Source organism: Gilliamella sp. ESL0443 (assembly GCF_019469165.1).
GTDB lineage: Bacteria > Pseudomonadota > Gammaproteobacteria > Enterobacterales > Orbaceae > Gilliamella > Gilliamella apicola_E.
On the sequence record NZ_CP048263.1, the window covers coordinates 980,415 to 1,038,085 of the forward strand.

The window sequence follows — 57,671 nt, forward strand, 5'->3', positions numbered from 1 at the left end:
TTCCAGTTATGATTCACCGAGCGATTTTAGGTTCGATGGAACGTTTTATGGGAATTTTGACTGAAGATTGTGCAGGATTCTTCCCAACATGGTTAGCACCATTACAAGTTGCCGTTATCAATATTACCGATAATCAAGCTGATTATGCGAAACAATTAACCAGCCAATTACAAAAAGTTGGTATTAGAGCAAAAGCAGACTTGAGAAATGAGAAAATAGGGTTTAAAATTCGTGAGCATACTCTAAAACGTGTTCCTTATATGTTTGTTTGTGGAGACAAAGAAATGGAATCAGGAACAATTTCAGTTAGAACACGCCAAGGTAAAGATCTTGGTAGCTTTGAAGTGAAACATGTTATAGAATTATTGCTTAATGAAATTCATAGTCGTTCATTAGAACAGATGAATTAATGATAAATTACTTTGGAGGAATGAGATATTAAAGTCAGTAAGCGAATTCAGTCAACACGCGCGCACAAAATTAACGATGAGATTACAGCTCGCGAGGTGAGGTTAACCGGCGTCGATGGTGAACAGCTCGGTATTGTTAGCTTAGATGAAGCTTTAAAACAAGCTGAAGAAGCAACGTTGGATTTAGTTGAAATAAGTCCTAATGCAGAGCCACCTGTTTGTCGAATTATGGATTATGGCAAATTCCTCTATGAAAAGAGTAAAGCAACAAAAGAACAGAAGAAGAAGCAAAAGGTTGTTCAGGTTAAGGAAATTAAATTCCGACCTGGTACAGACGAAGGCGACTATCAGGTAAAACTCCGCAGCCTGATACGCTTTCTTGAAGATGGCGATAAAGCCAAAGTTACGTTGCGTTTTCGTGGACGTGAAATGGCTCACCAACAGTTAGGTATTGAAATGCTTGACCGCATTAAAGAAGACTTAGCTGATTTGGCGGTTATTGAATCTTATCCCACTAAGATTGAAGGTCGTCAAATGATTATGGTGTTAGCGCCGAAGAAAAAGTAATGGTTTTTCAAGTTAATTTTTAGTTTCTAAAAATTACACCATTATTTTATTTTTATTAACAATGCGAAGTGGAAATTTATAAAATGCCTAAAATTAAAACTGTAAGAGGCGCAGCAAAGCGCTTTAAAAAAACAGCTTCTGGTGGCTTTAAGCATAAACAAGCTAACAAGAGCCATATCCTAACTAAAAAATCAACTAAGCGTAAACGTCATTTACGTGGTTTGACTACTGTGTCAAAAGGCGATTTAGGTTTAGTAGTGGCGTGTGTTCCATACGCTTAATTATTGATTAATTTTTTAGAGGATATAGTTTATGGCTCGTGTTAAACGTGGTGTTATTGCTCGTGCACGTCACAAGAAAATTTTAAAACAAGCAAAAGGGTATTATGGTGCTCGTTCACGTGTATATCGTGTTGCTTTCCAAGCAGTAATTAAAGCAGGACAATATGCTTATCGTGACCGTCGTCAACGTAAACGTCAATTCCGTCAATTATGGATTGTACGTATCAATGCTGCTGCTCGTCAATGTGGTCTTTCTTATAGTCGTTTCATCAACGGTTTAAAGAAAGCTTCAATTGAAATCGATCGTAAGATCCTTGCAGATATTGCAGTATTTGATAAAAATGCGTTCGCTGCATTAGTTGAAAAGGCAAAAGCTGCACTTTAATAGCTTTATAAGAGCCGAGTTATCTCGGCTTTTATGTTTTATAAAAAGATTATTTAAGAGTTAATTATGAATTTAGTTATTTTTCGTTTCTTTTTTAGCTTCAATAATGCTATTCGTTCGTGAGGCAAATAAAAAACGAAAAATAATTATAAAAGCCTCAGAAGAGGCTTTTTTTATGTAATAAACAATAAGCAGGAGAACTGTATGTCTCAATTAGTTGAACTGGTAAGCAATGCCAAATCCGCTATTGAAAATGCTAATGATATTAATGCCATAGAACAAATTCGAGTGGAATATTTTGGTAAAAAAGGCTATTTTACAATGCAGATGGCTTCTTTACGTGATGTTCCCGCTGATGAACGCCCCGCTGTAGGTCAGAAAATTAATGATGCTAAACAACAAGTTGTTGAGTTATTAAATCAGAAGCGTGACTTTTTAGAGCGTCAGGCTCTTAATGCAAAATTAGCAAATGAAACAATTGACATTACATTACCAGGTAAGTCGCTAGAATTAGGTGGTTTACATCCAGTTACTAAGACAATTAATCGTTTAGTTGAATTTTTTGGAGAACTGGGCTTTGTTGTTGAGACTGGACCAGAAATCGAGGACGATTATCATAACTTTGATGCATTAAATATTCCTGCTCATCATCCTGCACGTGCTGATCACGATACATTTTGGTTTGATGCAAAACGTTTATTACGCACACAAACTTCTACAGTTCAAATAAGAACAATGGAAAATCAAAAACCGCCAATCCGAATCATTGCTCCAGGTAGAACTTATCGTAATGATTATGATCAAACGCATACGCCAATGTTTCACCAAATGGAAGGGTTATTGATAGATAAAAATGTAAGTTTTACCCATTTGAAGGGGTTATTGCATGATTTTCTTCATTGTTTTTTTGAGGATAATATGGAAATTAGATTTAGACCTGCATATTTTCCATTTACAGAACCTTCAGCAGAAGTGGACATCAAGGCTAAGAATGGCAAATGGTTAGAAGTTTTAGGATGCGGTATGGTTCATCCTAATGTATTACGTAATGTTGGAATAGATCCTGAAATATATAATGGTTTTGCCTTTGGTATGGGAATTGAAAGGTTAACTATGTTGCGTTACGGTGTCACTGATTTGCGTTCTTTCTTTGAAAATGATTTACGTTTTTTAAAACAATTTAATTAATTCTGGAGATCAAAACATGAAATTTAGTGAAAGTTGGCTACGTGAATGGATCAATCCAGAAATTAGTAGCGAAATGTTAGCCGATCAATTAACCATGGCTGGACTAGAAGTCGATGATGTTGAAAAAGTTGCTGGTGATTTTTCAGGTGTCGTTGTTGGAAGGGTAGTTGAGTGTAAACAACATCCTAATGCCGATAAGCTCCGTGTAACTAAAGTCGATATTGGCAAGCCTGAATTACTGGATATTGTTTGTGGTGCACCAAATTGTCGTCAGGGGTTAACTGTTGCTTGTGCAACAATTGGGGCTGTTCTACCAGGTGATTTTAAAATTAAAGCCGCCAAATTACGTGGTGAACCTTCAGAAGGTATGCTTTGTTCTTACTCTGAATTAGGAATATCTGAAGATCATAGTGGCATTATTGAATTGCCTGATGATGCACCTTTAGGGAAAGATATCCGAGAATATCTAAATCTTAATGATGTTATGATTGAGATTAGTGTTACGCCTAATCGGGCTGATTGTTTTGGTATCATTGGTGTTGCCCGAGATATCTCTGCAGTTAACAATATTCCAATGAAACAACTTAATATTGAAAGTGTTCCAGCAACTATTGCTGATACTGTGTCAATTGAAATAAATGAACCTAAAGCTGCGCCACGTTATCTTGGCCGAGTAATAAAAAATATTGATGTTAATGCAACAACACCACTTTGGATGAAAGAGAAATTACGCCGTGGTGGTATTCGCTCAATTGATGCCATTGTCGATATTACTAATTATGTGTTATTAGAATTAGGTCATCCGATGCATGCATTTGATTTGGCGCAAATCGATTCAGGAATTATTGTTCGTTATGCTCATCAAGATGAAAAACTTGTTTTATTAAACGGGAATGAAGTCAAACTAAACGATAAAACACTTGTTATTGCCGATCATCAAAAAGTATTAGCAATGGCTGGTATTATGGGGGGAGAAAAATCTGGCGTAACAACTTCCACAAAAGATATCTTCCTTGAATCAGCTTTTTTTGCACCATTAGCAATAACTGGTAAAGCTCGTGAATATGGTTTACACACTGATGCTTCTCACCGTTATGAACGTGGTGTTGATCCTTATTTACAATTATCTGCTATGCAAAGAGCAACTCAATTAATTGTTGATATTTGTGGTGGTGATGTAGGTCCAATCTCTGAAATTACAAACGAAAAAGAGCTTCCTTCTCAAGCTACAATTCAACTACGTAGACATAAAGTGGATCAAATTATAGGTTATGTAATTGAAACTCAAAAAATTACAGACATTTTAGTTAGATTGGGCTGTGAAGTTTCTTATAATGAAAATGTTTGGACTGTTAAATCACCAAGTTGGCGATTTGATTTGCAAATCGAAGAGGATTTAATTGAGGAAGTTGCTCGAATTTATGGCTATAACAATATTCCTAATGTGAATCTGAAAATAGAATCTGTAATGAAGCCAAAACCTGAAAATATAGTCCCTTTGTCTAGAGTAAAAAATTTATTAGTAGATAAAGGTTATCAAGAGGCGGTGACTTATAGTTTTGTTGATCCTAAAATTCAACAACTTCTTCACCCAGAGCAGCATCATATTACATTACCTAATCCTATTTCGAGTGAAATGTCTGTTATGCGTTTATCATTATGGTCAGGGTTATTAGATGCTGTAATATATAATCAAAATCGCCAACAATCTCGGATGAGATTATTTGAAACTGGCTTACGTTTTATTCCAGATGATTCATGTGAATTTGGTGTTCGCCAGGAATTGATGCTTGCTGGTGTTCTTACTGGCACTCTTTATGAAGAGCATTGGTCATTACCTAAACAAAATATTGATTTTTATGATTTGAAAGGGGACTTAGAGTTACTATTTTCTCTTTTAGGTTGTAATGAAAAAATTGTATACCAGAAATCAGAGCTTGATGCATTACATCCTGGACAAAGTGCTGCTATTTACTTGAATGGCGAGCTTATTGGTAATTTTGGTGTTTTACATCCAGAAATTGAAAAAAAATTATCTTTAAATAGTAAAACGCTTGTTTTTGAAATAAATTTAGATAAAATTAATGATAAAAGAGTACCAGTTGCTCATGAGTTATCTAAATATCCGTCTAATAAGCGAGATATTGCTGTAGTTGTATCTAACACAATACCAGCAGCAGATATTATTTCTGAGTGTAAACATGCTGGTGGTGAACAACTTGTAAGAGTTAATTTATTTGATGTATATCAAGGTGAAAACATAGATAAAGATCAGAAAAGCCTTGCTATCAGTTTGATTTTACAAGACAAATCACGTACACTAGAAGAAGAAGATATAACAAACATTGTAAGCAAGTGTGTTATTGCTTTACAAAACCGTTTCAATGCCCTATTAAGAGAATAATAATTATGACATTAACTAAAGCTGATATTGCAGATCGTCTTGCCGATAAATTTGATATTGATCGTCAAGAAGCTAAAGTCCTAGTTGAACTTTTTTTCGAAGAAATTCGAGTTGCTTTAGAAAAAGGTGAACCTGTTAAACTGTCTGGATTTGGTAATTTCGCTGTTCGTGATAAAAATTCACGACCAGGTCGCAATCCAAAAACAGGCGAAAGTGTTGATATCTCAGCTCGTCGAGTTGTCACATTTAGACCAGGTATTAAATTTAGAGAACGAATTGAGAAAAATTTAACTCTATAGTTAACACTTTTAAATTTCGTTTGATATGTAATAGCCTTTCTGTTGTTATTACAAGACAGGAAGGTTAGTTCTTTTTTCGTTATAAATATTGTAATAATTTGCTAATTAAAGCATAATAACGCCTCTCCAATGGAGGCTCTATGGGTCCTCTTGCAACATTTTTTTGCTCATCAGGTCAGGTCCGGAAGGAAGCAGCCAAAGTAAAAAATATGTGTGTGGGATGTGGCTGATAGGGTCTCCTCCAAAATTCTCTAAATTAATATTACTATTAACTTACCATTGTTATTAATGGCTATTAAATAGTCACTTAATTTATCCTTTCAAAATTTCATATTAAAGAGGTTGTAGAGATGCAACATTTTTGCGATCATATATCAAATTTTATTTATCTTCTTAAGTAAAATTATTCATATTAGAAAAACAGTAATGAGGAATTATTTATGATGCGAGTTGGATTATTTATCCTAACTAACTTAGCTGTTATGTTTGTATTTGGTATTATTTTAAGTATTTGTGGCGTTGATGCTCATAGTACATTAGGATTACTTATATTTGCAGCTATATTTGGTTTTGGTGGGTCTTTTATTTCACTTCTTTTATCTAAAAGAATGGCTTTAAGTTCTGTTGGTGGGAAAATAATTACTAATCCTCGCAACGCTCAAGAGCAATGGCTTTTAGATGTAGTTAATCGTCAAGCAAATGAATTGAAATTAAAAACACCACAAGTTGCGATTTATCAAGCAGAAGATATAAATGCTTTTGCAACAGGAGCAACTAAAAATAATTCTCTAGTAGCTGTTAGCTCGGGCCTTTTATCCGCTATGACTCAAGATGAAGCTGAAGCTGTAATTGGACATGAAATGAGTCACGTTGCAAATGGTGATATGGTGACAATGGCACTTTTACAAGGTGTACTTAATACTTTTGTTATTTTCATTTCACGAATTTTTGCTTCAATCGTAACAAAAGCTTTGGAAGATAGAAGTGAAGGATTATCTACTTTTGCTTATTATTTCATCGTAATGATTTTTGAAACTGTATTTGGTATTTTAGCAAGTATCATTGCTATGTGGTTTTCACGTTATCGAGAGTTCCATGCTGATGCAGGCTCAGCGAAATTAGTAGGGTCTACTAAAATGATTGCTGCTTTAGAAAAATTAAAATTGAGTCATGAGCCAAGTGAAGAAGCATCAATTTTGGCATTCTGTATTAATGGTGAGAAGAAAGCAAGATTTTCTCAACTATTCTTATCTCATCCACCTTTAGATAAACGTATTGAAGCATTGCGTAATCAATCTAATATTCTTTAATAAATAATATTTAAAAACTTCAATGGCAAATATTAATTGTATTTGCCATTTTTTAATTAAAATTTAATATACCATCCTAATATTTTCTCAGAGAATCTCTCATGTATAGGCAACAAACTACTAAATTAGAATTACTTAGCCCCGCAAAAAATATAGAAATTGCAAAAGAAGCTATCTTACATGGAGCTGATGCTATTTATATTGGGGGGCCTCAATTTGGTGCTCGTCATAATGCTGGTAATTCAGTAAGTGATATTGCTAAACTAGTAGAATTTGCTCATCATTTTTACGCTAAGGTTTTTGTAACTTTAAACACAATTCTTCATGACAATGAGCTTGAAGCTGCAAGACAACTAATTTGGCAATTATATAATGCTGGTGTGGATGCTTTGATAGTTCAAGATATGGGAATATTAGCTATGGATATCCCACCAATTGATTTACATGCTAGTACCCAAATGGATATTAGAACGCCAGAAAAAGCTAAATTTCTTTCCGATGTAGGTTTTTCTCAAATAGTTTTAGCGAGAGAATTAAATTTAACCGAAATAGCAAACATACATCAACAAATTGATGCAAATATTGAATTTTTTATTCATGGCGCATTATGTGTTGCATTTTCTGGTCAATGCTATATTTCTCATGCACAAACGGGTCGAAGCGCTAATCGAGGCGACTGTTCTCAAGCTTGTCGATTGCCATTTACATTAAAAGACGAACAAGGTCGCATCGTCGCTTATGAAAAACATCTTTTATCAATGAAGGATAATAATCAGTCTGATAATTTAATAGAGTTGATACAAGCCGGAGTGAGATCTTTCAAGATTGAAGGCAGATACAAAGATTTGAGTTATGTTAAAAATATAACCGCATTTTATCGTAAAAAATTAGATAATATTTTAGAAAAAAACACAGATTTTGTTGCTGCATCGAGTGGCAAAACTGAACACTTTTTTACCCCGGATCCAAATAGAACATTCCACAGAGGATCTACCGATTATTTTGTTCGAGGTAGACAAGCCAATATTGGTGCATTTGATTCACCCAAATTTATTGGCTTAACAATTGGTGAAATTATAAAAATTACTAAACAATCTATCGTAATAAAATCAGAACAAGCGTTAACTAATGGTGATGGATTAAATGTTTTAATCAAAAGGGAAATTATAGGTTTTAGAGCTGATAAAGTAGAAAAAATTGGTAATAATCATTATCAAGTATTTCCTAATGAAATACCTAAAGCATTATATTCTATAAAATTACCTTATCAAATTAATCGCAATTTAGATCATTATTGGCAACAAATTTTATTAAAAGAATCTAGTTGTCGTCGTATCGGTGTAACATTTAGGCTTAAAAATATAACAAACGGTTTGGAGTTAATTGCATCGAGTGAAGAGGGTAGTTGCGTTAAAATTGAATTGAAAGGCCCATTTGAGTTAGCTAAGCAACAGGATAAAGCTCTCAATAATATAAGAGATAGTTTATCTAAGTTAGGTCAGACAACCTATTATTTAGCGGAGTTAATTATAGATTTAAACCAAGCTTATTTTGTTCCCAACAGTCAATTAAATCAGTTAAGACGAGATATTATTGATAAATTAACTCTAGAGCGATTAAATAATTATCGAAGAAATATTCGTAAACCTCAAGTAAATCCAATACCGATATATCCTGAACAACAATTAAGTTTTTTAGCTAATGTTTATAATCACAAAGCTCGTGAATTTTATGCTCAACATGGTGTAAAACTAATCGAGAGTGCATTTGAAGCTCACGAAGTTAAAGATGACGTTCCTTTAATGACTACAAAGCATTGTCTAAGATTTGCATTTAATTTATGTCCAAAACAAGCTAAAGGGATTCAAGGAGTTAAAACTAAAGTAACACCAATGAAATTAATTCAAAATAATAATGAAGAATTAATTTTAAAATTCAACTGTAAAGCTTGTGAAATGCAGGTTTGGGGCAAAATCAAAAAACATATTTTAAAAATCCCAGTGCTTGGTAGTGAAGTTATTTTACTGACAAATAATAATTAACATGTTGATTATTGAGAATTTATATCTAATTAATAAAAAATATTAGCGATAAATAGTAATGCAAAAGGTGTTATTTTAGTTCGTAATAATGTTATTGTTTAACATAATATACATTATTTGAATCTTAATGAATTGATTTTATTAGATTTTATAATTTGAATGCGTAATAATGGAAAATAGGGGATAGATTAGCGTTTTATTAAAAGAAAACACGATAAATAACTTCTATTCAACTGCCAAATTTAATTTATTTTTTTTCAATATGTTAACGGTATAGTCTAAGAAAAGTAATCATCCCATGTGTTTGCAATACTTTTTTACTCTACATGTTCTAATTTTCATGTTAACTTTAAATAGCAAAACACAAAGTCAAACGAGTACGCATTTGACGAAGTGAACTCTTGATAAATAGTTTTTAATTAAATTAAAAAAATATAGCAAAGAGTTATGTTTTTCAGTTTTTAAGCAGAAAATCATAAAGAATCCAATTCATTTTTATTTTTCTGTTCTTTTTCTTTTTTCATCATTTCTTTTGCTTTTTTATCAAATTCTTTAAAAATATATTCAATTCTTGACTCAAAAGACATATGAGGAGCAGATAGTTCTATTATAGTTTGATCATCTGTATATTTAGCATATTGATCGCCGACGAACGGTCTTTTTTTAGCTATTAACTTGTATTTTTTGATAAATTTTTATACAATTTCTTAAAACAATCTTAAAAATCAGTTTTTAATTCATTATTAGTTTTAGTTCGAATGATGTAAAATGCATTATGTTGAAGTCGCAGATTGTAAAATGTTGGCCGACAAAGTCGGCTAACAATCAAGAATTTAGCATAACGCCATTATGCGTACTAATACTGGTTATGATATTGTTTCTTCCTTTTTGAATTATATTTCCAGCTTTTTGACATCTTATATACGTAGGATGCGTAATCATCCCAAGGATTGGCTATATTACTTCCCCTTGACGGCCTAATTTTTAGTTTATACTGTTTATATTCAATCATGTGAATGCAATAGGCACTTTTTTCTTGTTTAGTGCTGAAATGTTTATGTGACTCACTATGAACATAAGTATAATATTCAATGTCGCCTATACTAGTTTTATGTATACTACGTCTTGAAAATTGTTTTTTTAGTTTTAACATACTTTCTCCTAATTTATTAAATAGTTAGAAGAAAGACTCCTTATAATAATTCATATATATACCTTATTAATTTTAGGGTTAGAGTTCGGAGGTTCAGTGACACCCGAACTTTACCGTGGTTTCCCTCGGTAAATAATTTAAATTCAAAAGTAAACAGTAAAATTTATTGCTTATTTTCATGATCAATTTATTTACTTTTATTTATTATATATTTTACGGCATCATCCAGATAGCTAAATTTAGTCCAGTTGCTGTACTTGAAATTACAAAAGTTGAAGTTTCTGATTGTCCGATTCCAGATTGGTATCAAATGCCACAAATTTTTAAATTAGTGGCATGATTTAGCCCTTTTCTTATGAATCTATATTGGTACGCATAATGTATATTATGTTAAATAAAGTATGTTAAATCAATTAAGTTAATTTATTCGCCACTCACCCTCTATTAACAATTCTAAATCTTTATAAGACTATTCTTTTATCAAGAATTCATTTATATTGTTTAGATTAATTACTTAGTGTAGTTATTTAAAAATTTAATAGTGATTTTCTATTTCTTTTCTTTTTATTGAATAGAAATACAAAAAAAATTGGTCAATTTTTGTTTTATGACAAAATATGGTAACCTTATCACTTCAAATCAACAGCCCTTGTATTTAGGATATTATGCATAGTATTTATAAGACATTACGTTCCAATAGTTATTCTGTTCCGTGCGAATTATGCAGTCTCGGTGGGCTCTGTATTCCGATGTTACTCAATAATACATTAAGTAGTGTTTTAGAACGCAAAAGATCTTATTCAAAAGGCGAAATAATAGTTAAAGCAAAAACGCCATTTAAAAAATTCTTCATCGTTCATTCCGGTGCACTTAAAACATTTGTCACGACTTCTGAAAATAATGAACAAATCAATGGATTTTATCTACCTGGAGATATTGTCGGTTTAGACGCCATTTCAACAAAAGTTTATAACAATAACATTCAGGCATTAAGTAACACACTAATCTGTGAACTGCATTATGATGAATTAATGACATTAATTGATACTAATAAAAATGTTAGAGATTTAATCTTTAGATTATTAAGTGCTGACATTTATAATTATCAAAAATTGGTTCTTTGCTATTCTCAGAAAAAATCCGATGAACGCCTTGCCACCTTTATTTATTCTCTTTATCTTCGATATCAGCAAAGAGGACATTCTTCTTTAAATATAAAACTAGCAATGAGCCGTGCTGAAATAGCTAATTATTTAGGATTAACGATTGAAACTGTAAGTCGTAATTTATCAAAATTACAGGAGCAAAATATTTTAATAGCTAAAGGTAAATATATTTATATCAATAATTTGGAAGCTTTAATAGATTTAGGAAATTAAATTTATTTATGCTAAAATAACTAAAAATTCATTGTAAGGTTTTTTATATGTTAAGTTTCAAGAAAACAATTATCGCTACAACTGTTGCGCTTATTCCATTTTGTTCTTTTGCTGCTCAGCAATTAACTGAAGAACAAGCAAACAGCATGCAATCTTTTAAAAGCATTACGATTCGAGGTGCTTTTTATACTGATAGCGATTATGTTATGGCTATGTCAAAGGCTGCAGACAATGAAGGAGCTGCTTCTTTTTACATAACAACAACAAATATCAGCCCTTCTAATGATACTTTGCGTATCGTTTATGCAAAATTATACAAAGCAGACGCACCTAAAGCTTTAGAACAACCAGAAACTTTACGTAAATTTGAAGGTGTTTACGAATATCCAAAATCTAAAGCAATTCGCTTAGAACCATTTAATATTGTGCGTATTCGTGGATACTTTCCGACAGATTATGATGTAAATCAAGCTATTGCTAAAGAAGCATCAGCGCAAGGTGCATATGGCTTTTATATAGATTCACGTTCAGAATTAGGCAGTAATATTCAAGTAGCTGCTTATTTATTTAAAAAAGACGCTCCTGAACGTAAATTACAACCTGAAAATGCTATTCCTTACGATTCTGAAGCAGGTCAATTAGCATTAGCTAAAGGTGGAGAAGCTGCAATGCAGGTTGAAAAACCTGGTTATTACTCCCCTTCTGCATTTAACGAGAAATATTATGCAGATAAATTTAATAATAAAGTAATTGATAAAACTACAACAAATTCTGCTGCAACTAATAAAGTTACAACAACATCAAATACAGAAACAATAAGTACCGTTGCCACTGAACCTCAAAGAGTAACTCGTTACACTGTCACTCTTCCTGATGGGCGAAAAATTCAGGAACTTAACGATGCAACTGCGGCTAAAATGGTTGCCTTTGATACACTGAAATTTAGAGGTTACTACGTTACTGATCAGGAAATTTCATATCAAGCAGGAAAAAGAGCAATAGACGCTGGGGCTAAATATTATCATATTGCTCGAGTTGCTCATGATTCTAAAGGGCCAAACATCACTGTATTTGTAGATCTTTACAAATAATCAAAATGGGCGCATAAGCGCCCTTCTTTTTTATCCTTATAATTATATTCTATAATTCAGAAGATACAGTTTCTATTTGTTGTTTTATCCTTTTTGCAGAAATTGGATACGGTGTGCCGAGTTGTTGAGCGAATAAGTTAACTCTAAGTTCTTCTATCATCCATTTAATATTCGTAACATCATTCAATGATTTTTGATTTTCTGACAAACTATTAAACCAACTTTGATATTCGTTTTTCACTTCTTCTATTATATTCATTGATTGTCTATCTTTAGCCACATTAGTTCCTAGCTTCTCTATCCGTTTTTCTATAGCAGTTAAATAGCGATAAATATCATGGAGTTTGTTATAACCAGTTTTTGCCACAAAACCCTTATAAACTAGCTCATTTAGCTGCGCTTTGATATCAGATAACGCAAATGCTAAAGACAAATCGATACGGCCTTTAAGTTTTTTATTAATATTAAAATGGAGAGTTAAAATTGATTCCACTTGTTTAGCTATATCCACTACAATTTCATTGATATGCTCTTTGGTATAACCTAACAGTTCTTGATATTGTTCTTGATTTTTAACTTTCTGATTGTACTTCTTAATCAAGTAGTCTATTCCACAGGCAATGCAGTCATCAATAAGGTTAAGAACTGTACCGAATGAATTAAAATATAAGCCTAATTTAGATTTATTTGGTAACTTTTCGTGCAAATATTTAATTGGAGATGGAATATTTAAAATCAACAATCGTCTAATCCCGAGCTTGGTTAATCTTTTTTGTTCCTCAAGTGAATCAACCAGTTTAATACTGACCGAATTTTGATTATCAATGATGGCTGGATAGGCTTTAACTGTATAATTATTTTGTTTTTCTTCATAAATACTTGGTAAGTGACCAAAATTCCAATCAATAATATTATCTTTCTCTATTTTGACAGATTTTTTTTGAGTCAGCGATGATAATGCTTCTTGAACTTCTGTTTTAAGATGTTCTTTAATCATCATTAGATCTTTGCCAAAAGCTATTTCTCGTCCCTTATCAACGATACTAAAATTCATTTTTAAGTAATCTGGTACTTGTTCTAATTGCCAATCAGTTGGCTGAATTTTTATACCTGTCATTTTCCTAAATTCATTTTCTAATGTTTCAAGTAATGGATGTTCAATTGAATTAACTCTACTTAAAAAAGCCTCAGCATAGTTAGGTGCAGGAACTAAGCTTTTGCGTAAAGATTTTGGTAATGATTTTATTAAAGCAATAACTAAATCATAACGAAATCCAGGTACTTGCCAATCAAATCCTGTATCTTTTATTTGATTTAATATATTAAGCGGAATAGAAATTGTTACACCGTCACGTGCATTACCTAAATCAAATTGATAAGTTAAAGGTAATTTCAAGTTATTCTGATACCAAAAATCTGGATAATCATTTATTTTTACAGGCTGAGCTGATTGTTTAATCAGCATATTTTTTTCAATATTTAAAAAATCAGGGTCTATTTTTTGTTTGTTTTTCCACCACGTATCAAAGTGTTTTGCGGAAATAACTGATTTGTCTATTCGTTCATCATAAAAATTATAAAGATCATCATCATCAATCAGAATATCCTGACGACGAGATTTATGTTCAAGATCCTCAACTTCATTGATTAATTTCTGATTTTGTTTATAAAACTGGTGATTAGTTTGCCAATCACCTTCAACCAAAGCATTCCGAATAAATAAGGAACGACTTAGTACTGGGTCAATTTTACTATAATTAACTATGCGGTTTGCAACAATTGGTAGACCGAATAAAGTTACTTTTTCATTGGCTAGAGTTGTCCCATTCTTTTTAGACCATCTAGGCTCACTATAACTATATTTAACTAGATGTTTTGCTAATGGTTCAATCCAATCTGCTTCAATTTTAGCAGCCGTTCTACCCCATAGACGGCTTGTCTCAACAAGTTCACTAGCTATACACCATTTTGGTTGATTTTTAAAGATGGCTGAATTAGGGAATATAGCAAATTTAATATTACGAGCACCGATATATTCATGTTTTTCAATTTCTTTCATACCAACATGTGACAATAAGCCGCTTAATAACGCAGTATGCAGTGAACGATAATCCGCTAATTGACTATTAATCGGAAAAGCAAGTTGTTTAATGGTTTGTCTAATTTGTGTATAAACATCTTGCCATTCTCGAATTCTAAGATAGTTAAGATATTCTTTTTTACACAACCGTCTAAATTGATTACCCGACAAATCTGCTTGTTGATTTGTTACATAATTCCATAAATTGATAAGTGATATAAAATCAGATTCTTTATCAGCAAACCTACGGTGTTTCTCATCAGAAGCTTGCTGTTTGTCAAATGGCCTTTCTCGAGGATCTTGTATAGATAGTGCAGAGACAATAATCATAACTTCTTTTATACAACCTAACCGTCTAGCTTCAACTAGCATTCTAGCTAATCTAGGATCAATAGGTAATTGAGATAAAATTCGTCCTATCTCAGTCAAATGATAATGATGATGTTTAGTATAAATTGCACCTAATTCTTCTAATAATCGTATACCATCACGAATATATCTAGAATCAGGTGCTTTAACAAATGGAAAAGCCGCTATATCACCTAATCCTAATGAAGTCATTTGTAATATAACTGATGCTAAATTGGTTCGAAGAATTTCAGGCTCAGTAAATTCAGGTCTGGATAAAAAATCTTGTTCATCATATAAACGTATACAAATACCATCTGAAGTTCTACCACAACGCCCTTTTCGTTGATTCGCTGATGCTTGAGAAATGGGTTCAATTGGTAATCGTTGAACTTTCGTCCGATAACTATAACGACTAATTCTTGCTAAGCCAGGATCGATAACATATTTAATACCAGGAACGGTCAAGGATGTTTCAGCCACATTTGTAGCTAAGATAATTCTTCGAGCACTGTGTGATTGAAAGATACGGTTTTGTTCAGATGCAGATAATCTAGCATATAAGGGCAAAATCTCAGTATGTTTCAGTTCAATTTTTCTTAGCGTATCGGCCAGATCACGTATTTCACGCTCCCCTGTAAGAAAAATCAAAATATCCCCATTACTTTCAAAAGATAATTCATCGATTGCATCTATAATAGGCTGAAAATCAGTATTTTTCTCATTTCCATAATCATCATTAGGAATTGTTGGACGGTATCTAACTTCGACAGGATAGGTACGACCTGAAACTTCAATGATTGGAGCATGATTAAAATGATTTGAAAAACGTTCAACATCTATTGTAGCTGAAGTTATGATGACTTTTAAGTCAGGACGTTTAGGTAATAATTGTTTCAAATATCCCAAAATAAAATCGATATTTAAATTACGTTCATGAGCCTCATCTATAATAATAGTATCATATTGAAGTAATAATTTATCTTGCTGAATCTCTGCCAGTAAAATTCCATCAGTCATTAATTTAACCAAGGTAGTTTCGCTGACATGATCAGAAAATCTGACTTTATAGCCCACTAAGTTGCCTATTTCTGTTTTTAATTCCTCAGCAATACGATTGGCAACTGAACGAGCTGCTAACCTTCTCGGTTGGGTATGGCCAATAAAACCTTTAACACCTAAGCCTAGTTCCAAACATATTTTAGGTATTTGTGTCGTTTTTCCTGAACCTGTTTCACCGGCAATAATGACAACTTGATTATTTTTAATTACTTCAGCTATCGCCTCTTTTTTATCAACTACTGGTAAATTATCTGGAAAATCGATATGTTTAGGTAGCGATTGTAATCGAACATTATAATGTTCAACAGCTTGTGTAATCGCTTCTTCGATGGTATCTGAATTTTGATTTTTGTTTGAAAGCTTTCTTATTTTATGTTGATCTAAGAAAGTCATTGATTGAAAAAATTTAATTTGCTGTTGAATTAACATAAAGAGTAAAATGTAATTATTAAATTTTAATTAAAGTGATTATATCAAATTTAGCCAACTATTAGGAGTTAAGATGAAAAAGACTTTACTATTAATAATGCTTTTTACTGGAACTTTCGTGATGACTGGTTGTGGTGAATCTAAGAGCGTTAAAGCTGAAGATTTAATGCATCATCGCTTTGTATTGATTAAAGCCAATGGTCAAGATATTTCAACAGATAAAAACGCTGAGCTTGAATTTGGTGAAAACATGAATATTTATGGAAAAATGTGTAATCGCTTTGTTGCAAAAGTAGAATTGTCAAACGAAACGATTAAAGGCTCTGGTGTTAGTATGGCAAAAATGGCTTGTGATGATGAGCAATTGAGTAAGTTAGATGATACCATCGCTCAATTAATTCAAGATGGAGCATCAGTCAGTTTGGACAAAGATCAATTGACTTTAAAAAATAAAGATATTGAACTAATTTATCAACTTAAAGATTTAATGTAATTTAAAAAGAGATTTTTTATCACAAACTTGGTAAAAATTTAACCAAAAAAATGTTTTAGTTTTTTTCTATCTCAATTGATGTCTAGTTTTTTGATAAAAAACTTTATTTAAAATGTCGTTAAGACTATAATAAAAAAAGTTTTTAAGAATGGCTTATATTGATGAGATTACTAAATTCTTTAGATATTGCTTTTAATAAGAGTAACTTTTTAAAGTTACTCTTCCCTTTTTATACCAATGCACTGGCATTGGTTTTTTTTGTTTAAATATTTATATTTAAAACCATTTATTTAAATTTGAACATTAACTTTAACAACTAGTAGATAATATTATGAAAAAGACAAAAATCGTTTGTACCATAGGACCAAAATCAGAATCAAAAGAGATGCTAACTAAATTATTAAATGCAGGCATGAATGTAATGCGTTTAAACTTCTCTCATGGTGATTATGAAGAGCATGGTAATCGAATCAAAAATTTACGTGAAGTAATGCAAGAAACAGGCTTGAAAGCTGCCATCATGTTAGATACTAAAGGCCCAGAAATTCGTACTATTAAGCTTGAAGGTGGAAACGATGTATCACTTGTAGCAGGCCAAACTTTCACTTTTACTACTGATGAAAATGTAGTTGGTAATTCAGAACGTGTAGCCGTTACATATAAAGGATTTGCTCAAGATCTTAAACCAGGTAACCGTGTATTAGTTGATGATGGTTTAATCGCTATGGACGTTCAAGAAATCAAAGGTAACGAAGTTATTTGTAAAGTTTTAAATAACGGTGACCTTGGTGAAAATAAAGGTATTAACTTACCTGGTGTTTCAATCAAATTACCTGCACTAGCTGAAAAAGATAAAAATGACTTAATTTTCGGTTGTGAACAAGGTGTAGATTTTATTGCAGCATCATTTATCCGTAAACGTTCTGATGTTGAAGATATTCGTGCTCATCTTAAAGCTCACGGCGGTGAAGAAATCAAAATCATTTCTAAAATCGAAAATCAAGAAGGTCTAGATAACTTTGATGAAATTTTAGAAGCATCTGATGGTATCATGGTTGCTCGTGGTGATTTAGGTGTGGAAATTGCGGTTGAAGAAGTTATTTTTGCTCAAAAAATGATGATTAAAAAATGTAATAAAGCTTCAAAACCAGTTATTACTGCAACTCAAATGTTAGATTCAATGATCAAAAACCCACGTCCTACTCGTGCTGAAGCTGGTGACGTTGCTAATGCAATTATTGATGGTACAGACGCTGTTATGTTATCTGGCGAAAGTGCTAAAGGTAAATATCCATTTGAAGCAGTTAATGTGATGGCTACTATTTGTAAGCGTACTGATGGTACTATCCCAGCTAAATTAGAGCTAACCACAAAAGAAGAAACATTACGTATTACTGCTGCTGTATGTTGTGGTGCTGTTGAAATCGCAGAACGATTAAATGTACCATTAATTGTTGTTGCTACTCGTAGCGGTAAATCAGCTCGTGAACTTCGTCATTACTTCCCGACAGCTCGTATTTTGGCTCTATCTTCAAGCCAAAAAACTGTCAATCAACTTGCCTTATCTAAAGGTGTTGAGCCTATTTTAATTGATGCAATTAATTCAACAGATGATTTCTACCGTTTAGGTAAAGAAATGGCTGTTAAAATTTGTAATGTAAAACAAGGTGATACAATTGTTATGGTATCAGGTGCATTAGTTCCAAGCGGAACAACTAACACAACTTCTGTTCACCGCATCTAATCACCTTTAATTTTGTTTAAATGAATGATAAAAAGCTAGCTATATGCTAGCTTTTTTTTTATCTTACGTTATTCTGTAATAAATCAAATTAGTGGAATGGGCATTACAAAAAATGATAATAGAAAAAGTATATTTACCTAAAGAACTAAGTTGGTTATCATTTAACCAACGGGTGTTACAAGAGGCTGCTGATGAAAGTAATCCTCTCATAGAACGAATCCGTTTTTTAGGTATCTACTCAAGTAATCTTGATGAATTTTATAAAGTCCAATTTGCAAATTTAAAAAAATATGTCCTTATTGAGCAAGAACAAGCTCAAGCAACATCTAATGCTAAACATTTATTGCGTCAGGTTAATCAAAAAGTCATTCAACTTGAATTACAATTTGATCAGCTCTATAACGAGCTATTATTAGAAATGGCAAGGAATCAGATTTTCCTAATAAATGAAAGGCAACTTACCACTTATCAAGAAACTTGGATAAAAAATTATTATAAGCAAAATTTAAGACAGTATATTACCCCTATTTTGTTAGATAGCCATACTGAGTTGATTCAATTTTTAAAAGATGATCATGCTTATTTAGCTGTTGAAATTATCTGTAAAGATAGTATTAGCTATGCATTACTTGAACTTCCTACCGATAATGCGCCTCGGTTTGTTTTATTACCTTCAGAAGTTTCAACTAAAAATAAATCAATTATTTTTTTAGATAACATTTTACGTTACTGTTTAGCGGATATTTTTAAAGTCTTCTTTGATGCGGTAGAATTAAATGCTTATTCTATAAATATTAATCGTGATGCTGAATACGAATTAAATACTGAACTTGATAGTTTACTTGAGTTAATGTCTCAGGGTTTGAAACAGCGGTTAACTGCTCAGCCAGTTCGTTTTACATACCAAAAAGACATGCCAAAGGCATTATTTGAATTATTGATAAATAAACTAAGATTAACTGAACAAGATGCAATGCCTGGTGGACGTTATCCCAATTTCAAAGATTTAGCAAATTTTCCAGATCTTGGTGTCAAAAACTTACTTAATAAACGCTTACCAAGCCTTGCTTATAATCGATTCAAGAAATTCAGAAATGCTTTTGCAACAATAAAAGACCGAGATGTATTGCTCTATTATCCTTACTATTCATTTGGACATGTGCTTGAAATTATGCGACAAGCGTCATTTGATCCAGCTGTTACCCATATTCGTATGAATATTTATCGAGTAGCTAAAGACTCCAGATTTATTCATGCGGCTATAAATGCAGCGAACAACGGTAAAAAAGTCACAGTAGTGGTAGAACTGCAAGCTCGATTTGATGAAGAAGCAAACATAAAATGGGCTAAAAGGTTAATTCGTAGTGGTATAAAAGTTATCTATTCACAACCAAAACTTAAAATTCATGCCAAATTATTCTTAATCGATCGTAAAGAAGACGATCGAATTGTCCGTTATGCTCATATTGGTTCAGGTAATTTTAATGAAAAAACTGCACGTATTTATACAGATTTTTCATTATTAACGGCTGACCCCGCGATTACCGATGAAGTTATCAAAGTATTTAACTTTATTGAAAACCCATTTAAACCGGTAACTTTTCACCATTTATTAGTTTCGCCACAAAATACACGATTACGCTTTCATGAATTTATTGAAAGAGAAATCAATAACGCTAAAGCCGGGAAACCTTCTGGCATTTATCTCAAACTTAATGCAATAACTGATAAAGAGATGATAAATCAACTCTATAAAGCTTCTTGTGCTGGAGTGAAAATACGTATGATTGTGCGAGGCACCTGTATACTTGTTCCTCAAATTCCTAATTTAAGTGAAAATATCTATGTAACCAGTATTGTTGACCAGTATCTCGAACATGCTCGAGTTTATATTTTCGAAAATGACGGTAATAAAGATACCTACATATCATCTGCCGATTGGATGCCTAGAAATCTTGATAACCGTATTGAGGTTGGCGTAAAAATATTTGATCTGACATTAAAATCCACTATTCATAATATTTTCAATATTCAGTGTAATGATAATGTCAAAGCTCGAATTATCGATAAAGATAATATGAACAATTACGTCCAAAGAGGTAATAAAAAGAAAGTAAGAGCACAACGTGCAATTTATGATTATCTAAAACAATTAGAATCAGCAAGTTAAGGATTTGAACGTGAATAAATTTGATGAATATGCAGTTATTGATCTAGGTTCGAATAGTTTTCATATGGTCATTGCACGTTGTATTGATGGTGCAACACAAATTATCTACAAAAATAAAAAAAATATTCATTTAGCTACCGGTTTAAATGAATTCTATGAGCTAAGCGAGACAAGTATTAAACGAGGTATTGAATGCCTTGCACTCTTTGCTGAACGGCTGAATGGATTTCCCCCGGAAAATGTTCGAATTGTTGCAACCTATACGTTACGTATCGCCACCAATCGGCATAAATTTCTAGCCGAAGCGGCTAAGGTTCTACCCTACCCAATTGAAATTATTTCCGGACAAGAGGAAGCCCGTTTAATCTATTTAGGTACCATGACAGCCGAATCAACCGCCGAAGAAGATACCAAATTTGTTATTGATATTGGTGGTGGATCGACTGAAATTGCCATAGGTCGAGGAAACGATCTCAAACCATTTATTGTGGCAAGTCGACCAATGGGCTGTGTTACTTACACTAAGCAATTTTTTCCACAAAAGACCATTGACCGATATTCATTTTTAAGAGCTAAACTGGCAGCCGAACAACAAATTGAAAATCTTATTACCACAATAAAAAGACAAAATATTAGTGTCGCATTTGGTACTTCCGGCACAATCAAAAGTATTTACAAAATATTATTAGATTTAGGTGTCAGCGATGGAATCATTACGCCTAAACGTTTGGATGATTTAATCAGTTATATTTTAGAATTCAAGTCTTTTCATGATATTGACTATCCATCGCTTTCAGAAGAAAGAAAAAACGTTTTCGTCAGCGGGTTAGCCATTTTTAGTGGCGTTTTTAATGCATTAGGGATACAAGAGCTTCAATTTAGCCCATGCGCATTGCGTGAAGGAGTTTTGTATGAACTTATTGATGGTCCAAATTATCGAGATATAAGACAAACAACAGCCGAAACACTCTCTCAGCATTACAACATTGATGAACGCCATGCCAAACAAGTGGTGAAAACGGCAAAGTATCTTTTTTCACAATGGAAAACGCAAACTTCGACTAATATTCCGCAACATTTAGAATCTATCCTCTATTGGGCAGCGCAGCTTCACGAAGTGGGACTGAAAATAAATTTTTCATCAATACACAAACATTCGAGTTATATCCTGTTAAATAGTAACTTACCCGGATTCAATGAAGAACAACAACTTTTATTGTCTACCCTTGTTCGTTATCATCGAAAGTCAATTAACATTGATGAACTGCCCTATTTTAGTTTATTCGAATACAAACATATCATCTCGTTATTGCAGATTTTGCGGCTTGCCGTTTTATTTAATAACCAGCGTAATAACGATCTGGATCTCACTACATTTAGATTAAAATTAAACAGTGATAAATTAAGCAAACTGACGATAGAACTCAACGAAAAGTTTGTTGAAAATAATAAGTTAATCTTGCTTGATTTAGAGCAGGAGCAGAAATATTGGAAATCGGTTAATGATTGGAAATTATCGATTGAAATGTTTTAATCACTCAAAAAAAACCGCCAGTTTAACTGGCGGTGATAGCTAAACTTTTATCCTAATCCAATGATTTTCCACCATAAAATACCAATAGTGAAAACAATAATTAAATTTACTACGCTACAAATGAAACCGACTTTCCACCATGTTTTAACCGGTACAAAGCCTTCAGCAAACAGTAACGGGTTACGAGCATTAGCAAATTGGGTAATCGAACCAAAATAGTTAGTACAAATAACTAATGCAAAAATGGCAATCATTTGCGGCACGCCGAGCGCTAAAGCAACCGTTAAAAATACTGGGAATAAAGCAGCAATATGCGCATTACCACTCGCAAAGAAGTAATGGAGATAAACATAGGCTACACACAAAATAACAATGACTAAAACCCAGCTACTATCTCCTAAGTGACCTTTAACCGCATTACCAATTGTATCGCCTAGCCACTTAGTTACGCCAAGTTTATTAACTTGTCCCGCCATCATCAGTAATGCTGCAAACCAAATTAAAGTATCCCAAGCAGCCTTTTCACCTTTGATATCATCCCAACTAAGTACACCGGTTAAAATTAAAATTGTTAAGCCGATAAATGCAGTAGTAGTTGAATCAATACCAAAGTTTTTACCAAAAATCCACAAGCCTAACAGTAATAAAACAGTTGAACCCATAATAAGTTCTTTAAAGGTCAGAGCCCCCATTTTTTTAAGTTCTTCTGTGGCTAATTTAGGCGCTTCTGGTGTCTTTTTAAGCTCAGGATTGGTTAAAAAGTAGATAACTAAAGGAATAACAATAAATGAGACTAAACAAGGTACGATAGCCGCCATAAACCATTGTCCCCAGCCTAAAGTAATACCAAGTTGACTTGTTACTAATTTGGCTGCCAACAAGTTGCCGGTAAAGGCAGTTAAAAACATTGCCGATGTAATATCATTTACATGACTAATGGTTAACATTAAGAAAGTGCCAATACGATTTCTTGATTCATCTTTTGGATTTGAATTAAAATTGATCGCTAATGCTTCAGCGATTGGATAAATCACACCGCCAGCACGAGCTGTCGTACTAGGAATAGCTGGAGCTAATGCCATATCCGTTACCGACAGGCCATAGGCTAAACCTAATGTATTTCTACCTAAAAGTTTAACAAGATAATAAGCTATACGCTTACTTAACCCTGTTTTGATAAAACCACGTGCTATCATAAAAGCAATAACGATAAGCCAAATAAGGCTACTGTTTAATTCGCTTAATGAAATTTTAATCGCCTCTGTCGCTGTTGCTGCCCCTGATGGTCCTAGAACCGCAAAAACCGTTATCGCTAATAATCCAATTGCACCAATTGGCATAATTTCAGCGACAATACAGGCAATAGTAGCAACAAAGATGATACTTGTGTGCCAACCTTCAATACTAATTCCTTCTGGCGGAGAAACAAATTGCCATAATATTGCTGAAATAACAGCAATAATTATGAGCGGTAACCATTTGACAGGTGGTTTTTTCACTGTGTTCATAGTATTTTCCTTTTTAATTAAAAATGACTTAATTTAATTCATAATAAAAACGATTCAGTTTGATATAATCTTTTCGTTTCCAATAAAATGTTAATGTAAAACATAATGTTGGCTAATTAGCTGAAAAGCGAAATTATCAGTATTAACTAGTTCGATTGTTTTATTTTTTAAAACAAATATGGCTGATAAACTCGGATGTTCAATCAAATATTTACTAGCTTTTTTAACCCCTAATCCATAGAGAATAGTTGAAAATATATCTCCTTCAAGCGACGTATCTGAAATTACCGTTACACTTTCTAATTCATTATCTAGCGGGTAACCGGTTGAAGGGTTGAATATGTGATGATAACGGTGATTATTTAAGGTAAAGTAACGCTCATAAATCCCTGATGTAACAACAGATTTATTATTAACTTGAATAATCCCGGCCAATTGATTGTTGAGTGAAAATGGCTCTTTCAAACCTATTTGCCAATTGCCATTCCTATCTAAGGGTGATTTGCCTAAAGTTAAGACGTTACCACCTAAATTGATAATAGCTTGATGTATGTTATTTTGCTGTAGGACTACTTTAACTACATCTGCTATGTAGCCTTTGGCTATAGCACCTAAATCAATTTCCATTCCCTTTTTTTTCAAAAAAACTGCACAAGTTTTAGGATCAAGCTCAATTTCGCTAGGATCGGTTAATAATAGTTGATCATAAATTTGCTGTGGGGAGGGAACTTGCTGGCCTTGAAAACCGATTTTCCATAATTTGACTAAAGGACCAATAGCAAAATTGAAACAACTATTGGGCATTAAACTGACTTTATAAGCTTGCTCAATAAGCGAAAACACAGCACGGCTAACGATAACCGGATGTTTACCCGCAGCAGCGTTAATCGACATAACTTCTGAATGACTGCGGTTAACGGTCAATTTATCTTCAAGTAATTTTATGGTGTGAAACACCCTATGAGCTACGGCTTCATTAGGCTCATAAAGCGTTAATGAAACCGTGGTACCCATTAATACTTGAGTATATTCATGGCTTGAATTAAGCATTTTAAACAAGCTTAAGTCATATTAGTCAATTAATGATTAATGTAATCAGTGGCTTTTCTACCTGCCTGCATACCAAATATAATGATATCAGCAACAGCGTTTCCACCGATACGATTGGCACCATGAACACCACCGACCACTTCGCCAGCAGCAAATACGCCTTGTATTACATGTTTATCCGTATCTAAAACTTGAGTATCGGTATTAATCGTTACCCCACCCATAGTATGATGCACACCCGGAGCAATCTTAATCGCATAAAATGGTCCTTTGTTAATAGGATGTCGCATACCAGTTGTTCGACCAAAGTCTTCGTCACGTTTTGTTTCAGCGAACTGATTATAACGCTCAACAGTTTGAGATAAAGTATTGCTGTCAATTGAGAGTTTATCAGCAAGATCTTTAATCGTATCAGCTTGAACGACTAAATCATGTGATACATATTCTTCAACAGCTTTGTTTTCATTACGTACTTGTTGATCAAATAGAATATACGCATAATGCTCAGGTAATTTAATAATTTCTGCTGAAACTTTATCACGAGTATCTAACTCATTGACAAAGCGTTGCCCTTTTTGGGAAACCAGTATCGCCCCACCACCACGAATTGATTCGGAAATCAAATACGAAGTTGTTTGCTCTACAGTTGGATGAATTTGAATTTCTTTCATATCCACTGTGCCTGCGCCCAGTTTTTCTAAAATCATAATTCCGGAACCGGTTGCACCTTTATGGTTAGTGGTAACAAATCCTTTTAGATCTGGTCGATATTTTTCAACCATTTCACGATTTGCACTAAATCCACCAGTAGCAATAATAACCGCTTTGGCTTTAATCGTTTGAACGGAGCCGTCTTCTTCATTGACTTTAACTCCGACAACTTTATGATTCTCAGTTAATATTTCAGTTACATTGGTATCAAGCATAACTTCAATACCACGTCGGTTGATATTTTTTTGCAATCCACTAATTAAAAATCCGCCAACAGCAGCACCACTTGCCGGGCGATGCGTACGGTCAATGCTCATGCCACCCGTAGTTGTGATACCACTAAGTTCGATACCATTATTATCTAACCAGTCAATGGCATCAGGAGCATTTTCAACAAAATAACGAAGTAACTCAGGATTATTTTTGTTTTTACCACCTGTTAAGGTTTCTTTATAGAACAGCTCTTTACTGTCCACAATGCCTTTAAGTTTTTGGAATTTAGTTTCGGCTGCATTCATACCAGCAGAAGCTTTATTTGTATTGCCACCAATAACCGACATTTTTTCAACCATAACTACACTTGCTCCTAAATCATGTGCTTGAATAGCGGCTGCTAGTCCAGCGCCACCACTACCAACCACCACCACATCATAAGCTTTATCATTAGGATCACCACCCTCTGCAATGATAGCTTCTTTATTTGATTTCGCCATAGCTTTCGTTACGGCTTTTTTGAACGCTTCACATTGTGATGTCGCGCCGGAAATTGCATCGACGTGAGGACTATTAGAGTCAATAATACGATGTTTGATTTCAGAAAAGTTGTTGACCACTTCACTATCAAAATCATTAGCATTGAGCAATTGCATGTCTTTAACAAAGTCATTACCTAATTCAACATTAATTAAGTATTCATAAGACTCATCATTAACCTTTTCTTGATAATTGCCCGGCTTGAATTTTTTTACATTAAGATTCACATCACGAATCAAGCTTTCAACTAATGAAAAGTGCCATAGTGGCTCAGGTATATTGAGTTCTTCACGTTTATCACTATTGATGAAAAGTTCAAGTTTCTCCCCTTTTTCGACTCGACTAAGCCAATCAGGGTAAGCAATACATGCCCGACCAACTGCAACCAGATCAAAGCCGTTATCCATAGCTGCTTCGACATCACTTATATTAACCACATTACCGACACCAACAACCGGAATTTTAGCTAATGTCTGTGATCGCATTGCAACATATTTATTAATTAAAGGCGTTGGATCATTAGTTTCAACAATAGATGGTCTTAAGATCGCCCCCATAGAGAAGTGAACGTAATCAAGTCCCTTTTCAGCCAATTTTTCAAGTAAGTACATCGAATCATCAAAACGAATTCCAGGTACTTCTAATTCTTCCGGCGAAAAACGATAACCAACAATAAAATCAGGGTTGGCATATTCTTTAACCATATTATGTGTAATATCTAAAACAGCCAATGGGAATCGAGCTCGATTATCACGGCTACCACCCCATTTATCAGTTCGTTGATTTGAGTTAGGTGAGTAAAATTGTTGAATTAAGTAGGTATTAGCGCCATGAATTTCGACACCGTCAAATCCAGCTTGGATCGCTCGACGAACAGCTTGACCAAACTTATCAATCATTTCATCAACTTCATCTGCCGTCAATTCAATTGGGGTTGCTGCGCCTGGTCGTGGTGCAGCTATCGCACTTGGCCCAACTGGCGATTGTCCACCAATAAGTTTAGGCTCAACCATACGGCCACCATGATAAACTTGGATAACCGCTTTGGAGCCTTTCTCTTTAATGGCTTTAGCGATCTTCGCTAATCCTTCTATTTTATCATCATTATCTAAACCAATCGCACCGGGAAACGCTAACCCTTTATTGTCAACAAATCCACATTCAACAATAATAGTGCCAATTTCACCCGCTCTTGCTCGGTAATATTCAATTAAATCATGCGTAACAGAACCTTCGTAAAACCCTGAACAAGTAGTCATTGGTGCCATCATAATACGATTTTTTAGGGAAACACCATTGGGTAAGATTACTGGTTTAAAAATATCTTCGTTTTTCATATTTCATTACCTAATCATTAATATTTAAATGTTAACGTGGATCATAACATCCGAAATTTTTCTTCTCCACTTACATAAGTTTCATTAGTCGGAAAATATCATTTTTTCGACAAAAATTTATTCAAATTTATTAATAATTTATAAAACAATCTATGGATATAACAAAAAGAATTGTCTGTTTTTTATATTATTTTGAAAGTGTTTGCGTACAATACTGCATAAACCTGTCTAAAAAAAAACACTATAACTATTTCATTTACTTATATTTTTTTTAACTTCTATCACTTGTACTTTATTTTTATTCGACTAAAATGCTTACCAATTTTAGAAAAGAGAATTTGATTATGCTTGTGGTCCATACAAATAAACCAATAATAAAATTGAATTGTCTTTTTATTTTGAATATTCATCCTCCTTTATGGAGGATTTTTTATATCTATAAATTCAACCTTCCAATTTTATATCAAATTACTAAACAATACCACTTCCAGAACAGCCATAAACAGGAGACACCATGAAACCTTTGATCCCTTTTTATAACCCAAGTATTAGCTATGAAGATAATTATGCTAAAGGACCTTTTGGACTTTTTGCAGAATTAGATAAAGCAGAAAAAGTTTCAACTAAACCAACCAAATTCTTAAATGTTGATGTTAATTTACCATTTGGCCAACCCGCTGGGCCTTTATTAAATGCAAATTATATTAAAGCAGCATTTGCTTATGGATTCGATTTATGTGTATATAAAACGGTAAGAACAAAATTACACAAATGCCATCCGTTACCTAATGTTTTATCTGTTCATCCGAAAGGTAAACTTACGTGTAATTTAGACACAGTTTTAGCTGATACCAATTATAGCCAACCTCTTTCAATCACTAATTCATTTGGGGTTCCATCATTTGCTCCAGATATATGGCAACCAGATATGGCTGATGCTGTTAAAGCTGCTGGTCCAGGACAATGTGTTATTGGTAGCTTCCAAGGAACTCAAGGTAATGGAGTGATTGAACAAGATTATGCATTAGCCGCTAAATTAGTAAGAGAAACCAATGCACCAATTTTAGAAGCTAATTTAAGTTGCCCGAATGAAGGTGCAAGTAAATTACTTTGCTTTGATGTAGATAGAGTTGAAAGAATTGTTAAAGAAATTAAAAATGCTGTACCTGACCGCCCTCTTATCCTGAAATTAGCTTACTTCCCAGATGATGAAAGAATCGTTTCATTATTAACTCGTATTGGAAATATAGTTGATGGGTTAAGCGCGATTAATACGTTGTCAGCAAAACCTGTTGACGCAAATGGTCATCCAGCTTTAGGTGAAAACCGAAAAGAAGGCGGTATCTGTGGCGATGCAATTCGTTGGGCTGGCTTAGATATGGTTAGTCGACTCGATAAATATCGTAAACAAATGGATTTAAAATTTGCAATTATAGGTGTTGGTGGAGTTAGTAACAGTGAACATTATCATCAATTTATAAAAAATGGTGCTGATGCTGTAATGAGTGCAACAGGTGCGATGTGGAATCCGTTACTTGCTATTGAAATAAAAAAGAGTTTGAAATAATAGTAAAAAATAATACATCGCAATAAAGAGCTAATACTTTTCTTACAGGGTAACTTATTTACCCTGTTTTCTCTTAATTTCAACCTTTATATTGATCATTTTTTATTAAAATAATAGTAGACAAAAATGACATGAGCAAAAAACACAGTGGCTAAGATTATTCTAACATGTAAAGAATTAAAAATAATAAAAGGAATAAGTAACACAACAAACACCATTGCCAACATCTTAAATAAACTTGACCTGGTTGCCTTCTTTTCAATTAGCAATTTTTGGATATAAGTTTGATAGTAAGTAGTTTGTGTAAAATAGTTATAGAGGCGCTCTGAACTATTTAACCATAGATATGCAGTAAGTAAATAAAAAGGTACTGTAGGTAACAAAGGAATAAAAATACCAATAGTTCCTAAAGCAAAAGAAACTCCACCTAGAACAACAAATATCGATTTTTTTAGCATGTCTAAATCAATTTAATTAATATTCATAGGATATCGAAGATAGCACAATTATAATAAACAAGGAAAGTATAAAGAAAAATAAGAATTGGCGGAACGGACGGGGCTCGAACCCGCGACCCCCTGCGTGACAGGCAGGTATTCTAACCAACTGAACTACCGCTCCGCTTTTTAGATACTTTAATGTGGAACATCAAAGTAGGCGTGATGTTAAAGATTATTTTTATTTTCGTCAATAAAATTTTTAAAAATAAAGTTCAATTGAATAGAAAACAATCATTAATGTACTTTAATGTGCTTTCCATAATGCCCCGCCACTTTTTTTATCAATCTTTTCTAAAATTGACTCGTGAGCAGAGAGTTCAGATTCATTTGCTTTAATTATCTTTAAAGGAGTTCCATTACGTTCAATTTTCTTGACGGTATTATTTGACATTGATAATGGATTATCTTCAGCGCTGAATGCTAACGTCGTTTGCCCCCCTGTCATTGCTAAATAAACTTCAGCTAGAATCTCAGCATCAAGTAAAGCGCCATGCAGTGTACGATGTGAATTATCAATCTGATAACGCTCACATAGTGCATCTAGATTATTTCGCTTACCAGGGAAAAGCCGCCGAGCCATAGCTAATGTATCAGTAACAATACAATGTTCAGCTGTTTTAAAATTTAAACCACAAAGACGAAATTCATAATCCATAAATCCGACATCGAACGATGCGTTATGAATGACTAATTCAGCACCATCAATAAATTTTATAAAATCATGTGCTATATTTTTAAATATTGGTTTATCTTTAACAAATTCATCACTTATACCGTGAACTCTAAAGGCTTCTTCATCAATTAAACGTTCTGGATTGATATAAACATGGAAATGATTGCCAGTTAGTCGCCGATTTAATACCTCAACAGCACCAATTTCAATAATCTTATGCCCTTCATAGTGATTATTACCGTCTTGGTTCATACCTGTTGTTTCAGTATCTAATACAATTTGACGTGTTGAATGTGTTATCACGTTATACTCTTCTTCTAAAATTGGGAAATTTAATAATTAATGGTATAGTCTAACACCAAAATGCGCTGATGTTGATACCTACAGTGTTTTCGCCACTAATTACATAACATCACATTATTTAATTTTAAATTTTATTCAATAGGCAAAGTTTATTTAGTATGTTAAAAAAAATTCAAATTTTCACAGATGGTTCTTGTTTGGGTAACCCTGGTCCCGGTGGATATGCCGCAATTTTAAAATATAAACAAACAGAAAAAGTATTAGCTCAAGGTTATTTTAAAACTACCAATAATCGAATGGAATTATTAGCTGCAATTGTTGCTTTAGAGCTTCTTAAAGAACCGTGTCAAATTCAACTGTATTCTGACAGCCAATATCTACGTAATGGCATTATGAATTGGATTCATGGCTGGAAAAAAAATGGCTGGAAAACATCAAATAAACAACCTGTTAAAAATGTTGATTTGTGGCAACGTTTAGATGAAATAGCTAAATCACATACTATTGAATGGATTTGGGTTAAAGGTCATGCTGGTCATATCGAAAATGAGCGTTGTGATATTATTGCTAAAAATCAAGCCGAATCCCCAACTTTACACGATACTATTTTTGAAGCATCGTTAAAGGACTGAATACAAAAAACAGTTAGATAACTAAGAAGGTATAATAACTATGTATCGATTACATGTTATCCCGGCCCTAAAAGATAATTATATTTGGTTGTTGGAAAACAACGATAAACAAATTGTTATTATCGACCCAGGTGAAGCTGCCCCTGTAATTAGTTATCTAAAAAAACACTACTTGTCACCCCTTGCAATTTTACTAACTCACCACCATATCGATCACACTGGCGGGGTAACAGAGCTAAAAGCATTTTATCCCGATATTGAAGTTTATGGGCCTAGTGAAATTAATTTGCAGATTAACTATCTAGATAATATAGATAAAATATCAATTGCTGATTTTCAATTTGATATTATTTCAGTACCGGGACACACATTAGGACATTTAGCTTATTATTGCCGACCATATCTATTTTGTGGTGATACCTTAATGTCTGCTGGTTGTGGTCGAATTTTTGAGGGTGATTATAAGCAAATGCTAAGCTCGCTTAATAATTTAAAGCGACTACCTGATGATACGTTTATTTGTGCAGGACACGAATATACTAAAGCTAATTTGAACTTTGCACAAATGATGGTTCCACATGATAAAGTTATTCATGAATATTATAATTATATTTGCAAAAAGAAAATTACTTTGCCTTCTATTTTAACCAAAGAAAAACAGATTAACTTATTTTTACGGTGTAAAGAAAAATCTTTACAAAACAAATTCAATTGTAACAATGAGTTAGAACTGTTTGCTTTTTTTAGGAGCCAAAAGGACATTTTTTAGGTATAATAAGTCGTTTAAATTAATGTCCTAACTTATAATCTAATGAAAAAATTATTAATATTTACAGTGTTATGTGCTTTTTTAGTCGGGTGTCAAAACCAAGGGTCGCGATACACTTCTGGCTCAAAACCATACAATTCTAAATCAATAGTTAATTCTAGCGTTAAAAGTGGTGGTGTTAATTACGCTTCAGTCACGCAAAATCCTTGGCATTACATGCTAACTCAAATTAACGTAAATGTTCCGAACAACAGCCGAGTTGTCGCGGAAAGAGAACGTTTACTGCGTAATCCACAGGGATTTGAAAATATTGCATTACGATCTGAACCTTATGTATATTACATCATTAATCAGTTACGAAAAAATAAGCTACCGGTTGAACTTGCTTTAATTCCATTAATTGAGAGTGCTTATGACCCTTTAGCTACCTCGCCTGCTCAAGCGGCTGGTTTATGGCAATTTGTGCCAATTACAGCTAAAGAATATGGTTTAAAACGTAGCAGTAGTTTTGATGGACGTCGTGATCTAATTGCTTCAACCAGCTCAGCTATATCTCTTTTACAAAATCTTAATAACCGTTTTAATGGCGACTGGTTATTAACATTAGCAGCATATAATGCAGGTGAAGGTCGAATTCAACGAGCGATTGATAAAAATAAAGCTAAAGGATTACCTATTGACTATTGGTCTTTAGATTTACCACAAGAAACAATGCATTATGTGCCAAAAATATTAGCTATTATCGACATTGTTAAAAACAATAAACGTTATGGAATTAAACTACCGGATTGTAATTATCAAAACTCTTTAGTTAGAATTGATATGTCTAAAAACATTTCATTGTCTAAAATAGCGCAATATACTGGATTATCACTAAATGATTTAATGACATACAATGCCGGTTATGTGCAACAAACTGTAAATGGCCCTTTTCATCTATTAGTTCCTTATTCTCATGCAAATAAACTATTCAAAAAGTTGAAAAATGAGAATTTAGTTACTAGTCAAGTAACTGAGCTTTTAGAAGATGTGCCACATAACAATATGCCGTTTGAAATTAAATCAACGACAATTCAATACAGTACAGTAAATGCTAAAGATGCTAAATCTATTTTAAGTAATGGCAAAAAACAGATTACTTACCAAGTTAAAGCTGGTGATAATCTTTATTCCATTGCGAGGAATTACCGAGTGAAAATCACCGATCTTTTACAATGGAATAAATTAAAAAATGGACGAGTAAAAGAAGGTGATGTATTAACAATTAATTTAGTCAATTCGAATTCATTTTAAAATTGACTAATAATGGATTATGATCCGATGCGGCTGTACTAATTATCTTAGCCGCATCAAGCTTCAAACCTCGATAAAAAATAAAATCCAATGGCCTGCCTAAAAACGTTTTCCGAATATCAATAGCAAAATTAACCGGTTTAAGATTTATTGATCGAGTCAAATGATAGAGTAAATTCAGTCGTTGTCGACTCCATGCATTAAAATCACCTGCCAATATAACAGGTCCATCATGCTGCTTAATATAATTTAATAACATATACATCTGTTGACGATATATCTTTACGCCAATACTAAAATTGATGGCATGAATATTGGCAACTAACAGCTGTTTAGTAGAATTTTTAATTGGATAAACAGTAATTAGAGCTGATTTAGGTACTCGAATAAATGGCTCTTTTTCTCTAAACGATAATATTTTAGTCGGTGCTGAATCAGTTATAGTCATAACTCCAGCAAAAATATCATTAAAGCAGTAAGCTGGTACATGATCTGCAACTTTGTTATTCGCAGATATAAAATTCAATAATTGTGGTGTTGTTTGGGCTTCTTGTAATAGCATTAACTTTGATTGGCTCGCATATTGTTCAAGAATTTTAATACAATCAGCCCGTTTTTGTTTAAAAATATTCCAAACCAAAACCGAGAATGATGATTGATCAATTAGTGGTTCATCATTGACTATCTTATGGTTTGGTAATATCAGTTCAACACTACTATTTCCTTGATATCGTAGTGTATAGTCTCGATGCTTAAACATTTTAACCGTTCATTTTTTCTTTTAAATAATCATCAAATGACAAAGTATCATTCTGTTCTTTCTTTTGTTGCTTTTCAATTGACATAGTTCTTTGCTGAACAAAATCACTATCAGTCAATAATTGCAAAGGTTCTGAACTAAGCTGATTTTTATATTGAGTTGCTAAAACTAAGCCAAATTTAGCAGTACCTAAATCACTGATAGCCTCAAGCGTTCTTGCTGAAAGTGTTAATTCAGGCTGATCAAACATCAGATCAAGCCGTTCGCAAACTTTACGATAATGTTGTTTATCATCTTGATGATCCAATACATCAGCAACACGGAGCAAATCTTTAAATAATTCGTGGCCGACTTTCGATAATGGCTCACGATAACTATCACAGCCGATACCAATTTCAAGACCAGGTTTACGCCCTTCCATAATAACCCGATTCCAATTTAATTTTGTACACTCAAGTTCGGCACTACTCATTTCAGGCGCTGGCGCTAACGCACACCATATCAAAAATAGATCAATAAAGCGGATCTGTTCCTCAGTAATACCTATTGGTGAAAATGGATTAACATCAAGCGCACGTACTTCAATATACTCTATTCCACCACGTAATAAGGCATCTGAAGGTAACTCCCCTGCCCTAGGAACTCGTTTAGGACGAATTGGTGCATAAAATTCATTTTCAATTTGTAAAACATTATCATTTAGTTGTCGATAATGACCATTAACTTTAATGCCTAATTTACTGAACTCATCTGATTTGACATGGGTGGCACGTTTTAATCCTTCAACATAAGTATCTAGATGATTAAAGGTAATACCCAATTGTTTCTGGGCATTGTTGGTGTAACCAATATCGCTTAATCTTAATGAAGTTGCATAAGGCAAAAAGCAGTTACCATTGGTTTGTTCTATAAATGCTTTAGCTTTTTGCTTATCTTGAATAAATGAAGAGCACATAGAAGGTGATGCGCCAAACAGGTAAGGAATCACCCAACCAAATCGATAATAATTACGTATTAAAGTAAAATAACCTTCAGAAATAACCGCTTTTCCTTCTTCGGCGTTTTTCACCCCAAACCGGGCCTGCCAAAATGCCATAGGCAAAGAGAAGTTATAATGCACGCCGGATATGGTTTGCATCATTGCGCCATAACGATTCTTCAATCCTTCTCGATAAACCGTTTTAAAACGCCCTTCATTTGAGGAGCCATATTGCGCCAAAATAATATCGTCTTCATTTGCCACAAAACAAGGCATACTTAATGGCCACATCATCTCATCGCCGATACTGACACTAGCATAACGATGTAAATCACGCAAAAACGTGAGCATATAATCAATATTCGTATTAACCGGCGTGATAAATTCAAGCATCGACTCAGCAAAATCGGTTGTTATCCAAGGATGAGTTAATGCTGAACCAATTTTATTAGGAAAAGGTGTTTTTGCTAAAGAGCCGTCTGGTAAAATTCTGAGCGTTTCACGTTCAACACCCCGTTGAATGCCTTGTAAAATTGTATAGTGTTTTTCCAACCAATTGAGTGCTTTAGAAACATCAGGAATCATAATTTTATATTTCCTAAATTCAGTTTAAATTGGCTTAATTTTAGCATAGTTTAATGGTTTATATAGGCTGTTTTGTGACTATTAAAAAGAAAATAGAAATCTATCAATATACAAAATAATATAAACTAATAGAATGTCACAAATAAGAAACTAATAACTAATATAAATATTAGTCATTAATAGCCTAAATCAGTAAATAACTATTTGTATTTTTCTAACAAAACCAAAACTTCCATGTGTGAAGTGTGCGGAAACATGTCGAACAATTGGGCTTTAGTCATTTGATAATCGCTTAAAAGCTGCAAATCTTCTACCATAGATGCTAAGTTACAACTTGAATATAATATATATTTCGGTTTTATATTATCTAAGTATTGAATGAGTGATTTACCAGCCCCGCGTCTTGGAGGATTAAGTAAGACTAAATCAGGGATACCTTGTTCATTGTTTACATATTTAGTGGCATCTAACGATTTAAAATCGAGTTTATCATAACCAAGTTTTTCAGCGGATTTTGTTGCGCACTCAATGGCATCAGAACTAATTTCAATGCCAGTCAATTGGATCTTTTCATTATTAGAATGACCAATACAATGCAAACCAAAACCACCTACTCCACAAAATAGATCCCATATTGAGTTAACATTTAAATTTGCCACCCAATCACTAGCCGTTTGATAAAGTTTTTCTGCAATGTAACTATTTGTTTGAAAGAAACTTTTAGATTTAATATATAAAGGTATCTGATTGAATTGGAACGCTAAAAAAGGGTTATCGGATAAAATCAGTTCTTCTTCCCCCTCTAATATCGCTGCATGGTTAGGTTGGATGTTGATAGTAACAACTTCTAAGTTATTTATTTGCAAGTTGTGGTAACTATTTTTAATTTTTTCTACAAATTTATGTGATTTCAATACAAATCGCAGCATAAAATGGCTGTTATTATCAATAATGCTTTCTGTAATGATAACGAATTTTAACTCCCCTTTTCGCTTGTTGATATTATAGGGAACTAATCCTTGCTTACGAATATAAGTACGAACCAATTTTAGAATATTTTGCATGTTCGAGCTATAAAGTGGGCAATCGCACAAATCAATCGCATCATTACCATTTTGGATGCCTAAAATTGGTTTTTCAACCGTACCCAGCACAGCCATTTTAGCTTTATTACGAAACCCTGATTCAGGACTCGCATACGGATCGTTAACTTGTTTAGGATTAAAATCAGCTAATTTCTCCAACAAATGACTTTGTTTCTCAGTTAATTGAGAATGATATGGTTGATTAATTTTATGACAAGACAAACATTTTTTTTCTTGATAATAGCTACATTGCATCATATTGAAACCTTTTTTTATAATGTTTTATTATATAATTAAACGGTTTCAAGCTGTATTAGTTTTCATTTTTTATACACAAAAACCCCGTTCCTCAACTTTTTTTCGTAAAATTTAAACTTTTAATCAAGAGGAATTATCCACCGCTATGCTTTAAAGAAACAACGGTATATGATAGGATATTGCCATTAAAATTACAGGAACACGTTAATGTCTATTAAGTTAAAAACTCCCGCCGAAATTGAAAAAATGCGTATTGCAGGCAAATTAGCTGCTGAAGTTTTAGAGATGATCGAGCCGTATGTTAAACCAGGAATTACTACTGGTGAACTCGATAAAATTTGTTATGAACATATTGTAAATGTACAAAAAGCTATTCCTGCCAATATTGGTTATCATGGATTTAAACATACAAGTTGTATATCCATTAACGACGTGGTGTGTCATGGTATTCCAAGTTTTGATAAAAAATTAAAAGATGGTGATATTCTTAATATAGATGTAACTGTGATCAAAGATGGTTATCATGGGGATACTTCAAAAATGTACATTGCAGGTAAACCCACTGTTGCTGGCGAAAAACTTTGCCAAGTTACACAAGAGAGCTTATACGAAGCGATTAAAATCATAAAACCAGGAATTCGATTGAGAGAAATCGGTAAAGCTATTCAAAAATATGTTGATAAATTTGGATTTTCTTCAGTTCGTGAATATTGTGGTCATGGTATTGGTGAGGTATATCATGATGAGCCTCAAGTATTACATTATGATGCTGATGATGGTGGCGTAATTTTAAAACCAGGTATGACTTTTACGATTGAACCGATGGTGAATACTGGCGATTGGCGTACACGTACAATGAAAGATGGTTGGACCGTTAAAACTAAAGACCATGGACTTTCAGCTCAATATGAGCACACTATTTTAGTAACCGATAACGGGGTTGAGGTTTTAACCCTTCGTAGTAACGAAAACTTTCCTCGTATTATCGAACATTAAATAAAAAAAGAGATTCAACAAAACTGTTGAATCTCTTCATTTCATCCTTCTAATCTATCAACTTTCTTTTGATATCTTTTAACTTTCCAAAGTTTCAATAGAGGCTCATAAAATTTTTTATGAATTAATGCCAAGCTATTACCATCGCCAGAAATCAATTAAATATTTCTTAATATAATAGCGTATAAAGCTTACGACGATAACTACTAGCTAAAGCGTTATTAGTACCCAATGCAGCTAACAGATCAAGTAATGTTTTCTTAACTTGACCATCTCCCGCATTTAGATCTTTTGTTAACGGTTTGAATAGTAGCTCTAAAGCCTCTTCGTGTCGCCCAACTTGCATCAATTGTGATGAAAGTTGGATCATTAATTCAATATTGTCAGGTTGTTTGGCCAATTCAGCTTGCAACTGCTGTAATTCTGGTGAATTTGCCGCTTGTTCAAGTAACTCAATCTCAGCTTGTAATCCATGAAAAGCCGAATCTTGGTCTTGTAGCGGAATTGTTGCTAAAACTTCTTTAGCATCGTTAAGTTGCTTTTGTTCAATTTGCGCTTTAGCTAACATTAATGCGATATCTGATCTTGGTTTGCCTAAGTGATCGGTTAGCGTCGTCCATGCTTGTTTTAATAAAGGTAAAGCTTGGTCATATAACCCTTCATTAAATAATTTTTGAGCTTCAACAAGTTTTAATTCATCTTCATTAGGTAAGATTTTGGCTAAAAATGCTTTAATTTGATCTTCACTTTGTGGACCTTGAAAACCATCAACTGGCTGCCCATTTTGGAACATATAAACTGTTGGAATCGCTCTTAAACCAAATTGTGCTGCAAGCATTTGTTGCTCATCACAATTTACGCTGGCTAAAATAAATTGTCCTTGATGCTCTGTCGCTAATTTTGTTAGCGTGTTTGTCATCTCTTGATGATTTGGACTTCTTGGTGACCAAAAGTAGAATAACACGGGAGTATTTGTCGATTTTTCGACAATTTCTTGAATATTCTGTTCGTTAACATCAAAAATAAATTGATTTGACATAATTTATCCTATGAATAATTTAATTTATTACTTATTTTCTAAAATTTTATCCATTAATCTGTCGGGAAGCAAACGTTTAGCTATCGCTGCTAACTTCGTTACTTTAGTTACCCTGTAACGTATTTTTGGCTTATCGTGCTCCAATGCATGATAAAGATAGGGTAAAACAGCTTCGGGAGCTAAGGTAAAACGTCTAGCAATTGGTGGATTTTTTACAATATTCTCTTTTTCGGTTTGATTCACATTATTTGAAAAATAGGTTTTTAATGGACCAGGTTCGATTAAACAAACCTTTATATTCGTTTTAGCTAATTCTAACCTTAATACATCAGACCATGCTTCTAAGGCGTATTTACTGGCTGAATAAGCTCCTCTCCCTGGGGTTGCAACAATTCCAACAATAGAGCTTGTTTGAATAATTCTTCCTTCATTTTGCTCTAGCATTGCCGGTAACAATAATTGAGTTAATTGATGTACACCAAAAAAATTTGTTGAAAACTGTGACTCTAACTGCGCTCGACTGATGGTGTTTAATCGACCATATACCCCAAATCCGGCATTATTAAATAAAGCATATAATTTACCTTCACTTAAAGTTAAAACTTCCTGTGCAGCTTGAGTAACAGAGTCTGGATCATCCAAATCTAAAAGAACGGTTTCAAAACCTTGCTCAACTAATTTTTTTTGGTCTTCAACTTTACGGCAAGAAGCAATAACACGATAACCTCGCTTTTTTAATGCTATTGCTGAAATCAAGCCAATACCGCTTGAGCAACCTGTTATAAAAATTGTACGCAAATTTTATCTCCGTTATGATTCATTTATTGTCAAGTTCACTTATGGCAATTATGATAGCACATTTAAAACAAATATACGGCTAATAAACACCTAGAGGTCCTTATGAAAATTGCTATTATCGCAGCAATGGAAGAAGAAGTTGCAATACTAAAAAGTCAAATTACTGATTATCAATTAGAACATCATTTAGGATGTGATTTTCACATTGGCAAAATTGCTAATTGCGACATCGTATTATTACAATCAGGTATCGGTAAAGTAGCTGCGGCATCCGGAACTACCCTGCTTTTAAATAATTACCAAGTTGATGCGGTAATTAACACTGGCTCAGCTGGTGGGCTTTCAACTAAGCTCAGTATCGGTGATATTATTGTATCAAAAGATGTTTTTTATCATGATGTGGATCTAACTGCTTTTGGATATAAGCCGGGCCAAATGTCTGGTTGCCCTGTTTCGTTTCCTGCTGATGAAAACTATCGATCATTAGCCGAAGCTTGTATCAAAAAACAGGGTGTCAATGCCGTGGCTGGTTCAATCGGTAGTGGAGACGCTTTTATTAATGGAAAAAGTAATCTAGAACGAATTAAGCAAACTTATCCTGACGCAATTGCCGTTGAAATGGAAGCTGCTGCGATCGGCCATGTTTGTTGGTTATTTAAAGTTCCTTTTGTAGTGGTTAGAGCGATTTCAGACAATGGGGATAATGAATCAGCAATTGATTTTCAATCCTTTTTAAAGTTAGCCGCAGCTCAATCATCTAAAATTGTTGAATCGATGCTAAGTGAACTTGCTTAAATAACGTGGTGTCAATTTCATTTGACACCCTAGATATTGATCAATTTAATAAGCCATATTGTTCAAATAGTGGTTTTCTCCACCCAGATAATATTTCAGGCATACTTTCGTTTTTATCTATTTTCCATTTTATATATTGATTGATTAACCGTTTTGATATAATTAATTCACGGCTAAGTCCAGTCTGTGATGAAATATTTTCAGTGATTTGCTTTAATAAATCAGAAGTTTCTTTGTAATTTGGATAACTATTCATTCGTTTAATTGGTGGAATATTCGGTATAGGTTCCTGCAATATTTCCAAAATGGTTGGACCATATAGCCGAACTTCTTTCCCTTTCATTCCTAATTTATCAAGTTCAGCTAACGACGAAGGTTGGAAACGGGCAATCTTAAATAAAACAGCTTCATGTATAACAAAATTTAATGCAATATTTTCAGATTTGGCTAATTGGTATCGCCATAATGCTAACTTAGCCAATTGTCCTAAGCTGTCACCTTTTAATTGCCAGCTATTTCCGATATTTAGGTAAGCATCTTTAGGATCAAACGGCTTGCATTTACGGGCAATCGCACTTTGACATTCTTGATAAGCTGCATCTAAATAATGATTAGTTGTGAGCTTAACTTTTAGAATTTCCATTAATTGGAAGAGATATAACACATCATTAATCGCATATTCACATTGTTTTTCAGTCAAAGGACGTTTTAACCAATCTGTTCGAGTTTCGCTTTTATCTAATTCAATGCCTAGGTATTTATTAACTAAACTAGCATAGCCACTGCTAACAGGATTATCTAGGAATGATGCCAAAATTTGGCTATCTATAATTGGAGTGGGTACACAGTTAAATGTAGAAAGAAACACATCAATATCCTCACTACAAGAGTGAAAATATTTTTCAATTGTGGGATTGGCTAAAATAGCTAAAAAATCCTGCCAATTGTTGATATTAACTGGATCAATTAATGCTGCATGTTTACCATCAAAAACCTGAATAAGTCCTAATTGAGGATAAAATGTTCGCGTGCGAACAAATTCCGTATCTAATGCGATTGCATTGCTGTTCGCAATTTTTAAACAATAACTAGATAATTCTTCATCCGTAGTAATATATTGATAAATCAAAATATGAATCCTGTTTAAGAGGTCGATTTTTTTGCAAATGATACATCTATTACAACAATTTCAGAACGGGTCATTAATCGTATTGGCGGCCCGCCAAACCCATAACCACTACTCACGATACTGGTAAAATGATAATTAGTATCTTCATAAATTCCCTTAGCATTTTTATACATCATGGCGACTAAAATATTAACCGGGAAAATTTGCCCACCATGTGTATGTCCAGATAGCATCAAATCTACATTTTGTTCAGCGGCTTCATCAAGATTTCTTGGTTGATGATCTAACAAGATTATAGGTTTCTCGGTATCAGTGAACAGGATTAAATTGGATAATGAAGCACGCTTAATATCATACCGAGATGAAGAAAAATCATCCCGCCCTATCAATGTTATACCAACTTCATCAAGATAGACTATATCATCTTTTAAGACTTTCAAATTTGCTTGTTTGAAGGCATTAATAATATCATTTTCACGATTATTAGCGTCATTAATTCCTAAATATTCATGATTACCAAAAATAATATAGCTACCATATTTTGGTTTTAATTGTTGAAACTGCTTATCAAAGCCATATTCTAAAAAAGGCTTTAAACTCTTATCCAGTGTATCCCCCGTTATCACAATAAAATCAGGTTCCAAAGCGTTTACCTTTTCAACCATTTCTTGAATCATTTTGGTAGACGTATGTTCATTGATATGAATATCTGAAAGTTGAACAATTCTTAAATGCTCAACATGAGCAGGTTTATTAATTTCAACTTTATAATGGACAATTTGAGGATTTATCGCCATTTCATGCCCAAAACAAAACAGCGCTACAACAGCAATAATAAAGCTAACCTTAAGCCATAGATTGGGTTTTAATCTTTTTTTACTAAACCAATAGGTGATATCAAAAATAGTCACTATAAAAACACTACAAATCATCAATGCAGAAATGGTGATTAAAGAAAAATGTATACATGAAGGTATAAAACCATCTAATAATCTGGCAAAAATTAATGATAATCCGGCAAAACAGACAGTGACCCAATAAATAATTCGAAAGTAACCTGTTAAATTCAAATTAAGCCAAAACTGCCAACGTTTACCAAAATAGAATGTAACAAACACGCTAATAACAATCGTTGCAAAAATGGCTATAAAATCAACAAATGTCATAATTATCCGAACAATCGAAAGCAAAAAATGGTATGATAACAGAATTAGATCCTATAGCACCAATAACTTTTATGAATAGCAAAAAAGATCAGTTATTTTCAACACCAATTGATAAATTAGGCGATTGGACTTTTGATGAAAAAGTTGCCGAAGTCTTTCCCGATATGGTGCAACGCTCTGTTCCCGGTTATTCGAATATAATCTCAATGATAGGCATGTTGGCTGAAAGATTTGTTCAACCCAATTCAATGATATATGATTTGGGATGCTCGCTAGGCGCTGCATCACTTGCAATTCGTCGGAATATCAAACAAGAAAATTGCCATATCATTGCCGTTGATAATTCATTACCAATGGTAGAACGATGTAAAAAACACCTTGATGCCTATAAATCAACTACACCTGTTGATGTTATATGTGAAGATATCTGCAATATTAATATGCAAAATGCTTCAATGGTTGTCCTAAATTTTACCTTGCAATTTCTAACGCCAGACAATCGTCAACGTGTTTTAAATAATATCTACCAAGCATTAATCCCTAATGGCATATTAGTGCTATCTGAAAAATTTAATTTTAATGATAAGAGTGTTGATGATTTATTATTTAACATGCACCATGACTTCAAACGAGCGAATGGTTACAGTGAACTAGAGATTAGCCAAAAACGGAATATGCTTGAAAACGTTATGCTTACCGATACTATTGAAACCCATAAACAGCGTCTTGCTAAAGCAGGATTTAAACATGTCGATACCTGGTTTCAATGTTTTAATTTCGGTTCCATCATTGCTATAAAATAACATCAGATTTAACCCAATTACAAAGGAATAACGAATGATTGATTTTGGTGATTTTTACCAAATTATCGCAAAAAATAAGCTTAAAAATTGGCTTGAAGTATTACCAGCACAACTAGCTAATTGGCAAAAGCAAAATTTAGATAACCGTTTTAGCCAATGGTTAAATAGCATTAAACACTTGCCAGCCATTACCCCTTTTCAAATCGACTTCTTACACAGCGTAACGGCTAAAACTGAGCAACCGTTATCTTCAGGGGAACAGCAAAGAATCACCCAATTATTGAAAACTATGATGCCGTGGCGTAAAGGCCCTTTTCATCTTTATGGTGTGGATATTGATACAGAATGGCGTTCTGATTGGAAATGGGAGCGACTAATTAATCACATTGAAAATTTAGAGGGCAAAACAGTTCTCGATGTTGGTTGTAATAGTGGTTATCACTTATGGCGAATGGTTGGCGCAGGAGCTAAACTTGCCGTTGGTATTGATCCAATGGCGCTTTATTTATGCCAATTTGAAGCAGTAAGAAAACTATTAGGTAATGATCAACGAGCTCACTTACTACCCTTAGGAATTGAGGAACTGCCAAAATTAAATGCATTTGATACGGTTTTTTCAATGGGCGTATTATATCATCGCCGTTCGCCACTTGATCATCTTTACCAATTGAAAGATCAATTAGTTGATGGTGGGCAATTAGTGCTTGAAACCCTGGTTATTGAGGGAGTCGAACACCAAGCATTAATGCCAGGTGAACGTTATGCTCAAATGCGAAATGTCTATTTCATCCCATCTGTACCCACCATGATAAATTGGCTACATAAATGTGGTTTTAAAGAGATAAAAATGGTTGATATATCGAAAACCAGTTTAGATGAACAGCGCAAAACAGACTGGATGGAATCTGACTCATTAGCTGAGTTTCTTGATCCGAACGATTTGAGCAAAACGATTGAAGGTTACCCTGCTCCAATACGAGCGGTATTTGTTGCCCGAAAATAGTGTATTGATCTTATCGAATCAATTAACATAAAAAACGGGCTTATGCCCGTTTTGTTCTTAATTCTATAGATGATATTAATTATTCTTTATAATCATTTGAACTGGGTAGTGATCTGAATACTTATCAGTAAAATCATCTTTGAGTACCTTAACATCAATCACGTTATCTTTAAGTGGTGGTGAGACATAGATATAATCATAACGTAATGGTACTGATGCTTGATCATAAAAGACTTTAGTTGGTGCGGTTGAGATAAATTCTTTGTGTTTTATCTTTAATGCATCAATATAACCCGCATCAAGTAGATTTTGTTGAACGGTATAGCTTAATTGGCCATTTACCAGATTATCAAGAATTGGTCTTTTCTTCTGTTTTTCTTTTATATCTTCTAAAAGCGTGCTTTTATCATAATCAGGTTTATCTGCTGGAGAGAATGAATTCAAATCCCCCGCGATTATCCATTTACCATTAGGATCACGACTGTATTTAATTGAATCTATAATCAAATTAATTTCATCGATACGCTTAGCCGTCCAAAACGGGTTCATATGGGTTATCACAAAATGATAATTACCAACATCTGCAAACAGTGCTCCATGCCATAGATTATCAACCACTTTATTCACATTTACGATAGGATATTTTGAGGTAATGGCAACTGGGAAAAAAGCAGGATCATCTGGTGACTCTTTTAACAGAACAGCGTATTTGTGACCATAACTGGCTGCAAATTTTTCAAGTTTTTCTCGAGTAAAGAAATTCATCTCTTGCCAGGCAATGATATCGGCATCTTGAGCTTTTGCCCAATCAATATATTTCTGCTTGCCTTCGCTCTCATCTAACTTCATCCCGTTATAAACATTATAACTGATGATTTTAAGTTGCTTAACATCATCAATTGATGCGTAAGCACTTGAAGCACTAAAAATAATACCACCAATTAATGCTGCAATTTTCAATCTAGTTTTACTCATAAGATATTCCTTTATTTTATTAACTCACTATAAATATTATATTGATTCGATTTTAATCAAAATTCTTTTTATGATTTATGTGATTTAGGTCAATATTATTATCTACAATTCGTGCGATTCGAATTTTATTCAAGGAAGGAGCATGATCTGTGAATATAAAGATTGGATAATTGCGATTTTGAAACTTCAAAAACCCCGCTCCTCAACTTTTTTTATAATATAAATACAATTCAATAAATTCAGAATAACGGTTATTGATAAAATAAAAGGCATAATAAAAATATTATACCTTTTATAATTATTGTAGTGATAAATTACACAATGACTAAAATTTATTTGATAATATAGATATTAGTATCTTGGGTAAAATTTAAAAATTTTTCAAATGGGCCATATGCTTGGTAATAAGTCATATTTGGATCTATTTCTTTAGGACAAAGTTCATCAGATTTTCTTAAAGAATTTATGCCTTCCTCTCCACCTAATTTTTTATACTTACTAGCAAAGTCATCACCATTTAAAGTGAAAAGTTGTTTCCAATTATCTAATGTGTCTGCTAAATATTTTTTACCAGCATCACATTCAATTCCACCCAAATTAATTTTAGGGAATACGTATTGCTCAATCTCAGCAAATTTTACTGGTTTATTAGGAAAACTTACTTCAAATCCTGTCTCTGGATCTTCATTGGATTCAAAAAATTCATTTTTTAATAAGGTGATATAATCTTTTTCACGATAGACTTTAATTCTAGGAAGTTGGATATCTTTTTTGGTTTTAAATTTTTTAGGAAGTTCATTAGGGGCTTCCTGGTTGATTGAATAGTCCCAAGTATTATCTTCCCTTTCGATAAAAACATCATTTATCACTTTAACAGGTAGTTCAACTTCTTCTTCTACACCATTTATAATAATGGAGACTTTTCGTAAAGATTTTTCATATAACTTATCATAATCTTCGGCACTGGTATTTTCAGTAGCGTAGATATAGGTATGAAACATATAGTTGCTTTGTGTAGGATTAATAAAACCATCATTAGGAAACCTAGCTGGTTTAACGATAAAATCGAGCGACTCATTGTTATAAGCTAAATTATGCTTACCATATTCAAAAGTATAGGTAGTGTTAGAGTTAGCCGGAATAGCGAGTTCTTTACCATCAATGGCTACTACAATTTCATTATCAGTGGGATTATCAATCATACGAACAACTGACTTAGGTTCATCGGAACAGCTACAAAGCATAACGCCACAGACAATTAAAATGGGTAATTGAATTTTTTTCATCACATTCATTTATATTCATAATTGGGGAGATAACAATTTTATCATGGTGAAAAATCAAAATAAATGAATTATTTATCTTTAAATTGCTTTACAAAATAGTTTTTGATCTAATCAAAGTTTGAAAGCAGTTATATAAAATATGAAAAATATCCTAATAGTAATTAGGATATCTTGGAAAGATTTACTGCTGTGGCCAAATAAAGCGACCTTTAGCGTCAGGATCTTCATTAATAAATTTTCTAAGCTGATCTGATTGATAAAGTTTTTTTACATCTTGCGCCCACTTGGTATTTAAGTTTTCTTTCTTAACTACGACCATTAATTCAAGATTCGGAGTTAACTTTTCTTGAACTAAAACATTATCTGCAGGAATATGACTTAACCATGCTATTCCCCCAGGCATTATGGCATAATCAACTTCATTAAGCGTTCTAGGAATAATTTCAGATAATATTGCTTTAAATTTTAAATTATACTTATTTTCTGCAATATCATTTAAATCTAACGTTCCTGCTTCACTTTCAGGTTTTAAGGTGATCCAATTCAAACTTTGTAATAATTGTAATGAACGAGCTTTATTTGATGGGTCATTTGGAATAAGAATTGTCTGTCCATCAGCAATTTCATTTATTGAATGATGTTTTTGTGAAAAAAGCGCCGCGGATATTGAAGGAATATGAACTAAAGAAACAAGATCACTCTTAGTTTCTTTATTATATACATCTAAATAAGATTGATGTTGAGCGGCATTGAGATCGATACTTCCTTCAACTAAAGCGGTATTTGAATCCCTTAATGAACTGAAATTTACCATCTTAACTTTATAACCTTCTTGTTCTAAAGCAGGTTTTACGACTTTTTCCATCATTATATTATGCATACTTGGTGGCAAACCAACTACGATTTCTTTCTTCTCTTGTTGGTTGTTTTTAGCTGAATCAGACTTGTTGTCACACCCAATTAATGTAAATCCTAATAATATAAACAGGTAAATATATTTTTTCATTATCACTCCCTATTAAGATAAATTAGTCGAACATATTCTGATACGACTATTGAGTCATTATAGTCGGTGAATAACTATTGGGATAATACGAAAAAATTATATCTATATTCAAATTGGAAATATGTGAAATAAGATTAAAATATTGCTAAGAAAATAGGATATCAATAAATTAGTTAAACTAGTATCCTTAATATTATTAAGCTTTTGAGTTCAATGTCCTTATTATATTAAAAAAATAATGGTATCCTTAGGATTAGGACCAGATTTTAAACATAAGGATCATAATGAAAAAAACTATCATTTGCTTTTTATCATTTTTGATAATTGGCTGTAACCCAAAGAGTGATAATGAGCAAGCTATTAATAATAATTACTTATTTTTTCAAGCTCCTGAACTTAAACCATTTTCCAAACCAATAAAAAAACAAATATTATCTGGTAGCATAAACCAAGAGTTTACTATAAATCAGCAAGGTTTTATTACCTCTGTTGTTTCACCCGAAATTCAACCTACTTTTAATCAATCATCAGATAAAGCATTTCCAGTCAAAATAGATATTGATTACCAAAAATCCTTAATGATTTTCTCGCAACAAGATCAATTTCTTTTAGAATTTTATATAAAATTCGATAATGACAAGAACATGACCGAAATTCATGAAGCAAAGCTACCTATTGCTTGGTATGCTAATTATGATGAGCAAAAAAGATTGATTAAGCTTACAAAAAAAACTGATCCTAATCTTATTACCTTCGTATCAACATTTCTTTATGACCAAAATAATTTGAAAAAAATCATTGAAGAAACCACACTTAAAGAAAATGATGAAACAAAACTAATGTCAAAAAATGAAGTTGAATATTTTTATAATAATCATCATCAAATTGATAAAAAAATAATTTATTTAGATGATTATATAACAAAAAATAACCAAAAATTAGAATGCCAGTTTTATGATTTTAATCAATTTGGTGATTGGACGAAATATTATTGCTTAAAGCCTAATGAAAATTTCAGTTTCTTTGTTTTACGTGAAATTGAATATTAACCTTTAAGTAAATAAACAGGAGTATAATAATGAAAATCAAAATAATTCTGCTTATCAGTTTAGTGCTATTGGGATGTAAAGATAATCATACTCCCAATATAGCCGTTGAAAATAGCTATTTAATCCATGCCGGTATAGATTTAGCTCCCCATTCCATTCCAATTAAAGAACAGTCATTAAAAGGGGGTAATCCTGTAACTTTAACTGCAAATACCGATGGACTTATTGAATCAATGACTTTAGATTTTTATAAATTTATTATTGATTATAAAAATGGGAAATATACTTATGAATCTGAAAATAAGAACCTGAATCTTGATATCAAGTTTGATCAAGAAAAAAATATTCTTTCTTATCAGGATGCTAAAAAAAATAATAAATTATTGGTAGGTTATGATTCTAATGGGCGAGTAATAAAAATTGAAGATTCAATCGATGACTTTGATTTCATTAGTCAAGTTGATTATGAAAACGATTTAGTCTCTAAAAGGGTTGTAGAAATTTTTCAAAAATACGATGAAACTGACAGTTTCATCGTTGTTTTAAGAGAATATAAATATTTTTATAATGATAAAAAACAATTGAGTAAAAGAATTCAATACGACTACAAAATTGAATTAGGCAAAATTGTACTCGATGAAAACAATCAAAGAATAGCTGAGATGAAGGAAGAGTGTTCTTATGGTGATTATAATCAACACGGAGATTGGACTAAAGAATATTGTTTAGGTCCAAATAAAGTGACGACGCATTTTTATTTACGAACTTTGGAATACTTTTGATTAAATTGATAAAAAAGTCATTTAAATATTATTTAAAATCAATTTATTATTTAACCCTCGATATTTCAAATATAATATCGAGGATTAGCGAGCTGTAAAAAACAGTTAAAAAATAATATTTTTAGATTGCTCCCATAATAACATGGGGGATATAAAGTTCCTCAAGATAAGCAATATCATCTTTAGTTAATGAAACTTTTAACGCGCCGACTGCATCATCCAAATATTGCGTTTTGGTTGCACCAATGATAGGTGATGCAACGCCTTTAGCAAATTGCCATGCTAGCGCAACTTGCGTCATGGTTACACCATATTTTTGTGCGATATCATTTACTCTTACAACAATTTCTCTATCTATTTGTTGCGTACTATCATATTTGGCAATAGCGACTTTATCAGTTTTACTTCGCAACGTATCGGTTTTCCATTCTAATCGGGAAAGTCTACCAGCCGCTAATGGGCTATAAGGAGTTAATGAAACATGGAATTGCTTACAGATCGGAATTAACTCTCTTTCATCTTCGCGATACAATAAATTATAGTGATTTTGCATTGAAACAAATTGAGTCCAACCATTTTGCTTAGCTGCCAGCTGCATATTATAAAATTGATAACCATACATTGCCGAAGCACCTAGGGCTCGTACCTTACCCATCTCGACCAAATGATGTAATGCCGCCATGGTTTCTTCAATCGGTGTACTGTAATCAAAACGATGAATTATGTATAAATCGACGTAATCGGTACCCAATCGTTTAAGGGATCCATCAATTTCTCTTTCAATAGCTGTTTTAGAGAGGTGTCCTTCGTTAAAATAGACTTTAGTGGCCAAAACGACTTTATCTCTAGCGATATTTCGTTTCAATGCTCTTCCAACATATTCCTCGCTAGTTCCACTTGAATAAGTATTAGCTGTATCAATAAAATTAATACCTAGATCTAAAGCATGTTTAATGATGGCTTCACTTTGGTCGGGATTAAGTGTCCAGTCATGCATTTTACTGGCAGGATCACCAAAACTCATACATCCTAAGCAAAACCTGGAGACCTCAATATCAGAAGTACCTAATTTTATATAATCCATACAATAACTCCTCAGTATGTCAGAATCGTTTAAATAATTTAATAAATTGATAAAAAGTCAATTTTGATAATATTATTTTAGAGATAACTTTTATTGAGATAAACAGGGTATTCATTTATAGTATCATGAATTAAATTCATTAATTTTATATATTATGCATAACTATAATGAACTCAATTACTTTATTACTATCGCTGAAGCAAAAAGCTTTATTGGAGCAGCTAAATCTTTGGGAGTTTCCTCTTCCGCATTAAGCCATAGTATGAGGAATTTAGAAACTCGATTAAATCTCAGGCTATTTAATCGTACAACTCGAAGTCTTTCACTAACTGAAGCTGGTGAACAACTTTATAAACAACTAGCGCCTCTATTTAAACAGATAAATGAAGAAGTTAACGCACTTGGGGATTATTTAGATACGCCATCAGGTACAATTAGGATCAACGCATCAAATATTGCGATTGAAAACTTTATATATCCTAAATTAAGTCAATTTTCCTTACGCTATCCACAAATTAAGATTGAAATTGAATGTGACAATAATCTAGTCGATATCGTTAAAGATGGTTTTGATATGGGTTGTAGAATTGGGAATGACCTTGCTAAAGAAATGGTTGCTGTAAAAATATCAGATCCTTTGCGAATGGTCCTAGTTGCTAGTCCTGATTATCTAAAGCACAGAAAAGAGCCTAAACAGATAAGTGATTTAGATCAACATCTTTTAATTGGTAAAAAAGTTTCAAGCCAACATGGAATGGAAACAATTTGGGAATTTACTAATAGTGGTAATATTATTCAATATCACCCCTCTACTCACTTCTCCATCAATAATCATTTAAGAAAACAAGCGATACTTGATGGCTTAGGTATTTGTTGGATTGGTTATCCTGATGTAAAAAATGAATTAGCAACTGGAAGACTTATAGAATTATTAAGCGACTATTCAATTACCTATGAGCCATTTTATATCTATTATCCAAGCCGTAAAGGCCACTCAAATGTTTTTAAACTTGTTTTAGATGCATTGAAATCTTAATTAGATTAATCTTTATATTTTAAAAAGGCAGTAATACTGCCTTTTTAATTTTCCAAAATGGCCTATCAATTTTTTAATAAACTATATTGATGATTAACTTCGTCAATTGCTTTGCGAAGATCTTCTTGAAACTGTGGGATAGTTTGTAATTTTGAGTATTCCACTGCCCCAACCATTCTACCGGCATTTACGTCGGTCTGCCAATGGGCCCCACAAATCATTCTGCTTTGACCAAATTCATAGCCTCGTTTGATTAACGCTTCAGCATGTGAAGGTGAAATTTGAGCTAGAACTAAAGCTAATGTCCAACCATAAGCGGTATGACCTGATGGAAATGAACCATTTTGACGTAATCGTTCTTCTTCATCAACAGGCTGGCAAGAGTGATTACCAAAATAGACAAAAGGACGTTTTCGCATATAAAACTCTTTAGCCGTTTTAGTGGCATTATCAGCAGAATCAACCAATAAATCGCCAAACATTTTATATAAAGTGGGTGTTGTTTCGGGTGATATTGTAATACCTAAAGGTTCAGAAAAAATTTCAGCTACATTTGCCGTATGCAAATCAGCATCCTTTGTTGCTTGTTTCCAACGATCAGTATCTTTGAGATTATAACCATGTAAATAGGCAATCTTATCTGCTTCAAATTCAGGCGTACCTTCTTGAGGATAAATAGGCAAGTATTCTTTACTACTAACGGCTTGATCGGCAGTATGATATGTAACCCCAACTTCATGACCAAGAAAGTCTTCTGTTGATCCTTTTTGAAAAGCAAATAATGATGAAGAAAATATTAAAGAACAGTAGAGTGTTGAAATGAAAATTGTCAATTTTCTAACATTTATTTTTTCTGCCATATTTTACTCCTATTACCAGATTAATGATTAAACAGGCTTACTTCGGAGAACTTGGAAAAATTTGATGATAATAATAACTTTATTTAGTATTAATTTTTTAGGATTTGGGTGAGCAGTTGAAATATGATCTATTATTGGTGCCAGTGGTCGGACTCGAACCGACACGCTTTTAAGGGCGGCGGATTTTGAATCCGCTGCGTCTACCAATTTCGCCACACTGGCATCTGAAGTGTAAATAAGTAAACGTTGGCAATTATACTAAGCTTTGTGATATCTGCAACAGATATTATTATAAACGCAGTTAGTTGCCTAAAATTTCTACTACCATTTACGTTTCCAAGCAGGTAATTTTTTTAAAATAGTATAAGCGGTCTCTTTTGCCACTAAATAATCAACATTATGGTTATTTGAATATTTAAGAGTAACTTCTTGCCATTTTTCATCAAAGGTTTTCATTGAACCATCTGAATGAGCGCAATGTTTACAGTAGTTTTTCGACAAATCATGTAAAGGATAATCAGCAATAGCTGTCATTGGCATACCACAAGCAATACACATTTTCATATTTTAAATTCCAATTAATTTGCAGGTAATTAAAATAAATCGACTTAACCTGAATAAAAATGCTACTCCGAGTTTAGATTGAATACAAGATATATAAGAATGGCTATTTTTTATTAAAAAGTGAAATCAATTTGTGCAGTATTTATTTGATTATTATTTTGTTGTTGTAATAATTGATAGCGGCGTCTTAATGCCCTTTGCTTACATAATCGCAAAATTTCTTGTTTTTGAACATCTGAAAATTTTAACCAATTGAATCTTTCCTCCCTGGAACGAAAGCATTTGATGCAATAACCTTGCTTATCTGTCTCACATACTCGTCTACATGGGCTTTGTATGTCAAAAAATTCAATTTGATCCAATCTATCTCTTCCTATGAAGATCAACAACTATTAAAGCTCTTTTAAGCCTAATCCTTTACTTAATATTTTAAAACAATCATCACAATCATGTGTTGCCGCTTCAAGCAAAGTTTGTGTTGGTGCATGAATCAATTTATTAGTCAATTTATGTGAAAACTCAAAAAATACATCATCAATATTGGCACCTTGTTTAATTGCTTTTAACGCTTTTAATTCTAATTCACGCTTAATAACTTGTGCATTCTGGCGATATTGCTTTACATATTCAACAGCATGTCTGGTTTTTAGCCAATCGATATACAACTCAGCTTGCTCATGAATAATATATTCAGCTTCATTGGCAGCAATAATCCGTTGTTCTAGATTGTTCTGAACGGTTTGTTGCAGATCATCAACAGTATAAAGATAAACATTTTCGAGTTGACTAATTTCTGACTCAACATCACGAGGAACGGCTAAATCGATAAATAACATTGGATTATTATTTCGTTCATGTAGTGTCCGTTCAACCATCCCTTTGCCAATAATAGGTAAAGGACTAGCAGTTGAACTAATGACAATATCAACCTCTTTGAGTCGATTAGCAATATCGGGTAAAGAGATGATCTCAGCATCAATAATAGATGCTAATTTTAGCGCTTTATCTCTTGTTCGATTAGCAACAATAACATGTTTGAATCCATGAGGCTTTAAGTAGCGAGAAATAAGCTCAATGGTCTCACCTGCTCCCACTAGCATTACACTTAACTCAGACACATCAGAGAAAAGATCACGCGCAACTAAGCACGCCGCGTAAGCTACCGAAGCGGTATTTGCTCCAATATTAGTTTCTGTTCGAACAATTTTGGCTACATGAAAAATAGATTGAAAGAGTTTTTCAAGCTGAACTGACAAACAATTATTTTGTTGAGCAAAATTATAAGCTTGTTTTACTTGACCAAGAATTTGAGGCTCACCAATAATTAACGAATCAATACCACAAGCAACAGACATAAGATGTTCGACAGCTTTCTGGCCTTCATAGCAATATAGTGAATTATTAAAAACATCCAAATCAACTTGATGAAATTGTCCTAACCAATTTTCAACAGATTGCTTTACTCGAAAAAAATCTGTCTCATCCTCATAACTTAGGTAAATTTCTGTGCGATTACAAGTTGACAAAATGACGCACCCAGTAATTAAAGGATGCTGATATAGACTATATAATGCCTTATCAATAATCTCATTAGAAAAAGCAATTTTTTCTCTTAAAGCGACTGACGCACTTTTATGGTTTACACCCAATACTGTAATAGACATTGCATTGATTCTTTTATAATAGTTTATAAAGCGTCTAAATTTAAATATTATAGCTAAAAAAATAATAAAGGTTAATTACAGTTACTTTTTCTTATTCGCAAAATTATCAGCTATAATATGCCCTACTTTTGACCATAACTACTTAAGAGTTATTTTATGAAAAAAATCAAATTTGCGTTACTTTTTATATTGCCATTAATGATTACTGCATGTCAAACAACAAAATACCAATCTAACGCATCAATCGAGCAACAATGGCAAAGCCATAAACAGATACTTGAACAAATTAATTCTTTTAAGGTTAATGGTAGTATTGCTCATACTGGAACAAAAACGAAAAACTATGGTCGTTTCCTCATTATTCAACAATCACAAGATCATTATGAGGTTAAATTAACGACACCTGTAGGAACCAATATTTTAACACTAAAGTCTGAACCAAACTATGCCGAATTAGTGGATAAAAATGGTGGACATTATAATGATGTTAATATTGAAAGATTAATGAAAAAAGTTTCTAACATCAACATTCCTCTTAACTCTTTACATAATTGGTTAAAAGGCTTTTCTGATGATAACCAAACCGATAAATTAGATAACTCAGGTAGGCTTGCATCAACATCTTTTATGCAAAATAACAATAAATGGACATTAAAGATTTTGAGATATGCAACTTATACTTTCAAAAATAAAAAAGTTGATTTACCCGCCATCATTGAACTTTCACATGATGATGAACTTATTCGCTTAAAAATTAGCAACTGGACGTTAAACTAACGGAACAGAATATGAAACATTGGTTATCGCCAGCTAAATTAAATTTATTTTTATACATTACTGGACGTCGTCCAGACAATTATCACAATTTACAGACATTATTCCAGTTTATTGATGTTTGCGACAAACTGACTTTTAATGTTCGCAATGATGGTAAAATAAGATTATTAACTCAATTTGAACAAGTCCCTGAAGATAAAAATCTAATCACTATTGCAGCTCAGCGGTTAAAATCCTATGCAAATAATAGTGAACTTGGTGTGGATATTGCTATAGAGAAAATGATCCCTATGGGCGGAGGACTTGGCGGTGCGTCTTCCAATGCTGCAACAGTTCTTGTTGCTTTAAACCAATTATGGAATTTAAATATTGAGCAACAAACTTTAATAACAATAGGCCGTTCAATTGGAGCGGATGTGCCTATTTTCATTTATGGTCACTCAGCATTTGCTGAAGGTATCGGCGATCAGTTTCAACAAGTTGATATCCCTCAATATTGGTATTTAGTTAGTTGTCCTAATATTGAAATTTCAACAGTTAAAGTATTTAAGGATCCTAAATTACAGCGTGACACACCTAAACGAACTATTGAACAATTAATGTCAATTCCTTTTGATAAGTTTACTAACGATTGTGAACCTATTGTGCGTGAACGTTATCCTCAAGTCGATCAGCTTATATCGTATTTGTCCAAATTTGCTCCAACAAGGCTAACTGGGACAGGAGCATGTGTTTTCACTCGTTGTGATTCTAAAGAACAAGCATTGTCGATACAAAATGAGCTGAAGTCCCTCTCAGTGAAAAACTTTATAACTAAATCACTAAACTTATCACCACTGTATGCAGATTAATTAATTTTGCTTAACATGATTAACCATATAACTAATTTGTATGGTTAATCATCTAAAATCGACAAAGTCGCAACCTTAATGTATAGCATCATTTGGTATAACAAAAAGATGATGATCATAATACTCAACGCAATAAAGCCCTTCAAAACTTTTATAACCTTGATCAGCTAACGCGGATTTTAACCATTTTTCATCCTTACCTAGTTGCTCTAAAACATTATCAACGGGTTGTTCGTTTTCTAATACAATGACGGATATGTCCTTATCCCCTTTTTTTACTATTGATAATTGCCCATTAGGCTCCAAAATAGCTTTTTCAACACAATGAATGTTGAAAACATTCTTCATTCTGAGTAGTACTGCAAAACTAGCCAAATCTAAATTAATCGAGGTGAAAGCATCCAATTTTAATTTTCCATGATCCATTAATATAATTGGATTACCAACAATAAAGGCCTTAGCATTTTGGCTTCGTTTTTTTAAATAATTAGAGGTATACATGATTGCTGTCCACATCAATAAGACAACAATAAAATCATATATGGTCAATTTAGGATTATAGATAATTCCACCTGCAATCCCACCTAATATCATATTCCCTATAAAATCAATGCTCGACATTTGTGATAGTGATGTTTTACCTGTTATTTTTAAGAATAAAACGATACATATAAAAACAACCAATAACTTTAAAGCAATAATAATAAAATCCAGATAGTTAAGCATAGTACTCTCCAAATGTTAAAGACCTAAGCTAGTAAAACAATAAATATTAAAGTTAATACTGAAAACCTATAAAATTTTAGAAGAGATTTTAATAAATTAGAAAATTTGATTATATAAATCGTGAGTAATTGAGTGACGCTTTAATATTAG

Annotated in this window: 51 protein-coding genes, 2 tRNA genes and 1 other RNA gene (1 of these 54 only partly in view); 30 read left to right on the forward strand and 24 right to left on the reverse strand. The window is 33.0% G+C overall.

What is annotated here, in order from left to right; all coding sequences use genetic code 11:
• The 13 genes from thrS to GYM76_RS04525 form a co-directional block, all read left to right on the forward strand.
• On the forward strand, positions 1 to 410 hold the 3' portion of the coding sequence (gene thrS / locus GYM76_RS04465; protein ID WP_220226037.1) for a threonine--tRNA ligase. 1,516 nt of this gene lie to the left of the window's left edge; 410 of the gene's 1,926 nt are visible here — the last part of the coding sequence; the start codon falls outside the window, past its left edge; the stop codon is at positions 408 to 410.
• Positions 411 to 437: 27 nt separating this feature from the next.
• Positions 438 to 977 carry a translation initiation factor IF-3 gene (gene infC / locus GYM76_RS04470; protein ID WP_065562102.1) on the forward strand — a complete coding sequence of 180 codons (540 nt, stop codon included), beginning with the start codon at positions 438 to 440 and terminating at the stop codon, positions 975 to 977.
• An 83-nt stretch (positions 978 to 1,060) separates the two neighbouring features.
• Positions 1,061 to 1,258 carry a 50S ribosomal protein L35 gene (gene rpmI, locus GYM76_RS04475; protein ID WP_034882133.1) on the forward strand — a complete coding sequence of 66 codons (198 nt, stop codon included), beginning with the start codon at positions 1,061 to 1,063 and terminating at the stop codon, positions 1,256 to 1,258.
• Positions 1,259 to 1,289: 31 nt separating this feature from the next.
• Entirely contained in the window at positions 1,290 to 1,643 is a 354-nt protein-coding gene (gene rplT / locus GYM76_RS04480) for a 50S ribosomal protein L20 (protein ID WP_024496189.1), read from the forward strand.
• A 204-nt stretch (positions 1,644 to 1,847) separates the two neighbouring features.
• Positions 1,848 to 2,831 (forward strand): phenylalanine--tRNA ligase subunit alpha, encoded by a 984-nt coding sequence (gene pheS, locus GYM76_RS04485; protein ID WP_220226038.1) that lies wholly within the window; start codon positions 1,848 to 1,850, stop codon positions 2,829 to 2,831.
• A gap of 16 nt (positions 2,832 to 2,847) precedes the next feature.
• Positions 2,848 to 5,235: a phenylalanine--tRNA ligase subunit beta gene (pheT, locus tag GYM76_RS04490; protein ID WP_220226039.1), complete on the forward strand. Its 2,388-nt coding sequence runs from the start codon at positions 2,848 to 2,850 to the stop codon at positions 5,233 to 5,235.
• Between the two features lie 5 nt (positions 5,236 to 5,240).
• Entirely contained in the window at positions 5,241 to 5,534 is a 294-nt protein-coding gene (locus GYM76_RS04495) for an integration host factor subunit alpha (protein ID WP_034882129.1), read from the forward strand.
• 139 nt (positions 5,535 to 5,673) lie between these two features.
• Positions 5,674 to 5,769: signal recognition particle sRNA small type (gene ffs / locus GYM76_RS04500), an RNA gene on the forward strand.
• Between the two features lie 205 nt (positions 5,770 to 5,974).
• A complete protein-coding gene (gene htpX / locus GYM76_RS04505; protein ID WP_220226040.1) occupies positions 5,975 to 6,844 on the forward strand; it encodes a protease HtpX in 870 nt (289 codons plus the stop codon).
• 101 nt (positions 6,845 to 6,945) lie between these two features.
• Entirely contained in the window at positions 6,946 to 8,886 is a 1,941-nt protein-coding gene (locus GYM76_RS04510) for a U32 family peptidase (RefSeq protein WP_220226041.1), read from the forward strand.
• A gap of 1,331 nt (positions 8,887 to 10,217) precedes the next feature.
• Positions 10,218 to 10,379: a hypothetical protein gene (locus GYM76_RS04515; protein ID WP_220226042.1), complete on the forward strand. Its 162-nt coding sequence runs from the start codon at positions 10,218 to 10,220 to the stop codon at positions 10,377 to 10,379.
• Between the two features lie 325 nt (positions 10,380 to 10,704).
• Positions 10,705 to 11,418, forward strand: a complete 714-nt coding sequence (locus tag GYM76_RS04520) for a helix-turn-helix domain-containing protein (RefSeq protein WP_065562825.1) — start codon at positions 10,705 to 10,707, stop codon at positions 11,416 to 11,418.
• Positions 11,419 to 11,465: 47 nt separating this feature from the next.
• Positions 11,466 to 12,509: a YdgH/BhsA/McbA-like domain containing protein gene (locus GYM76_RS04525; RefSeq protein ID WP_065562826.1), complete on the forward strand. Its 1,044-nt coding sequence runs from the start codon at positions 11,466 to 11,468 to the stop codon at positions 12,507 to 12,509.
• A gap of 49 nt (positions 12,510 to 12,558) precedes the next feature.
• Here the strand turns inward: GYM76_RS04525 and hrpA are convergent, their stop codons facing one another.
• Positions 12,559 to 16,428: an ATP-dependent RNA helicase HrpA gene (hrpA, locus tag GYM76_RS04530; RefSeq protein WP_220226043.1), complete on the reverse strand. Its 3,870-nt coding sequence runs from the start codon at positions 16,426 to 16,428 to the stop codon at positions 12,559 to 12,561.
• Between the two features lie 73 nt (positions 16,429 to 16,501).
• Here hrpA and GYM76_RS04535 point away from each other — a divergent pair, with 73 nt between their 5' ends.
• The 4 genes from GYM76_RS04535 (at position 16,502) to GYM76_RS04550 (ending at position 22,369) form a co-directional block, all read left to right on the forward strand.
• Entirely contained in the window at positions 16,502 to 16,921 is a 420-nt protein-coding gene (locus GYM76_RS04535) for an META domain-containing protein (RefSeq protein ID WP_220226044.1), read from the forward strand.
• A gap of 331 nt (positions 16,922 to 17,252) precedes the next feature.
• Complete coding sequence (gene pykF, locus GYM76_RS04540) at positions 17,253 to 18,665, forward strand: pyruvate kinase PykF (protein ID WP_065562828.1); 1,413 nt, start codon at positions 17,253 to 17,255, stop codon at positions 18,663 to 18,665.
• A 112-nt stretch (positions 18,666 to 18,777) separates the two neighbouring features.
• A complete protein-coding gene (ppk1, locus tag GYM76_RS04545; RefSeq protein WP_065562829.1) occupies positions 18,778 to 20,835 on the forward strand; it encodes a polyphosphate kinase 1 in 2,058 nt (685 codons plus the stop codon).
• 10 nt (positions 20,836 to 20,845) lie between these two features.
• Positions 20,846 to 22,369 (forward strand): exopolyphosphatase, encoded by a 1,524-nt coding sequence (locus GYM76_RS04550; protein ID WP_220226045.1) that lies wholly within the window; start codon positions 20,846 to 20,848, stop codon positions 22,367 to 22,369.
• Between the two features lie 47 nt (positions 22,370 to 22,416).
• On the opposite strand, the gene GYM76_RS04555 is transcribed toward GYM76_RS04550, so the two are convergent.
• The 3 genes from GYM76_RS04555 to GYM76_RS04565 all read right to left on the reverse strand — a co-directional run bounded on the left by GYM76_RS04555 (position 22,417) and on the right by GYM76_RS04565 (position 27,728).
• A complete protein-coding gene (locus GYM76_RS04555; RefSeq protein WP_220226046.1) occupies positions 22,417 to 23,877 on the reverse strand; it encodes a DASS family sodium-coupled anion symporter in 1,461 nt (486 codons plus the stop codon).
• A 90-nt stretch (positions 23,878 to 23,967) separates the two neighbouring features.
• Positions 23,968 to 24,927 carry an FAD:protein FMN transferase gene (locus GYM76_RS04560; protein ID WP_065562832.1) on the reverse strand — a complete coding sequence of 320 codons (960 nt, stop codon included), beginning with the start codon at positions 24,925 to 24,927 and terminating at the stop codon, positions 23,968 to 23,970.
• Positions 24,928 to 24,956: 29 nt separating this feature from the next.
• Positions 24,957 to 27,728, reverse strand: coding sequence for a flavocytochrome c (locus GYM76_RS04565; protein WP_220226047.1), 2,772 nt, complete (start codon positions 27,726 to 27,728; stop codon positions 24,957 to 24,959).
• Positions 27,729 to 28,242: 514 nt separating this feature from the next.
• Between GYM76_RS04565 and GYM76_RS04570 the strand changes: the two genes are divergently transcribed.
• Positions 28,243 to 29,295: a hypothetical protein gene (locus GYM76_RS04570; RefSeq protein ID WP_220226048.1), complete on the forward strand. Its 1,053-nt coding sequence runs from the start codon at positions 28,243 to 28,245 to the stop codon at positions 29,293 to 29,295.
• A 95-nt stretch (positions 29,296 to 29,390) separates the two neighbouring features.
• Here GYM76_RS04570 and GYM76_RS04575 read toward each other — a convergent pair whose 3' ends face one another.
• The 3 genes from GYM76_RS04575 to dnaQ all read right to left on the reverse strand — a co-directional run bounded on the left by GYM76_RS04575 (position 29,391) and on the right by dnaQ (position 30,771).
• Positions 29,391 to 29,753: a YbaN family protein gene (locus GYM76_RS04575; RefSeq protein WP_065562835.1), complete on the reverse strand. Its 363-nt coding sequence runs from the start codon at positions 29,751 to 29,753 to the stop codon at positions 29,391 to 29,393.
• Between the two features lie 86 nt (positions 29,754 to 29,839).
• Positions 29,840 to 29,916, reverse strand: a tRNA-Asp gene (locus GYM76_RS04580).
• A gap of 123 nt (positions 29,917 to 30,039) precedes the next feature.
• Positions 30,040 to 30,771, reverse strand: coding sequence for a DNA polymerase III subunit epsilon (dnaQ, locus tag GYM76_RS04585; RefSeq protein WP_065562836.1), 732 nt, complete (start codon positions 30,769 to 30,771; stop codon positions 30,040 to 30,042).
• Between the two features lie 158 nt (positions 30,772 to 30,929).
• Between dnaQ and rnhA the strand changes: the two genes are divergently transcribed.
• The 3 genes from rnhA to GYM76_RS04600 are packed head-to-tail and all read left to right on the forward strand — an operon-like array spanning position 30,930 to position 33,465.
• The gene (gene rnhA / locus GYM76_RS04590) at positions 30,930 to 31,403 is read left to right on the forward strand and encodes a ribonuclease HI (RefSeq protein WP_065562837.1); all 474 of its coding nucleotides are present in this window, start codon (positions 30,930 to 30,932) and stop codon (positions 31,401 to 31,403) included.
• 40 nt (positions 31,404 to 31,443) lie between these two features.
• Positions 31,444 to 32,172, forward strand: coding sequence for a hydroxyacylglutathione hydrolase (gene gloB, locus GYM76_RS04595; RefSeq protein ID WP_220226049.1), 729 nt, complete (start codon positions 31,444 to 31,446; stop codon positions 32,170 to 32,172).
• A 42-nt stretch (positions 32,173 to 32,214) separates the two neighbouring features.
• The gene (locus GYM76_RS04600; protein ID WP_081303339.1) at positions 32,215 to 33,465 is read left to right on the forward strand and encodes a transglycosylase SLT domain-containing protein; all 1,251 of its coding nucleotides are present in this window, start codon (positions 32,215 to 32,217) and stop codon (positions 33,463 to 33,465) included.
• On the opposite strand, the gene GYM76_RS04605 is transcribed toward GYM76_RS04600, so the two are convergent.
• From GYM76_RS04605 to rlmC, 3 genes are all read right to left on the reverse strand, one after another.
• Complete coding sequence (locus tag GYM76_RS04605) at positions 33,446 to 34,225, reverse strand: endonuclease/exonuclease/phosphatase family protein (protein WP_065562840.1); 780 nt, start codon at positions 34,223 to 34,225, stop codon at positions 33,446 to 33,448. The genes GYM76_RS04600 and GYM76_RS04605 overlap by 20 nt on opposite strands.
• Position 34,226: 1 nt before the next feature.
• Entirely contained in the window at positions 34,227 to 35,789 is a 1,563-nt protein-coding gene (gshA, locus tag GYM76_RS04610; protein WP_065562841.1) for a glutamate--cysteine ligase, read from the reverse strand.
• 200 nt (positions 35,790 to 35,989) lie between these two features.
• A complete protein-coding gene (gene rlmC / locus GYM76_RS04615; protein WP_220226050.1) occupies positions 35,990 to 37,132 on the reverse strand; it encodes a 23S rRNA (uracil(747)-C(5))-methyltransferase RlmC in 1,143 nt (380 codons plus the stop codon).
• Positions 37,133 to 37,339: 207 nt separating this feature from the next.
• Between rlmC and map the strand changes: the two genes are divergently transcribed.
• Positions 37,340 to 38,128 (forward strand): type I methionyl aminopeptidase, encoded by a 789-nt coding sequence (map, locus tag GYM76_RS04620; protein WP_220226051.1) that lies wholly within the window; start codon positions 37,340 to 37,342, stop codon positions 38,126 to 38,128.
• Positions 38,129 to 38,297: 169 nt separating this feature from the next.
• Here the strand turns inward: map and GYM76_RS04625 are convergent, their stop codons facing one another.
• Positions 38,298 to 39,167 (reverse strand): co-chaperone YbbN, encoded by an 870-nt coding sequence (locus GYM76_RS04625; RefSeq protein ID WP_220226052.1) that lies wholly within the window; start codon positions 39,165 to 39,167, stop codon positions 38,298 to 38,300.
• A 27-nt stretch (positions 39,168 to 39,194) separates the two neighbouring features.
• A complete protein-coding gene (locus GYM76_RS04630; RefSeq protein ID WP_065562847.1) occupies positions 39,195 to 39,965 on the reverse strand; it encodes an SDR family oxidoreductase in 771 nt (256 codons plus the stop codon).
• Between the two features lie 102 nt (positions 39,966 to 40,067).
• Between GYM76_RS04630 and GYM76_RS04635 the strand changes: the two genes are divergently transcribed.
• Complete coding sequence (locus tag GYM76_RS04635; RefSeq protein WP_220226053.1) at positions 40,068 to 40,760, forward strand: 5'-methylthioadenosine/adenosylhomocysteine nucleosidase; 693 nt, start codon at positions 40,068 to 40,070, stop codon at positions 40,758 to 40,760.
• Between the two features lie 40 nt (positions 40,761 to 40,800).
• On the opposite strand, the gene rnd is transcribed toward GYM76_RS04635, so the two are convergent.
• Together rnd and GYM76_RS04645 are read right to left on the reverse strand one after the other, a co-directional pair.
• Positions 40,801 to 41,889 carry a ribonuclease D gene (gene rnd, locus GYM76_RS04640; RefSeq protein WP_065562849.1) on the reverse strand — a complete coding sequence of 363 codons (1,089 nt, stop codon included), beginning with the start codon at positions 41,887 to 41,889 and terminating at the stop codon, positions 40,801 to 40,803.
• A gap of 14 nt (positions 41,890 to 41,903) precedes the next feature.
• The gene (locus tag GYM76_RS04645; RefSeq protein ID WP_220226054.1) at positions 41,904 to 43,055 is read right to left on the reverse strand and encodes a metallophosphoesterase; all 1,152 of its coding nucleotides are present in this window, start codon (positions 43,053 to 43,055) and stop codon (positions 41,904 to 41,906) included.
• Between the two features lie 32 nt (positions 43,056 to 43,087).
• Here GYM76_RS04645 and cmoA point away from each other — a divergent pair, with 32 nt between their 5' ends.
• Both cmoA and cmoB read left to right on the forward strand, forming a co-directional pair.
• A complete protein-coding gene (cmoA, locus tag GYM76_RS04650; protein WP_220226055.1) occupies positions 43,088 to 43,858 on the forward strand; it encodes a carboxy-S-adenosyl-L-methionine synthase CmoA in 771 nt (256 codons plus the stop codon).
• A 34-nt stretch (positions 43,859 to 43,892) separates the two neighbouring features.
• Positions 43,893 to 44,861, forward strand: a complete 969-nt coding sequence (cmoB, locus tag GYM76_RS04655) for a tRNA 5-methoxyuridine(34)/uridine 5-oxyacetic acid(34) synthase CmoB (RefSeq protein WP_220226056.1) — start codon at positions 43,893 to 43,895, stop codon at positions 44,859 to 44,861.
• Between the two features lie 75 nt (positions 44,862 to 44,936).
• Here cmoB and GYM76_RS04660 read toward each other — a convergent pair whose 3' ends face one another.
• From GYM76_RS04660 to GYM76_RS04670, 3 genes are all read right to left on the reverse strand, one after another.
• Positions 44,937 to 45,836, reverse strand: a complete 900-nt coding sequence (locus GYM76_RS04660; protein ID WP_220226057.1) for an endonuclease/exonuclease/phosphatase family protein — start codon at positions 45,834 to 45,836, stop codon at positions 44,937 to 44,939.
• Positions 45,837 to 46,168: 332 nt separating this feature from the next.
• Positions 46,169 to 47,131 (reverse strand): hypothetical protein, encoded by a 963-nt coding sequence (locus GYM76_RS04665; RefSeq protein WP_220226058.1) that lies wholly within the window; start codon positions 47,129 to 47,131, stop codon positions 46,169 to 46,171.
• 172 nt (positions 47,132 to 47,303) lie between these two features.
• Positions 47,304 to 48,128, reverse strand: coding sequence for a MetQ/NlpA family ABC transporter substrate-binding protein (locus GYM76_RS04670; RefSeq protein ID WP_220226059.1), 825 nt, complete (start codon positions 48,126 to 48,128; stop codon positions 47,304 to 47,306).
• Positions 48,129 to 48,412: 284 nt separating this feature from the next.
• Between GYM76_RS04670 and GYM76_RS04675 the strand changes: the two genes are divergently transcribed.
• Both GYM76_RS04675 and GYM76_RS04680 read left to right on the forward strand, forming a co-directional pair.
• Entirely contained in the window at positions 48,413 to 49,177 is a 765-nt protein-coding gene (locus GYM76_RS04675) for a hypothetical protein (protein ID WP_220226060.1), read from the forward strand.
• 29 nt (positions 49,178 to 49,206) lie between these two features.
• Positions 49,207 to 49,959, forward strand: a complete 753-nt coding sequence (locus tag GYM76_RS04680) for a hypothetical protein (protein ID WP_220226061.1) — start codon at positions 49,207 to 49,209, stop codon at positions 49,957 to 49,959.
• Positions 49,960 to 50,080: 121 nt separating this feature from the next.
• On the opposite strand, the gene GYM76_RS04685 is transcribed toward GYM76_RS04680, so the two are convergent.
• Positions 50,081 to 51,043, reverse strand: coding sequence for an aldo/keto reductase (locus tag GYM76_RS04685; RefSeq protein ID WP_220226062.1), 963 nt, complete (start codon positions 51,041 to 51,043; stop codon positions 50,081 to 50,083).
• Between the two features lie 154 nt (positions 51,044 to 51,197).
• On the opposite strand from GYM76_RS04685, the gene GYM76_RS04690 reads away from it, so the two are divergent.
• A complete protein-coding gene (locus tag GYM76_RS04690) occupies positions 51,198 to 52,079 on the forward strand; it encodes a LysR family transcriptional regulator (RefSeq protein ID WP_220226063.1) in 882 nt (293 codons plus the stop codon).
• Between the two features lie 65 nt (positions 52,080 to 52,144).
• Here GYM76_RS04690 and GYM76_RS04695 read toward each other — a convergent pair whose 3' ends face one another.
• The 5 genes from GYM76_RS04695 to hemA all read right to left on the reverse strand — a co-directional run bounded on the left by GYM76_RS04695 (position 52,145) and on the right by hemA (position 55,167).
• Positions 52,145 to 52,939 (reverse strand): phosphatase PAP2 family protein, encoded by a 795-nt coding sequence (locus tag GYM76_RS04695; RefSeq protein WP_081299554.1) that lies wholly within the window; start codon positions 52,937 to 52,939, stop codon positions 52,145 to 52,147.
• 135 nt (positions 52,940 to 53,074) lie between these two features.
• Positions 53,075 to 53,161, reverse strand: a tRNA-Leu gene (locus tag GYM76_RS04700).
• Positions 53,162 to 53,260: 99 nt separating this feature from the next.
• On the reverse strand, positions 53,261 to 53,503 hold the full coding sequence (locus tag GYM76_RS04705; RefSeq protein ID WP_065563429.1) for a zinc ribbon domain-containing protein: 243 nt from the start codon (positions 53,501 to 53,503) through the stop codon (positions 53,261 to 53,263).
• A gap of 113 nt (positions 53,504 to 53,616) precedes the next feature.
• Positions 53,617 to 53,865 (reverse strand): DUF1289 domain-containing protein, encoded by a 249-nt coding sequence (locus GYM76_RS11095; protein ID WP_065563430.1) that lies wholly within the window; start codon positions 53,863 to 53,865, stop codon positions 53,617 to 53,619.
• A 30-nt stretch (positions 53,866 to 53,895) separates the two neighbouring features.
• Complete coding sequence (hemA, locus tag GYM76_RS04715; protein ID WP_220226064.1) at positions 53,896 to 55,167, reverse strand: glutamyl-tRNA reductase; 1,272 nt, start codon at positions 55,165 to 55,167, stop codon at positions 53,896 to 53,898.
• A 156-nt stretch (positions 55,168 to 55,323) separates the two neighbouring features.
• Between hemA and lolB the strand changes: the two genes are divergently transcribed.
• The gene (gene lolB / locus GYM76_RS04720) at positions 55,324 to 55,944 is read left to right on the forward strand and encodes a lipoprotein insertase outer membrane protein LolB (protein ID WP_220226065.1); all 621 of its coding nucleotides are present in this window, start codon (positions 55,324 to 55,326) and stop codon (positions 55,942 to 55,944) included.
• Between the two features lie 11 nt (positions 55,945 to 55,955).
• Positions 55,956 to 56,795, forward strand: a complete 840-nt coding sequence (gene ispE, locus GYM76_RS04725) for a 4-(cytidine 5'-diphospho)-2-C-methyl-D-erythritol kinase (RefSeq protein ID WP_220226066.1) — start codon at positions 55,956 to 55,958, stop codon at positions 56,793 to 56,795.
• A gap of 75 nt (positions 56,796 to 56,870) precedes the next feature.
• Here the strand turns inward: ispE and GYM76_RS04730 are convergent, their stop codons facing one another.
• Positions 56,871 to 57,521 (reverse strand): DUF421 domain-containing protein, encoded by a 651-nt coding sequence (locus GYM76_RS04730; RefSeq protein ID WP_081299555.1) that lies wholly within the window; start codon positions 57,519 to 57,521, stop codon positions 56,871 to 56,873.
• Positions 57,522 to 57,671 lie beyond the last annotated feature (150 nt).

Excerpts from the sequence above, each read along its gene's own strand:
- rlmC (WP_220226050.1), bottom strand. The coding sequence starts at position 37,132 with ATGATGCAATGTAGCTATTATCAAGAAAAAAAATGTTTGTCTTGTCAT.
- pheS (WP_220226038.1), top strand. The coding sequence starts at position 1,848 with ATGTCTCAATTAGTTGAACTGGTAAGCAATGCCAAATCCGCTATTGAA.
- GYM76_RS04635 (WP_220226053.1), top strand. The coding sequence starts at position 40,068 with ATGAAAATTGCTATTATCGCAGCAATGGAAGAAGAAGTTGCAATACTA.
- GYM76_RS04645 (WP_220226054.1), bottom strand. The coding sequence starts at position 43,055 with ATGACATTTGTTGATTTTATAGCCATTTTTGCAACGATTGTTATTAGC.
- GYM76_RS04555 (WP_220226046.1), bottom strand. The coding sequence starts at position 23,877 with ATGAACACAGTGAAAAAACCACCTGTCAAATGGTTACCGCTCATAATT.
- hemA (WP_220226064.1), bottom strand. The coding sequence starts at position 55,167 with ATGTCTATTACAGTATTGGGTGTAAACCATAAAAGTGCGTCAGTCGCT.
- GYM76_RS04665 (WP_220226058.1), bottom strand. The coding sequence starts at position 47,131 with ATGAATGTGATGAAAAAAATTCAATTACCCATTTTAATTGTCTGTGGC.
- GYM76_RS04660 (WP_220226057.1), bottom strand. The coding sequence starts at position 45,836 with ATGAGTAAAACTAGATTGAAAATTGCAGCATTAATTGGTGGTATTATT.
- GYM76_RS04685 (WP_220226062.1), bottom strand. The coding sequence starts at position 51,043 with ATGGATTATATAAAATTAGGTACTTCTGATATTGAGGTCTCCAGGTTT.
- map (WP_220226051.1), top strand. The coding sequence starts at position 37,340 with ATGTCTATTAAGTTAAAAACTCCCGCCGAAATTGAAAAAATGCGTATT.
- GYM76_RS04575 (WP_065562835.1), bottom strand. The coding sequence starts at position 29,753 with ATGCTAAAAAAATCGATATTTGTTGTTCTAGGTGGAGTTTCTTTTGCT.
- GYM76_RS04680 (WP_220226061.1), top strand. The coding sequence starts at position 49,207 with ATGAAAATCAAAATAATTCTGCTTATCAGTTTAGTGCTATTGGGATGT.
- GYM76_RS04600 (WP_081303339.1), top strand. The coding sequence starts at position 32,215 with ATGAAAAAATTATTAATATTTACAGTGTTATGTGCTTTTTTAGTCGGG.
- lolB (WP_220226065.1), top strand. The coding sequence starts at position 55,324 with ATGAAAAAAATCAAATTTGCGTTACTTTTTATATTGCCATTAATGATT.
- GYM76_RS04730 (WP_081299555.1), bottom strand. The coding sequence starts at position 57,521 with ATGCTTAACTATCTGGATTTTATTATTATTGCTTTAAAGTTATTGGTT.
- GYM76_RS04695 (WP_081299554.1), bottom strand. The coding sequence starts at position 52,939 with ATGGCAGAAAAAATAAATGTTAGAAAATTGACAATTTTCATTTCAACA.
- gshA (WP_065562841.1), bottom strand. The coding sequence starts at position 35,789 with ATGATTCCTGATGTTTCTAAAGCACTCAATTGGTTGGAAAAACACTAT.
- ispE (WP_220226066.1), top strand. The coding sequence starts at position 55,956 with ATGAAACATTGGTTATCGCCAGCTAAATTAAATTTATTTTTATACATT.
- rpmI (WP_034882133.1), top strand. The coding sequence starts at position 1,061 with ATGCCTAAAATTAAAACTGTAAGAGGCGCAGCAAAGCGCTTTAAAAAA.
- GYM76_RS04670 (WP_220226059.1), bottom strand. The coding sequence starts at position 48,128 with ATGAAAAAATATATTTACCTGTTTATATTATTAGGATTTACATTAATT.
- rnhA (WP_065562837.1), top strand. The coding sequence starts at position 30,930 with ATGTTAAAAAAAATTCAAATTTTCACAGATGGTTCTTGTTTGGGTAAC.
- cmoB (WP_220226056.1), top strand. The coding sequence starts at position 43,893 with ATGATTGATTTTGGTGATTTTTACCAAATTATCGCAAAAAATAAGCTT.
- pheT (WP_220226039.1), top strand. The coding sequence starts at position 2,848 with ATGAAATTTAGTGAAAGTTGGCTACGTGAATGGATCAATCCAGAAATT.
- GYM76_RS04510 (WP_220226041.1), top strand. The coding sequence starts at position 6,946 with ATGTATAGGCAACAAACTACTAAATTAGAATTACTTAGCCCCGCAAAA.
- GYM76_RS04535 (WP_220226044.1), top strand. The coding sequence starts at position 16,502 with ATGAAAAAGACTTTACTATTAATAATGCTTTTTACTGGAACTTTCGTG.
- cmoA (WP_220226055.1), top strand. The coding sequence starts at position 43,088 with ATGATAACAGAATTAGATCCTATAGCACCAATAACTTTTATGAATAGC.
- GYM76_RS04525 (WP_065562826.1), top strand. The coding sequence starts at position 11,466 with ATGTTAAGTTTCAAGAAAACAATTATCGCTACAACTGTTGCGCTTATT.
- GYM76_RS04520 (WP_065562825.1), top strand. The coding sequence starts at position 10,705 with ATGCATAGTATTTATAAGACATTACGTTCCAATAGTTATTCTGTTCCG.
- GYM76_RS04705 (WP_065563429.1), bottom strand. The coding sequence starts at position 53,503 with ATGAAAATGTGTATTGCTTGTGGTATGCCAATGACAGCTATTGCTGAT.
- GYM76_RS04495 (WP_034882129.1), top strand. The coding sequence starts at position 5,241 with ATGACATTAACTAAAGCTGATATTGCAGATCGTCTTGCCGATAAATTT.
- GYM76_RS04675 (WP_220226060.1), top strand. The coding sequence starts at position 48,413 with ATGAAAAAAACTATCATTTGCTTTTTATCATTTTTGATAATTGGCTGT.
- GYM76_RS04625 (WP_220226052.1), bottom strand. The coding sequence starts at position 39,167 with ATGTCAAATCAATTTATTTTTGATGTTAACGAACAGAATATTCAAGAA.
- GYM76_RS04560 (WP_065562832.1), bottom strand. The coding sequence starts at position 24,927 with ATGCTTAATTCAAGCCATGAATATACTCAAGTATTAATGGGTACCACG.
- pykF (WP_065562828.1), top strand. The coding sequence starts at position 17,253 with ATGAAAAAGACAAAAATCGTTTGTACCATAGGACCAAAATCAGAATCA.
- gloB (WP_220226049.1), top strand. The coding sequence starts at position 31,444 with ATGTATCGATTACATGTTATCCCGGCCCTAAAAGATAATTATATTTGG.
- GYM76_RS04570 (WP_220226048.1), top strand. The coding sequence starts at position 28,243 with ATGAAACCTTTGATCCCTTTTTATAACCCAAGTATTAGCTATGAAGAT.
- GYM76_RS04515 (WP_220226042.1), top strand. The coding sequence starts at position 10,218 with ATGATCAATTTATTTACTTTTATTTATTATATATTTTACGGCATCATC.
- rplT (WP_024496189.1), top strand. The coding sequence starts at position 1,290 with ATGGCTCGTGTTAAACGTGGTGTTATTGCTCGTGCACGTCACAAGAAA.
- GYM76_RS04605 (WP_065562840.1), bottom strand. The coding sequence starts at position 34,225 with ATGTTTAAGCATCGAGACTATACACTACGATATCAAGGAAATAGTAGT.
- htpX (WP_220226040.1), top strand. The coding sequence starts at position 5,975 with ATGATGCGAGTTGGATTATTTATCCTAACTAACTTAGCTGTTATGTTT.
- GYM76_RS04565 (WP_220226047.1), bottom strand. The coding sequence starts at position 27,728 with ATGAAAAACGAAGATATTTTTAAACCAGTAATCTTACCCAATGGTGTT.
- GYM76_RS04690 (WP_220226063.1), top strand. The coding sequence starts at position 51,198 with ATGCATAACTATAATGAACTCAATTACTTTATTACTATCGCTGAAGCA.
- hrpA (WP_220226043.1), bottom strand. The coding sequence starts at position 16,428 with ATGTTAATTCAACAGCAAATTAAATTTTTTCAATCAATGACTTTCTTA.
- ppk1 (WP_065562829.1), top strand. The coding sequence starts at position 18,778 with ATGATAATAGAAAAAGTATATTTACCTAAAGAACTAAGTTGGTTATCA.